Source organism: Stutzerimonas chloritidismutans AW-1 (assembly GCF_000495915.1).
Lineage (GTDB): Bacteria > Pseudomonadota > Gammaproteobacteria > Pseudomonadales > Pseudomonadaceae > Stutzerimonas > Stutzerimonas chloritidismutans.
Genome location: NZ_AOFQ01000072.1, coordinates 1 through 57,671 on the forward strand (window position 1 = coordinate 1; position 57,671 = coordinate 57,671).

43 protein-coding genes and 1 tRNA gene (1 of these 44 running past the window's edge) are annotated in these 57,671 nt (G+C 62.5%); 22 read left to right on the top strand and 22 right to left on the bottom strand.

Translation table 11 applies throughout. The annotated features are described in order from the left end of the window. Positions 1-402: 402 nt before the first annotated feature. Together istB and istA are read right to left on the bottom strand one after the other, a co-directional pair. The gene (gene istB / locus F753_RS47055; RefSeq protein WP_013983804.1) at positions 403-1,206 is read right to left on the bottom strand and encodes an IS21-like element ISPst3 family helper ATPase IstB; all 804 of its coding nucleotides are present in this window, start codon (positions 1,204-1,206) and stop codon (positions 403-405) included. Further along, positions 1,199-2,698 (bottom strand): IS21-like element ISPst3 family transposase, encoded by a 1,500-nt coding sequence (gene istA, locus F753_RS47060; RefSeq protein WP_023444720.1) that lies wholly within the window; start codon positions 2,696-2,698, stop codon positions 1,199-1,201. Before istA ends, istB begins: the two co-directional genes overlap by 8 nt. A gap of 325 nt (positions 2,699-3,023) precedes the next feature. Between istA and F753_RS47065 the strand changes: the two genes are divergently transcribed. The 3 genes from F753_RS47065 (at position 3,024) to F753_RS47070 (ending at position 5,331) form a co-directional block, all read left to right on the top strand. Further along, positions 3,024-3,785 (top strand): hypothetical protein, encoded by a 762-nt coding sequence (locus F753_RS47065; RefSeq protein ID WP_156924057.1) that lies wholly within the window; start codon positions 3,024-3,026, stop codon positions 3,783-3,785. Positions 3,786-3,870: 85 nt separating this feature from the next. Next, a complete protein-coding gene (locus F753_RS49395) occupies positions 3,871-4,338 on the top strand; it encodes a GNAT family N-acetyltransferase (protein ID WP_023447018.1) in 468 nt (155 codons plus the stop codon). A gap of 432 nt (positions 4,339-4,770) precedes the next feature. Continuing rightward, positions 4,771-5,331, top strand: a complete 561-nt coding sequence (locus tag F753_RS47070; protein ID WP_023447019.1) for a recombinase family protein — start codon at positions 4,771-4,773, stop codon at positions 5,329-5,331. A gap of 351 nt (positions 5,332-5,682) precedes the next feature. Here F753_RS47070 and F753_RS47075 read toward each other — a convergent pair whose 3' ends face one another. Next, positions 5,683-6,324: a TetR family transcriptional regulator gene (locus tag F753_RS47075; protein ID WP_023447020.1), complete on the bottom strand. Its 642-nt coding sequence runs from the start codon at positions 6,322-6,324 to the stop codon at positions 5,683-5,685. An 11-nt stretch (positions 6,325-6,335) separates the two neighbouring features. Beyond that, the gene (tbtR, locus tag F753_RS47080; protein ID WP_023447021.1) at positions 6,336-7,121 is read right to left on the bottom strand and encodes a tribuytltin resistance regulator TbtR; all 786 of its coding nucleotides are present in this window, start codon (positions 7,119-7,121) and stop codon (positions 6,336-6,338) included. Positions 7,122-7,334: 213 nt separating this feature from the next. Between tbtR and F753_RS47085 the strand changes: the two genes are divergently transcribed. From F753_RS47085 to F753_RS49650, 5 genes are all read left to right on the top strand, one after another. After that, complete coding sequence (locus F753_RS47085; RefSeq protein ID WP_023447022.1) at positions 7,335-8,483, top strand: efflux RND transporter periplasmic adaptor subunit; 1,149 nt, start codon at positions 7,335-7,337, stop codon at positions 8,481-8,483. Between the two features lie 14 nt (positions 8,484-8,497). Then, positions 8,498-11,638 (top strand): multidrug efflux RND transporter permease subunit TbtB, encoded by a 3,141-nt coding sequence (gene tbtB / locus F753_RS47090; RefSeq protein ID WP_023447023.1) that lies wholly within the window; start codon positions 8,498-8,500, stop codon positions 11,636-11,638. After that, on the top strand, positions 11,635-13,065 hold the full coding sequence (gene tbtM / locus F753_RS47095) for a multidrug efflux RND transporter outer membrane channel subunit TbtM (protein WP_023447024.1): 1,431 nt from the start codon (positions 11,635-11,637) through the stop codon (positions 13,063-13,065). The genes tbtB and tbtM overlap by 4 nt, the downstream gene beginning before the upstream one ends. 42 nt (positions 13,066-13,107) lie before the next feature. Continuing rightward, the gene (locus F753_RS47100) at positions 13,108-13,617 is read left to right on the top strand and encodes an acyloxyacyl hydrolase (protein ID WP_023447025.1); all 510 of its coding nucleotides are present in this window, start codon (positions 13,108-13,110) and stop codon (positions 13,615-13,617) included. Between the two features lie 491 nt (positions 13,618-14,108). Further along, the gene (locus tag F753_RS49650) at positions 14,109-15,659 is read left to right on the top strand and encodes a cell envelope integrity TolA family protein (RefSeq protein ID WP_023447027.1); all 1,551 of its coding nucleotides are present in this window, start codon (positions 14,109-14,111) and stop codon (positions 15,657-15,659) included. 687 nt (positions 15,660-16,346) lie between these two features. On the opposite strand, the gene F753_RS47105 is transcribed toward F753_RS49650, so the two are convergent. From F753_RS47105 to F753_RS47125, 6 genes are all read right to left on the bottom strand, one after another. Next, the gene (locus F753_RS47105) at positions 16,347-18,134 is read right to left on the bottom strand and encodes a DUF927 domain-containing protein (protein ID WP_023447028.1); all 1,788 of its coding nucleotides are present in this window, start codon (positions 18,132-18,134) and stop codon (positions 16,347-16,349) included. 123 nt (positions 18,135-18,257) lie between these two features. Then, complete coding sequence (locus F753_RS50350; protein ID WP_135265889.1) at positions 18,258-18,506, bottom strand: helix-turn-helix transcriptional regulator; 249 nt, start codon at positions 18,504-18,506, stop codon at positions 18,258-18,260. A 146-nt stretch (positions 18,507-18,652) separates the two neighbouring features. After that, a tRNA-Thr gene (locus F753_RS47110) sits at positions 18,653-18,728 on the bottom strand. 70 nt (positions 18,729-18,798) lie between these two features. After that, complete coding sequence (locus tag F753_RS47115; protein WP_023447029.1) at positions 18,799-20,031, bottom strand: methyltransferase; 1,233 nt, start codon at positions 20,029-20,031, stop codon at positions 18,799-18,801. Between the two features lie 92 nt (positions 20,032-20,123). Then, positions 20,124-21,500 (bottom strand): TRAP transporter large permease, encoded by a 1,377-nt coding sequence (locus F753_RS47120; protein ID WP_023447030.1) that lies wholly within the window; start codon positions 21,498-21,500, stop codon positions 20,124-20,126. Next, a complete protein-coding gene (locus tag F753_RS47125) occupies positions 21,493-22,044 on the bottom strand; it encodes a TRAP transporter small permease subunit (protein WP_023447031.1) in 552 nt (183 codons plus the stop codon). The genes F753_RS47120 and F753_RS47125 overlap by 8 nt, the downstream gene beginning before the upstream one ends. 294 nt (positions 22,045-22,338) lie before the next feature. On the opposite strand from F753_RS47125, the gene F753_RS47130 reads away from it, so the two are divergent. Beyond that, positions 22,339-23,445, top strand: coding sequence for a TRAP transporter substrate-binding protein (locus tag F753_RS47130; RefSeq protein ID WP_014821990.1), 1,107 nt, complete (start codon positions 22,339-22,341; stop codon positions 23,443-23,445). Between the two features lie 82 nt (positions 23,446-23,527). On the opposite strand, the gene F753_RS47135 is transcribed toward F753_RS47130, so the two are convergent. The 4 genes from F753_RS47135 to F753_RS47150 form a co-directional block, all read right to left on the bottom strand. Next, a complete protein-coding gene (locus F753_RS47135) occupies positions 23,528-23,953 on the bottom strand; it encodes an OsmC family protein (protein WP_014821989.1) in 426 nt (141 codons plus the stop codon). Between the two features lie 42 nt (positions 23,954-23,995). Then, positions 23,996-24,304 (bottom strand): DUF2388 domain-containing protein, encoded by a 309-nt coding sequence (locus F753_RS47140; protein WP_023447033.1) that lies wholly within the window; start codon positions 24,302-24,304, stop codon positions 23,996-23,998. Between the two features lie 66 nt (positions 24,305-24,370). Then, complete coding sequence (locus F753_RS47145) at positions 24,371-29,080, bottom strand: PAS domain S-box protein (RefSeq protein WP_023447034.1); 4,710 nt, start codon at positions 29,078-29,080, stop codon at positions 24,371-24,373. Positions 29,081-29,271: 191 nt separating this feature from the next. After that, on the bottom strand, positions 29,272-30,858 hold the full coding sequence (locus F753_RS47150) for a L,D-transpeptidase family protein (protein ID WP_023447035.1): 1,587 nt from the start codon (positions 30,856-30,858) through the stop codon (positions 29,272-29,274). 227 nt (positions 30,859-31,085) lie between these two features. On the opposite strand from F753_RS47150, the gene F753_RS47155 reads away from it, so the two are divergent. Further along, positions 31,086-31,799 carry a murein L,D-transpeptidase catalytic domain family protein gene (locus tag F753_RS47155; RefSeq protein WP_023447036.1) on the top strand — a complete coding sequence of 238 codons (714 nt, stop codon included), beginning with the start codon at positions 31,086-31,088 and terminating at the stop codon, positions 31,797-31,799. A gap of 169 nt (positions 31,800-31,968) precedes the next feature. Here F753_RS47155 and tfpB read toward each other — a convergent pair whose 3' ends face one another. Both tfpB and F753_RS47165 read right to left on the bottom strand, forming a co-directional pair. Beyond that, positions 31,969-33,753 carry a type IV pilus assembly ATPase TfpB gene (gene tfpB / locus F753_RS47160; RefSeq protein WP_023447037.1) on the bottom strand — a complete coding sequence of 595 codons (1,785 nt, stop codon included), beginning with the start codon at positions 33,751-33,753 and terminating at the stop codon, positions 31,969-31,971. A 106-nt stretch (positions 33,754-33,859) separates the two neighbouring features. Next, on the bottom strand, positions 33,860-35,224 hold the full coding sequence (locus tag F753_RS47165) for a CYTH domain-containing protein (protein WP_023447038.1): 1,365 nt from the start codon (positions 35,222-35,224) through the stop codon (positions 33,860-33,862). A 113-nt stretch (positions 35,225-35,337) separates the two neighbouring features. On the opposite strand from F753_RS47165, the gene F753_RS47170 reads away from it, so the two are divergent. The 4 genes from F753_RS47170 to argA all read left to right on the top strand — a co-directional run bounded on the left by F753_RS47170 (position 35,338) and on the right by argA (position 39,936). Continuing rightward, positions 35,338-36,015 (top strand): TIGR00153 family protein, encoded by a 678-nt coding sequence (locus tag F753_RS47170; RefSeq protein WP_031298440.1) that lies wholly within the window; start codon positions 35,338-35,340, stop codon positions 36,013-36,015. 39 nt (positions 36,016-36,054) lie between these two features. Continuing rightward, positions 36,055-37,320: an inorganic phosphate transporter gene (locus tag F753_RS47175; protein WP_023447040.1), complete on the top strand. Its 1,266-nt coding sequence runs from the start codon at positions 36,055-36,057 to the stop codon at positions 37,318-37,320. 116 nt (positions 37,321-37,436) lie between these two features. Then, positions 37,437-38,597 carry an acetylornithine deacetylase gene (gene argE, locus F753_RS47180; RefSeq protein ID WP_023447041.1) on the top strand — a complete coding sequence of 387 codons (1,161 nt, stop codon included), beginning with the start codon at positions 37,437-37,439 and terminating at the stop codon, positions 38,595-38,597. Between the two features lie 40 nt (positions 38,598-38,637). Then, positions 38,638-39,936, top strand: a complete 1,299-nt coding sequence (gene argA / locus F753_RS47185) for an amino-acid N-acetyltransferase (RefSeq protein ID WP_023447042.1) — start codon at positions 38,638-38,640, stop codon at positions 39,934-39,936. Positions 39,937-39,969: 33 nt separating this feature from the next. Here argA and gshA read toward each other — a convergent pair whose 3' ends face one another. The 3 genes from gshA to F753_RS47200 all read right to left on the bottom strand — a co-directional run bounded on the left by gshA (position 39,970) and on the right by F753_RS47200 (position 44,528). Then, the gene (gshA, locus tag F753_RS47190) at positions 39,970-41,547 is read right to left on the bottom strand and encodes a glutamate--cysteine ligase (RefSeq protein WP_023447043.1); all 1,578 of its coding nucleotides are present in this window, start codon (positions 41,545-41,547) and stop codon (positions 39,970-39,972) included. 270 nt (positions 41,548-41,817) lie between these two features. Next, entirely contained in the window at positions 41,818-42,207 is a 390-nt protein-coding gene (locus F753_RS47195; protein WP_013981434.1) for a PaaI family thioesterase, read from the bottom strand. 2 nt (positions 42,208-42,209) lie between these two features. After that, positions 42,210-44,528, bottom strand: a complete 2,319-nt coding sequence (locus tag F753_RS47200; RefSeq protein WP_023447044.1) for a Tex family protein — start codon at positions 44,526-44,528, stop codon at positions 42,210-42,212. Positions 44,529-44,753: 225 nt separating this feature from the next. On the opposite strand from F753_RS47200, the gene ompR reads away from it, so the two are divergent. Beyond that, on the top strand, positions 44,754-45,488 hold the full coding sequence (gene ompR, locus F753_RS47205; RefSeq protein WP_014821967.1) for an osmolarity response regulator transcription factor OmpR: 735 nt from the start codon (positions 44,754-44,756) through the stop codon (positions 45,486-45,488). Positions 45,489-45,564: 76 nt separating this feature from the next. Then, positions 45,565-46,896 carry an ATP-binding protein gene (locus F753_RS47210; protein WP_023447045.1) on the top strand — a complete coding sequence of 444 codons (1,332 nt, stop codon included), beginning with the start codon at positions 45,565-45,567 and terminating at the stop codon, positions 46,894-46,896. A 21-nt stretch (positions 46,897-46,917) separates the two neighbouring features. On the opposite strand, the gene rimK is transcribed toward F753_RS47210, so the two are convergent. Then, positions 46,918-47,823 (bottom strand): 30S ribosomal protein S6--L-glutamate ligase, encoded by a 906-nt coding sequence (gene rimK / locus F753_RS47215; RefSeq protein WP_023447046.1) that lies wholly within the window; start codon positions 47,821-47,823, stop codon positions 46,918-46,920. Next, entirely contained in the window at positions 47,820-48,287 is a 468-nt protein-coding gene (rimB, locus tag F753_RS47220) for a retropepsin-like aspartic endopeptidase RimB (RefSeq protein WP_031298444.1), read from the bottom strand. Before rimB ends, rimK begins: the two co-directional genes overlap by 4 nt. A 101-nt stretch (positions 48,288-48,388) precedes the next feature. Between rimB and F753_RS47225 the strand changes: the two genes are divergently transcribed. From F753_RS47225 to F753_RS47245, 5 genes are all read left to right on the top strand, one after another. After that, the gene (locus tag F753_RS47225; protein ID WP_014821963.1) at positions 48,389-48,787 is read left to right on the top strand and encodes an RNA-binding S4 domain-containing protein; all 399 of its coding nucleotides are present in this window, start codon (positions 48,389-48,391) and stop codon (positions 48,785-48,787) included. A gap of 117 nt (positions 48,788-48,904) precedes the next feature. Further along, complete coding sequence (gene hslO / locus F753_RS47230) at positions 48,905-49,792, top strand: Hsp33 family molecular chaperone HslO (protein WP_023447048.1); 888 nt, start codon at positions 48,905-48,907, stop codon at positions 49,790-49,792. Positions 49,793-50,011: 219 nt separating this feature from the next. Further along, positions 50,012-51,556 carry a phosphoenolpyruvate carboxykinase gene (locus F753_RS47235; RefSeq protein ID WP_023447049.1) on the top strand — a complete coding sequence of 515 codons (1,545 nt, stop codon included), beginning with the start codon at positions 50,012-50,014 and terminating at the stop codon, positions 51,554-51,556. Between the two features lie 164 nt (positions 51,557-51,720). Next, the gene (locus F753_RS47240) at positions 51,721-52,323 is read left to right on the top strand and encodes a nitroreductase family protein (RefSeq protein ID WP_023447050.1); all 603 of its coding nucleotides are present in this window, start codon (positions 51,721-51,723) and stop codon (positions 52,321-52,323) included. Between the two features lie 209 nt (positions 52,324-52,532). Continuing rightward, on the top strand, positions 52,533-54,473 hold the full coding sequence (locus F753_RS47245; RefSeq protein ID WP_023447051.1) for a RecQ family ATP-dependent DNA helicase: 1,941 nt from the start codon (positions 52,533-52,535) through the stop codon (positions 54,471-54,473). A 68-nt stretch (positions 54,474-54,541) separates the two neighbouring features. On the opposite strand, the gene F753_RS47250 is transcribed toward F753_RS47245, so the two are convergent. Then, positions 54,542-56,563 carry an FIST N-terminal domain-containing protein gene (locus F753_RS47250; protein ID WP_023447052.1) on the bottom strand — a complete coding sequence of 674 codons (2,022 nt, stop codon included), beginning with the start codon at positions 56,561-56,563 and terminating at the stop codon, positions 54,542-54,544. A 329-nt stretch (positions 56,564-56,892) separates the two neighbouring features. Between F753_RS47250 and F753_RS47255 the strand changes: the two genes are divergently transcribed. Next, positions 56,893-57,671, top strand: partial view of a methyl-accepting chemotaxis protein gene (locus F753_RS47255; RefSeq protein WP_023447053.1) — the start only. It continues 856 nt past the right edge of the window; only the first 779 of its 1,635 coding nucleotides appear in the window; the start codon lies at positions 56,893-56,895; its stop codon lies off the right edge, out of view.

The window sequence follows — 57,671 nt, forward strand, 5'->3', positions numbered from 1 at the left end:
AGCAACGACGCGGCTTACAGCGACTTTCCACTCTGACTTTCCACAGTGGAAAGCCGGACTTTCCACATTCATTGCTGAGGGTGGAAAGTGAGCGCCTGTTTCGGCGAGTGTGGAAACTGTTAAAGCCAGCTACGGCGGGGCCTCCAGCGACTTTCCACCCTCGTGAAACGTGTCATTTTCACTTTCCACCTACGATGAAAATCAGGGGTGTTGGCGCTGATGGAAAATTGACCCACCCTGCCGATTGAAATTTGACCCAGGGCGGATTGCTGATTTTGTTACCAGCAACTGTGGATAAGTCTACCAGCGCAGCTGCTTTTGAACCCACTCCCTCGCTGTCCCAGTTCAGCTGTTGAAGACCTGCCACATGCAGCCATGCAGCAGGCCGTCGTCACCATGAAATCAGAACGACTCATCGTCCTCCGGTTCCTGGCCGCCCTTACGCTTTCGCTCCCGTGATTTGATCTTGGCCTGGGCCGCCAAGCTACTGTGTTGCAGGCGATAGGACTCGTTACCGGTTTCGACGATGTGGCAGTGGTGGGTCAGCCGATCCAGCAGGGCGGTGGTCATCTTGGCGTCGCCGAACACGCTCGACCATTCGGCGAAGCTCAGGTTGGTGGTGATCACCACGCTGGTGTGTTCGTACAGCTTGGACAGCAGGTGAAACAGCAACGCACCGCCAGCCTGGCTGAACGGCAGATAACCCAGTTCGTCGAGGATGACCAGATCCATGCGCAGCAGTGCCTGGGCGATCCGCCCGGCTTTGCCGTCGTGTTTTTCGCGCTCCAGCAGATTGACCAGATCGACCGTGGAGTAGAAGCGCACGCGCTTGCCATGCCGGGTGATGCCGGACACGGCCAGCGCGGTGGCTAGGTGGGTTTTACCGGTGCCTGGCCCACCGATCAGCACCACGTTCTGCGCGGTGTCGGTAAAGGCCAGGCTGGCCAGCTCGCTGATCAGGCGTGCGTCGGCGCTAGAGGCGTTGAAATCGAAGCTGGCCAGATCGCGGTGCATCGGCAGCTTGGCCATGTTCATCTGGTGGCTCACCGAGCGCATGGCGCGATCTGTGTGCTCTTGTTCCAGCAGGTGTTCGAGCAGCCACTTGGACGAGGCTGTGTTCGACTCACCCTGTGCAGTTAACTCCGCCCAGGCCGTGGCCATGCCGTGCAGGCGCAGCTCCTTGAGTTCCGCCATCAAATCACGCATGACCGACCTCCTCGGCCTGGCCACGCAGGCGGTCGTAGCGCGCCGTGTTAGCGACGGGGGCTTCCTTGAGCGACAAGTGGGTTTCGACGCTGGGTGGTGGTTCGGTCGCGGCCAGGCGCGCCACGACATTGAGGATGTGTTCGGCGCTCAGGCTGCCGCTCTCCAGTACCAGCTCAACGGCTACCAGCACGGCATCGAGCCCGGCGACCGGTACGGCAGCCAGAACTTGCGCCATGATCCGGTCACCGCCGGCATGACGCCCCAGACCGTGCTTAAGCTGACGCAGCGGCGCCGGCAGATCAGCAAAGGGCGCGCCGTTGCGCAGCGCACCGGGCTTGCGTTCGATCAGCGGGAGGTAGTGCTGCCAGTCATAGCTGACCTGGTCGCGATCCAGCAAGCGGACATGGCTGGCGATCAGCGCGTCGTCAGCCACCACCTCGATTCGCGTCGGATACAAACGGCTGCTGACCCACTTACCCGCGTACTCACACGGCACCGAGTAGCGGTTGCGCCCGACGCTGACCAAGCAGGTGCTGGAGACCCGCGCAGGCCGCTCGACGTAACCGTCGAATGGCGCTGGCACAGGCATCAGTTCAGCGCGCTCCAACTCAAGCACTTCGGCCACACTCAGCCCGCTGTATTGAGGGTGCGTCAGCTCGTTCCAAAGCGCGCGGCAGCGCTGGCCCAGCCAGGCATTGAGTTCCTCGAAGGAGTGAAACTGACAGTCCTGGGCGTCTAGCCAGATACGCCTGCGGCTGTCTTGCACGTTCTTTTCAACGATGCCCTTTTCCCAACCAGCGGCGACGTTGCAGAAGTCCGGATCGAACAGGTAATGCGCGCACATCACCGCAAAGCGTGCATTCACCGCCCGGCCTTTGCCCTTATTGACCTTGTCGACGGCGGTCTTCATGTTGTCGTAGATGCCCCGGCGCGGCACGCCGCCCAAGGCGCCGAACGAGCGTGTATGGGCGTCAAATAACATCTCATGGCCCTGGCTCGGATACGCCACAAGCCAGAACGCACGGCTGGCACACAGCTTCAGATGTGCCACCTGCATACGCCGGTAAATGCCGCCGACCAGCAAGCCTTCCTCGCTCCAGTCAAACTGAAACGCCTCGCCAAGAGCAAAGGTCAGCGGCACAAAGGCCTGCGACGCCTTGCCCTGTCCCCCTCGCCAGGCACGGATAAACGCGGTGAGCTGGCTGTAGCCACCGTCATAACCATCGGCTTTGATTTGCGCCAACAGCGCCTTGGCACTGCGCCGCTGTTGCTTGGGGCGCAGCGAATCGGCTTTTAGCGCCTGCTCTAGCGTGACGTGAAAAGGGCTGAGTTTGTTAAAGATCGCGCGGCGTTGGTACACCGGCTGCTTGGCCTCAGGTGCTCTGACCCACTTGCGAATCGTGTTGCGCGCCAGCCCGGTGCGCTTGGCTATCTCATGCAGCGACAGCTTGTCGCGGAAATACATCCGCCGAATTTTGCCCATCATTTCCATACTGATCACCCTGTGTTCTCCTGCTCAAAAATTGAGCAGAAGCAGTTGAACACCTGGGTCAGTTTTCAGTCGGCAGAACAGCCTCTACTGGGTCAGTTTTCGGTCAGCGGCAACAGCTAGCGATCAGGATGGGGCTATTAATGTTTATTTTCCATTCAAGATAACTAAGGATAACTATCACCCGGGTCTGGGGGAGTTGGTATGCTCTAGGACTGACCTGATTCAAACGATATTCAATGCTAGGCATAAGTCAACGTGTAACAGTTCTAATGCGTCAGTTGACATCGAGTTTGAAAATAATAGGAAAGAAAAAGACATCCTCAGAGTGTTTACCCAGATATCCTGCAGTCCCGAAAATGGAGGGGTGAGGATAGTAGATACGGATGAAGGGTCCACGCTTTTGTTTCCGCTGGCACTTTTCAGAGTAACAAAGAAAACAGATTCCCCCGCTCTTGAGCAGACGAGCCACGATCAAGCGCTACCTGGTTATATTCGATTCCGAATCAAGCTGGGCGCGCAAGAGACGAAGGTGTTGTCTCAAAGTTATAAACATAGTGATAGCTTTATACTAAGTCGGTTGGAGTCAACGGAGATTGTCGACTTCAGGCTGAACGAGGTTCGAGATCTGCCTGGCATTGTGCAATCTAAAAACCTTATTGGTGCGGGAATCAAAAATATTCATTTTTTCCTGATACGTGAGGTCGATTCGGAATATAAGCAGGCCCACGCAAATTTCCATAGATGCAGGCTTTTAGAAAAAGAGCTCTGGAATGAATATTTAAGCTTGGAGCCTAAAGATAAGATGGCTCCCAAACAGATGCTTATTTATCACTGGAAAGAGCCCGGTAAGGTTGACAAGGAATCACCAGGAAAAACACAGGCTTCCATAGAGAAATTTACTGCGTTCGCCAAATTTAGCAAGATCACAGTTACCTATAAAAATCTGTGCCTCTTCTTGCTTTTTGCACTTGCAATAGGTGCGGTTTCTGGTGCTATAGGTAATGCGCTCTTTAACTTTGTTAAAAATGCTGGGGCGGCAGCAGTTGATCAGGTAATTTACTTACATGATGTACATTCCCAAAGATAATTCGCTTTTATAAAGTTCTTGCAAAAAGTAGAAGAAATGTTAAAATAATGTTTGGAAGACTATTTTTATTGTAGTGGAGAGAGAAATGATTGCAACTATGGTGAGGCCGGTCATACGCTATGATTATCTTAGCGCAATGAACGTTGACTTCATGTTCATTGCAAGCCATCTTTCAGCAGTTTCTCATCTTTACCCTGGATTTAAAGAATGGCTCTACTTCAAGTTTAAGCCGGAGTTTCTAAGTGGCTCGCGAGATATATTGGTTGCATACGACGGTAATAAAATTGCAGGACTGTCTTTACTGAAGTTTAGCAGTGTAGAGCATAAAATTTGTACTTTTTATATTATGCCGGAATATCGTGGCTTGAGCATCGGCCATGAGCTTATGGATAGGTCTCTTTCGCTTCTTTGTAGTCGAAATGTATTGATATCTGTGTCGGAAGAGCGAGAGGTTGAACTGTCTCGTGTTCTGAAAAGCTTTAAGTTCAATCTAGATCGTAAGATCGAAGGTGTATATCGTTCTGGAGTTTTCGAGAGCTTTTATTCAATTTAGATAGTCTTGAGTCTTCTCTTATAGCCCAGGGTATATACATGCTTTGGGCTTTTAATTGTTCAATCTCCTTCTAATTAATTTAAAAAGTTTCAATTCTAACCAATTGAAGCATTGTTTTTCCCTTTTTCCCTTTTTCCCTTCTTCCCTTCCGCCTCGCAAATTTTTTTGTCTGCTTCCTGCATCCACTTACCCGGATCGCTCTTGGATCGGCCGAGTACGTTTAATCATCGTGGAAAGAGGATAGATAAAATTCCTACTATAAATGCCCGCTTCTGGCCGGTGCCGTAATTCAGTGACCGCTTGACGTATACCCTAACCTGACACCCCGAAACGCAGCGAAAATCTGTCTGGATAGGGTTGGTTATCCAATAATTTGGCATCTGTCTGACTGCCTTTAGGATCTCAGCTATACACAATTTGCTGGGAGGTAGCATGCACGGACAACGCATTGGTTACATACGGGTCAGTACGCTCGATCAGAACCCGGATCGTCAACTGGAAGGCGTTCAGGTAAGCAAGGTGTTCATCGACAAAGCTTCCGGCAAAGACACCCAGCGTCCGCAGCTTGAAGCGTTGCTCAGTTACGTTCGTGAGGGCGACACTTTGGTCGTGCATAGCATGGACCGGTTAGCCCGTAACCTCGATGACTTGCGGCGCATGGTGCATCACCTCACCGGGCGGGGAGTGCGCATTGAGTTCGTGAAGGAATCGATGGCGTTTACTGGGGAAGATTCGCCAATGGCTAACCTGCTGCTATCGGTCATGGGGGCTTTCGCGGAATTCGAGCGGGCACTGATTCGTGAGCGGCAGCTAGAGGGTATTTCCCTGGCGAAACTGCGCGGCGTCTATCGAGGGAGGAAAAAAGCGCTGAGCGACAGCAGGATCCAAGAGCTGAGGCACCGCGTTGAAGCCCGTGAGCCAAAAGCTGCTCTGGCACGCGAGTTCGGCATCAGCCGAGCCACCCTCTATGAGTATCTGCGGGCTCCGGCGTAGCGAATACAACCTTATCCCTGGTAGGGAAAAGCTTCCCATCCAGGGGAAGAGCTTCAAACCCCCTCCATCTCAATGCCATTCTCGTCCAGCCAGCTCTTAAGCTGGGCGTAAATGGGTGTGGCGCGTTTTAGGTACAGGCCAACGCATAGAACCGTATAGAAACGTATAGCGGTTTAAATCAATCATTTTCCTGCAGCGTTTAGAGGCATCACCGCAGCTTGCGCTTGCGTGCGCCAGACAGTTTCGCTGCATACCATGCCCTTTCGAGATGCGCCGCCGACAGACCTCAATTACGTTGAACACTCTATCTAGTTCAAGACGTGGCTGGCGGCAGGTAAGAACTCCGCTCCCTCATGAGTTCGGGAAATTTTCTGATGCCACAGACACTTTTAACAAATGTTCAGGTGGCGACTTGATCAGACATAGCAGTGATTCGAGCACAGAACGTATTAGCGACTCTTTGTTCTCTGGCTGTTGCAGGCACTCATATAAAAGACCGCTGATAGCGCTTTGAAATAGCGCCTCGACCATTTCAAGATTTATGTCTGGAGAAATTTCTCCATTTCTAGAAGCGGACTCGAGGATGACTGCAATTTGCCGCATGAACTGCTTGCGGAGCCGTGTTAAGCCGTTCCGAATGATTCCGCATTCGCCTGTAGGTCCTTGAAGGAACATGATGCTCGAGAGCTTTCGAGCCGTGTCGTCGCCAATCGTATTCAGCAGAACGCGCGCCAGCCACGTCCATGCGTTGTCAAGGCAGGCATTGCGAGGCACCGGCTGTCGAAGCGGAATCGACAACTCGTCGAACAGCGCGTTCAAGATGGCGTGCTTGTCCTTGAAATGCCAATAGACCGCACCGCGTGTGACGCCCGCCATCTTGGCCACCGTCGCCAACGCGGCGTTATCGACCCCCTCATCCCAGAACACTTCATTGGCAGCCATGAGAATCTTGCGTCGGGTCAGCTCCGCTTCAGCGGCGGTTCGTCTGGCCATGCTTTCGCCTCTCAGGATGTATGCGTGGCGCGCCGACCGATCGCCCGCTCGACGCTCTGCTGGCAGCGACGCAGCGCCTGCTGAAATGGCTCACGTCGAGTCACTAGTCGCGCTGTCGGTCCGACGATTGCGATCGAGTACCGACCCAAATAGGTTTCCAGCGTGATCGCAAACGAGCTGAGTCCTTCAATCAGCTCGCCATGCTCTTCGGCAACGGCGCCCTCAGCGATCTGGCCGAGCTGCTCAAGCAGCGTAATCCGGTCAGGCGTGCATGGAGTTACGATCGGCAACGGGTCGGGCAGCAGCTGTTGCAGCCACTCATCGGCCAGGACCGCCAGCAGCGCCTTGCCGCTCGCAGTCGCGTAGGCCGGCGCCTTGATACCAATGGGAAACACGACACGTAGCTCACGCTCGGCCACGACGCGGTCGACCACGTAGGCTTTCGCGCCGACCAGCGTGCTGACGCAAACCGACTCGCCCAACTGCTCAGAGAGCTCAAGCATGTAGGGCTTGAGCAACGTGATGATGTCCGTCTGGGTCTGGCTGATCAACTGCCCGAGTGCCGGCCCCAGGCGGAAGCCGCCACTGGGGCCAAGGGTCTCGACCAGGTACTCGGCCTCCAGCGCGGTGATGATGCGCTGCACCGTGGAGCGGGGCAGGTCGACGATCTGCGCGATGGCGGCCAGGCTCAGTCCCTGGGGGTTGTCGCCCAGGGCCCGCATGATCGCTCCTGCGCGGGCGATTACCTGAATACCGTTGTGCCGGCCGGCTTCAGCGGCCTGGTCTGTCTGTGTCATGGCGTCCTCTTAATGTAATGCGCCCACTTGGGTTGGGGGCATTTTCCAGCAGCCTCGCAAGAGTGAACAGGCATTCTTTAACGCTGCGGACCGGAGTTGCCAGTGCTTTGTTCAGGCCTGTTACATATTCCGAACTGTCTCTACTGAATCGCATAGTGATACACTGGACTGCTATATGGTACAGACTTTGTGCATTTGAGGGAGAGGCAACAGGTGAATCACCGAAAAGCTAAATCGCGCGTATGGCATTCCATTCCGCTGGCGGCACTGCTGCTGGCCGGCTGCGTGGAGTCGGACAAGGCGCAAACCGCAGCGCCGCCGCCGGAAGTGGGGGTCTATCGGGTCGAGGCACAGGCGTTGACGCTGACCACCGATCTGCCTGGGCGCACCAGCGCCTACCGCATCGCCGAGGTCAGGCCGCAGGTAACCGGTATCCTCCAGCAGCGCCTGTTCACCGAAGGCACGGAAGTCAAGAAGGGCCAGCAGCTGTACCAAATCGATCCGCGCACCTACGAGGCGCGACTGGCGCGCGCCGAGGCCAACCTGACCACTGCCGAGAACCTAGCCCAGCGCTATGAACGGTTGCTTAAGACCAGCGCGGTTAGCCGCCAGCAATACGATGACGCCATGGCTGCGTGGAAGCAGGCTCAGGCCGAGGTGCAGGTCGCGCGCATTGACGTGCAGTACACCAAGGTGCTGGCGCCGATCTCCGGGCGCATCGGCCGTTCGGCCGTCACCGAGGGCGCGCTGGTCACCAATGGCCAGGTGCAGGAGCTGGCGACCGTTACCCAGCTCGATCCGATCTACGTCGACGTCAACCAGCCAATCACCAAGCTGCTCGGCCTGCGTCGCGCATTGGAATCAGGTCGCCTGCAAAGTTCTGGAGATAACCAGGCCGACGTCAGTCTGACGCTGGACGATGGTAGCGCCTACCGGCTGCCGGGCACCCTGAAGTTCTCCGAGGTCAGTGTCGACCCGACCACCGGCTCGGTGACCCTGCGCGCCGAGTTCCCCAACCCGGACCGCAAGTTGTTGCCGGGCATGTTCGTGCATGCGCTGCTCAAGGAAGGCACCCAGCAGGATGCGCTGCTGGTGCCGCAGCAGGCTGTGAGCCGCGATACACGCGGCGTTCCCAGCGTCTGGGTGGTCAAGCAGGACAACAGCGTCGAGAAGCGCGAAGTCGAGACCCTGCGCACCGTCGGTAATGCTTGGCTGATCGGCAAGGGCCTCGCCGACGGCGAACGTGTGATCACCGAAGGCACCCAGCACGCCCGCAGTGGCGTCACGGTAAAGCCGGTGGAGGCCAGCAACGTCCATCTGGTTTCCGAGTTTGGCGAGCCCACTGCCGCCACGGCCCACTGAGGAGCTAGACGTTCATGTCCCGTTTTTTCATCGACCGGCCGATCTTCGCCTGGGTGCTGGCCATTGTCGCCATGCTCGCCGGCGCGTTGTCGCTGGTGAAGATGCCCATCAGCCAGTATCCCAACATCGCCGCCCCGGCCGTCGCCATCGCTGTGTCCTATCCCGGCGCCTCGGCGCAGACCGTGCAGGACACCGTGGTGCAGGTGATCGAGCAGCAACTCAGCGGCCTCGACGGCTTCCGCTACATGTCCGCCGAAAGCGCCTCCGACGGCAGCATGACCATCATCGTGACCTTCGAGCAGGGCACCGACGCGGATATCGCCCAGGTCCAGGTGCAGAACAAACTGCAGCTGGCTACACCCAGGCTGCCTGAGGAAGTGCAGCGCCAAGGGCTGCGCGTGGTGAAGTACCAGAAGAACTTCTTCCTGATCATCGGGCTGGCGGACAGCACCGGCAAGATGAGCAACTTCGACCTCGGCAACGTGATCGCTTCGCAGTTGCAGGACCCGATTTCGCGCATCGACGGCGTGGGTGATTACATGCTGTTCGGCTCACCCAATGCCATGCGCATCTGGCTTGATCCGGCCAAGCTCAACAGTTACCACCTGACCCCAGGCGATGTTGCCGACGCCATCCGCGAGCAGAACGTACAGGTCTCCTCCGGCCAGCTCGGCGGTTTGCCGACCCGCACCGGTGTGCAGCTCAACGCCACGGTGCTGGGTAAGACTCGCATGACCACTCCTGCCGAATTCGAGGAGATCCTGGTCAAGGTCAAAACCGACGGCTCGCAAATCCGCGTCAAGGACGTGGCCCAGGTCGCGCTAGGTGCCGACAACTTCTCTATCTCGAGTACCCATAACGGCAAGCCTTCGGCCGGCCTGGCCTTGCGTCTGGCCTCCGGCGGCAACCTGCTCGAGACCGTAGAAGCCGTGAAGGCCGAGATGGAGAAGCAGAAAGCCTATCTGCCCGAAGGCATCGAGGTGTTCTACCCCTACGACACCACCCCCGTGGTAGAAGCCTCCATCAGCTCGGTAGTGCATACCATCGTCGAGGCGGTCGCCCTCGTCTTTCTGGTGATGTACCTATTCCTGCAGAACTTCCGCGCCACCCTGATTCCGACCCTGGCGGTGCCTGTCGTACTACTTGGCGCCTTCGCGCTGCTGCCTTATTTCGGACTCAGCATCAACGTGCTGACCATGTATGCGATGGTGCTGGCCATCGGTTTGCTGGTGGATGACGCCATCGTGGTGGTGGAAAACGTCGAGCGCCTGATGCACGAGGAAGGACTGACGCCACTGGAAGCCACGCGCAAATCCATGGGGCAGATCCAGGGTGCGCTGGTGGGCATCGGCCTGGTGCTGTCAGCGGTATTCGTGCCCATGGCCTTCTTCGGCGGTTCGGCGGGGATCATCTACAAGCAGTTCGCCGTGACCATCGTGCTCTGCATGAGCCTCTCGGTGCTGGTGGCGCTGATTTTCACCCCGGCGCTGTGCGCCACCATTCTGAAGAAGCCCAAGGGCGATGCCCACCACGAGAAAAAAGGCTTTTTCGGCTGGTTCAACCGTACCTTCGACCGCGGCACCAACCGCTTCGAGCGCGGTGTCGGCGGCATGCTAAAACATCGCGGCCGCTACCTGCTGGCCTTTATGTTGATCACCGCCGGCACTGGCTACCTGTTTACCCAGATTCCCAAGGCGTTCCTGCCCAACGAGGACCAGGGGTTGATTATGGTGGAGGTGCGGATGCCGGTGAATTCCTCCGCCGAACGCACTCAGGCAGTCCTGCAGGAAGTAAGCGATTACTTAGGTAGTGAAGAAGATCATCTGATCGACCATGTACTGAGCATCAATGGCTTCAACTTTGCCGGACGCGGCCAGAACTCGGGCCTGACGCTGCTCATGCTCAAGGACTGGAGTGTGCGCCAAGGCGACGGGGAGGATGTCTTTAGCCTGGCCGAGCGCGCCAACGCCCGCTTCGCCCAGATCAAGGACGCCACTGTAATGGCCTTTGTGCCGCCGGCAATTCTGGAAATGGGTAACGCCATGGGCTTCGACCTGTTCCTCCAGGACAACTCTGGCGTGGGCCACGCAGCGTTGATGGACGCGCGCAACCAGTTCCTGCAACTGGCAAACGGGCATCCACATCTGCGTGCGGTCCGCCCTAACGGCAAGGATGACGAGCCGCAATTTCAGGTTAACATCGACGACGAGAAGGCCCGCGCCCTGCAGGTCAGCATCGCCTCGATCAACGAGACCATGAGCGCCGCCTGGGGCTCGATGTATGTCAACGACTTCATCGACCAGGGACGCGTCAAGCGCGTGTACATCCAGGGCCAGGACGATTCGCGCATTTCGCCGGAAGACTTCGGCAAGTGGTACGTGCGCAACGCCCTGGGCGAGATGGTGCCGTTCTCGGCCTTCGCCACTGGCGAGTGGGTATTCGGCTCGCCCAAGCTGGAACGCTACGGTGGTATCTCCTCGGTGGAAATCCTCGGTGAGCCGGCGCCCGGCTATAGCACCGGCGACGCCATGGTCGCCATCGCCGAGATTATGAAGGAACTGCCCCCGGGCATTGGCCTGAGCTACACCGGCCTGTCCTACGAGGAAATCCAGACCGGTGACCAGGCGCCCATGCTTTATGCGCTGACTGTGCTAATCGTGTTCCTCTGCCTGGCTGCACTTTATGAAAGCTGGTCGGTACCGGTGTCGGTGATGATGGTGGTTCCGCTGGGCATTCTCGGCGCGGTACTTGCCACGCTGATGCGTGAACTGAACGCCGACGTCTACTTCCAGATTGGCCTGATGACCACGGTCGGCCTGTCGGCGAAGAACGCCATCCTCATCGTCGAGTTCGCCAAGGATTTGTATGAGAAGGAAGGCATGCCGCTGGTCGATGCTGCCGTTCATGCGGCCAGGCTGCGGCTGCGGCCGATCGTCATGACGTCCTTGGCATTCACCTTTGGCGTACTGCCTATGGCTCTGGCCAGTGGCGCGGGTGCCGGCAGCCAGCACTCGATCGCCACCGGTGTGGTCGGCGGGATGGTCACCGCCACCGTGCTCGCCGTGTTCTTCGTGCCGCTGTTCTACGTGGTAGTGGTCAAGTTGTTTGAAGGACGCAAGAAGGCTCAGGCCGATGGCGAAGGAGAATCCGCATGAGACTCAAGCATCTGACCGTCGCGATGACGCTGGCGCTGTCCGGCTGCAGCCTGATTCCTGACTACCAGCGCCCGGACATGCCGGTGCAGGCGCAGTGGCCGGAAGGCGCGGCCTATGAACAGGGCGCAGCGGCGAGCACCACTACCGCCGAGCTGGGCTGGAGGGAGTTCTTCGTCGATCCGACGCTTCAACGCCTGATCGGCATCTCGCTGGAGAACAACCGAGACCTGCGCCAGGCGGCACTGAACGTCGAAGCCTTCCGCGCGCAGTATCGCATCAGCCGTTCCGATCTATTCCCCAGCATCGGCATCGACGGCAGCGGTCAGCGCCAGCGTCTGCCGGCCGACCTGTCGAATACCGGCGAGGCGGATATCGCCAGCCAGTACGGTGTAACGCTTGGCGTCAGTGCCTACGAGCTGGACTTATTCGGACGCCTGCGCAGCTTGGAGGAAGGCGCGCTGGCGCGCTACCTGGCAACCGAGGAGGCGCAACGCAGCGTGCAGATCGGGTTGGTCAGCGAGGTCGCGATGGCCTACCTGACCTGGCGCACCGATCAGGGCCTGCTGGAGCTGACCCACGACACGCTCTACAGCTATGGCAAAAGCCTGAGCCTGGTGCAGGCCGCCCACGACGTTGGCACGGCATCGGCATTGGATGTGCGTCAGGCCCGCAGCCTGGTGGAGCAGGCGCGCGTGCAGTTCGCCCGCTATTCGCGCCTGGTCGCGCAGGATGCCAACCTGCTGCGTCTGTTGCTCGGCACCGAGCTGCCGGCCGATATCACGGATGAATCCGGCAGTGATCGCATGTTCGCAGAATTGCCGGTGGGCATGCCGGCCGACCTGCTGCTACGCCGCCCGGATATCATCGCAGCCGAGTTTCGCCTGCATGCGGCCAACGCCAACATTGGCGCAGCACGCGCGGCGTTCTTCCCGAGCATCCGCCTGACAGCCGCCGCCGGCACCCTGAGCGGTGAGCTAGATGGCCTGTTCGAGGGCGGTTCGGGCACCTGGAGTTTCATGCCACAGATCAACATCCCGATCTTCACCGCCGGCCGGCTCAAGGCCAACCTCGATTACGCCGAGGTGCAGAACGACATCAACATCGCCGAGTACGAACAGACCATCCAGACCGCATTCCGCGAAGTCGCCGATGGCCTGGCCGCACGCGGCACCTTCGAAGAACAGCTGCAGGCCCAGGCCGACCTGACCACTACCACCCAGGAATACCTGGAACTGGCGCAGCAGCGCTATGACGAGGGTGTCGACAACTACTTGGCCGTGCTCGATGCGCAACGCGAACTGTTCTCTGCCCAGCAACAGCTGCTCAGCGACCGACTGCTGCAGCTCAACAGCGAGGTGCAGCTGTTCCGAGCGCTCGGCGGCGGATGGACGGAGAACATCGCGCACCGCGACGAGTCCGCGCAATAAAAAGGCGGTCGGCGTTACGCCGGCCGCTATGACACCGTTTGATTGTTTTGGAAGCCAGAGGAGAAAAAGCATGAAAATCCGCTTCGCACTGCCGTTGGCAATCGCACTTCTGACCGGCACAGCCACCGCTGGCGCCGCCGAGTTTTCCGGCGCGCCGGCCTGGCGTTCGACTGGGACAAGACCTGGCTGAACAGCGGTACCGGCCAGCTAACCGGCTATTGGGACGCCGCCTATACCTACTGGGAGGGCGGTGACGACTACAGCGGTGCGCACTCGCTGTCCTTCGCCCCGGTGTTCGTCTATGAGTTCAGCGGCTTCAAATACACGCCCTTCTTCGAAGCCGGGATTGGCGTGGCATTCTTCTCCAAGACCGATGTCGGCGAGCAGCAATTGGGGTCCTCGTTCAACTTCGAAGACCGCATCGGCGCCGGCCTGAAGCTGCCGCACGAGCAAAAGGTCGGCATACGCGCCATCCATTATTCCAATGCCGGCATCAAACAGCCGAACGACGGAATCGAATCCTACTCATTGTTCTACAACAAAGCCTTCTGATATCTGGGGCTTCTGCGCCGGACGGAGTCGCAACGTGGTAATCACCTTGCCGCAATTGTCCCTTATACCTAGTACGTTGTGTCGCAGCGATTTCGTCTGCGCGCTGCCCTCTGTGTTGTTCCCCCGCAATTACTGATCATTCGTGACCTGTCGCACCGCCGCAAACTGCTGGTGAGCTCGTCTACAACTTAGAGGCGGTAACCTGATGGACTACGGAATATCGTCCAGTCGCAATTGGCAGCACATCAATGAGATCCGAACTCAGAAAAATGCCTGCCGCATGGTGCCGGCGGTGGAAGGGCGCTATCCGGCCAAGAGCGGGCGTTAAGGTTAGGAAAGTAAATCTGGCCCCTTTTGCCTTTTCCCACAGCCCCACGCTTTCTCGGATATGTAACGACAACTACTAATGCAGGCGAGCTTCCGCTGCTGGCAGAATGCTATGGTGTGTGTGCAAAGGAACCACAAACAGATGCTCTGAAAAGGAGTTCAGCATGAGTCCCAAGCTCTATCTCGTTCTGGTGCTGCTGGCGCTGGGTGCTTACCTTTTCTGGCTGACCCGTGAGCAACTGGCTGCGATGCAGACCAAGAAAAAGGCGATCGCCTACGGCAAGGCGGTGATGGCCGCCGTTGAAACGCATTACGTTGAGCTGAAAGACAAGTCGGTTTTGCTGGTCGAAGATAAGGGATATCAGGTCGTCGACGACTCGAAGTGGAAAGCTGAGCTCGACAAGTTCATCACTATGGTCGTCCGCCCGAAGGTCGAGGGTTTCATCAGAACCCGGGCCGATCAGGCTGTCTTCCACCAATTCGCCACGACCATGCTTCTCCAACTGTTGGACGGCGATGTGTTCCCCCGTCAGTTCCCAGTCGAAGAGTATGCAGCCGGCGCGATCCAGCCGGCCGGCGAGGCTGAAAAGTTGTTGATCCCGGCCCGCTGGCTTTTCTCGATAGTGTTCGTCGCCGTCGCGGTCTACACCGCCATCCACCAAGGCTGGCTGGGGGGCTTGCTGATGCTGGTTGCCGGCTTGGTGTTCAACCCGCTGACACACCAGAAAATGGTACAGAAAGCACCGTGGTACGACCGATACAATCTCGGAATTTGGGCGATTCTGGGCATCGTGTTACTGGCCAACATCTCCTACTTCCAGCATGCCCAGGCGGTCTACGACGAGAGCCAGGCCCTCCTTGCCGAACAGCAAAAGCAGCGGGCGATTGAGCAGCAGAGAGTTGCCGAGCAGCGTCGCGTGGATACCGAACAGAAAAGGCTGGCGGTAGAGGCTCAAGCCGCCAATGAGTTCGCGGCGAAGCGCTTAGAGGTCCTCGAAAACCTAAGTCGGGCTATCCAAGAAGAGCGATTTTCGGACGCGAAAGCGATCCTGGACAAGTACAGCGCGGTTTCTGATTCTGATCTGGTCGCGCTCAAGGGTGAATACGAACTGAAAAAGGAATTCTTCGAAACCAAGGAGGCCGCTGCCAAGGCCGAGCGGAAGCGCCAGGAGAACTACACCGCTCGCATCCGAGACTACGCGATCGACGAGTACACTTCGGCACAGTATCCGAAGCTCACGGCCAAATATCGAAGCCGGCTAACGGAGATTAAAAACTTCCGCCGCACAGCGGCTGAGCGCGTGATTGACAGCGGCAAATGCGACTACGTCGAGAATGTCCAGCTCAGCGACGAAAGCACGCTGCGATCACTCAAGTTCTTCATTGACTGCGCCAACGAGAACCGGATCTACCTGACCGAGGCTGACCTTAAGAGCGGTGCCGAGGTGCGTACACAGGCAGAAAACTCTTGGGACGAAGGTGAGGCCATTGTTGCGTGTAGGGACATGACGAAACGGAGCGCGACCATTCCGAGCTCGGTCAACTTCCACAGTTTCACTGGTACCAGTGCAACGACCGCCAAGACCACCGGGAACGTCCAGGTGCTTTTAAACTTTGATGCCAAGAACGTTTTTGGTACGGAGATCGGCTACACGGCGAGGTGCATCTTTGAGCCGCGTAAGCAGGGCAGCATCGAGATTTTCTTACGCGAATAACGCTGAGCGGCGAGTGTGCGGGCATTGCAAATGCATTCGGGGGTGACGACGCGCCGCCGTTATGAGCGCTGCTGCCCGGCCGCTTCTGGCCGACAATCGGCATCAGTAGGACCCCCTGTATGAGTACCTGCTGGCTTCGGCGTAGGGGGTACAGTCTGTCCCTGGTAGGGAAAAGCTTCCCAGCCAGAGGAGGAGTTCAGGTCCGGCACCGTGCCAGGGCACGCCTGGCTAGCGTAGGAAGAGTTTCCAGCTCCTGAAAGGCTGGCTGGCCAGGTCGAGGATCAATGGCTTGTTCAATTTCTACGGCGTTCATGTGGGCGGTTCCGGTCATTGCTGCCAAGGCTGCATCTGGGGCCACCATCCATGCAAAGAGGCGGCGGTGGTCGGAATCGATTGGAAGGCAGGCTCATGTGTAGACTTTAAGATGCGGCTGTCTGCAAGGAGACGGGCTTAGGTATATGTGCTTTATGAGCAGGGAGCACAGTGAGCACAGGGACAGCGCAGGAGTGGTGGGGCTTGTAGCGGTTCCCTATGCCGGCTTCCAGTAGGGAGCCGAGGGAGTAATTCCTTCTCTTATGTTCCCGGCGTTCCCTGTGCCGACCCGCTGGAGGAAGCAAGCGCAGACCCCATGAATACGGGCTGATCCCGCTGTTCCCTGCGTTCCCCCACCAAAATAGAACACTGCAACTAGCCAACATGCTCCAAGCGTGCCGGATCAATCCAATAGAGCCCTGGATTGCTGCCGTCCGGGAGCCGCTTCCTGTGCTGCAGCTTGCCTGGCTCCTTCTTGATGATCGCCCCCACAGAGTCCAGTGTGCGCAGCACACGAGTCAGCTCGAAGTCTTGGGTGGCATCCTGAAGGCCGCCGCGAGTGAATAGGTAGATGCGTCCGCTGGCGGTGCGCTCCCAATAGCCCGCGCGGTCACGAACAGCTTCTGCACCTACGGCTGTGGACTGAAAGCGGCTGCCGCCGTGGCGGTCGATGAAATCGGCGATGGCGCGCAGGATCTGCCGATCCTCGCTGGGACCTTCCCCACGCCCGGCCTGCCAGCTTTCAAAGAGCTCCACCATGCTGTTGGTCCCTTCGCCCTCGGTTAGCGGTAGCAAACCGTAGGTTGTGGCGAGCTCCAGCGCCAGAGCGAGGATCGCAAAATTCCTTGCTACGCGAGCAGCCTGGCTGGAGGTCGGGTGAAAGCGCTTCTGGATCGTATCCAGCAGGTCTGGCAGCTTTTCCGTATCGCCATGCTCGATCAGTCGCCGTACGAATGCTGGACCGGCGTGGCCATAGTGAACCCCGCTGGCCTTCTGGCGTGCATCGGACAGAGCCTGTCCACTGAGGTGATTGTGGAGGTTGTCCCAAGCACCGTAAGTTCGCCCTGCCGAAACCGTTACCAGACGAACTTCCTGACCGGCGCGGACAGGCTTTCCCGCCTCGCGCATCTTGGTTTCGAGCGTTATCTCACCACTCGACAGCAATATCGCTAGCCACCGGCGGATCTTGCGTGCAGCGCCGGTGGGCTCAGCACGCTGTTTCCCGACTCCATCCACGATGGCATATACCACCTCGCCCACGATGGCCGGATTGGCCTGTCCCAGCTCGTCGAGCGGCACAAGGCAATCGTTTCGCAGAGCAGATAGACCCTCCAAGCCGCTGCCTGAAGCAGCCCACTTCCGCATGAATTTGTTTCCGTGCCCCCAGACCGAAGCGGCACACATCACGATGGTGGTTTTTCCGTTGGAACTGTCCCAGAGCAGGTGAAAGCCGCACCCTGAGTAAACTCGTAGAGGCGCTAGCAGCGTGCCCGCAAGTGACGCGCCAATGCCCAACTGAAAAAGTGGATTGCCCGGCAGGATTGCGCTGATGGACTGCTGCCAGCCTTCTAGTGTGCCGGCTTTGCCGTACTCACCATTCGACGAGCTTTCGGACTGAAAAATCGCATCACCCGTGCCGACGCTTTCGAGCGGGGTGACGAAAAGCTTATCGCCGAGCCAACCCGTTGTTGCGGTGGAGATGACCCGGCTCTGCGGGTGCTGGCTGGCGATGTAACTCACGATTTCTCGTTGTTGAGAGTGGTCGATTTTGAGCCCCCGATTGAACAGGGTAGAAACGATCCGCTCCGGCCGGCCAGCAAGAAGCTCGGAGGGCAAGGCCCACGAAAGCTCTTTGCCATCCAAATTAGTAAAACGGAGCAACCGGCCGTAACCTTCGCTGCACGTTGAGTTGCGGGTAATCGCGTCCACATGCAACGGGCCGCACAGCCATTCGTGGCGGGCGGTTTCTTCACCCTCTTCTGTCCTGGTGCTGTAGTGCATCCAGACACCTGGATAGAACCGCTGTCCGTTATAGGTGATCTCAGTGTCGTGCACGCTGTAGCCGTTTTTTGGAATAGCGATTTTTGTAGCTGCCGGGGCCAGCGGGGTGACGTTAATAGTCGCGCAGGATCGTGTCTTGGGCTGTTTCTCTGAGGCGTTCATACCGTATTCCTCATTTTTCGGGCGCAAGGGAGCCCGCAAAGCCATAAATGACTGGCTTCGATAGAAAAAAGATTGGGACGGCCCTCTAGACCGCAGTGGCTCGATTAGAGGGCGAGGCGGGCGTCAGGCTTCGAGCGTGAGGAAGTGTTCCACGTCCCTGCGCAACCACAAAAGGCGCCGCCCAAAGTGCCGTGGTTGCGGAAAACCGGGGTTTTGTCGCATACGCCAGAGGGTCGTGCTGCTGCAGCGCAGCAGCTGACAGAGCTCGGCGCTAGTCAGGAAGATTTCGTGTGGCATGGCAGGTGCTCCTCGTGATGTGTAGAAACACTGTGCCGTTCTGTGAAAGCTTTTTGGGCTGGAATTCGACCACATTCTTGTAGGTTTAGGATTTCGCCACGATAGCTCAGGGAAGCGCCTCAATTTGTCGAACGAGGGGTACGACGGGTATGTGTTGAGCAAAGTGTTGAGCAGAAACGAAAAAGGCCCACCTTGCGGTGAGCCTAAGTCGTTGATTTCTATGGTGCCGGCACCAGGAGTCGAACCCGGGACCTACTGATTACAAGTCAGTTGCTCTACCAGCTGAGCTATACCGGCATTTGAGGGTCGACATTATATCCATTGCGCGCGACGAGTAAACCGTTTGATTACGGTGACTTGCGGTCGCTTATTCAGGCCGCGTCACATTCCGCGCGGGCGCGTCGAGTTCGGCGAGCATCAGCAGGTTGCGCGGCGTCAGTTGGCTGGGGCAGAAGGTGCCCAGCCGAACGCGGTAGCCCTGTTCTTCCAGCAGTAATGCTCGGTCGAGCAACAGCCAGAGTTCGAGCGGGCGGCGGAACAAGCCGCGCACCAGTTCCAGGTTGCGAACTTCGGCCAGGCGCTGCCAGCCTGTGCGCTCCAGTGCCGGCCAGTCCTCGCCACCGGGCGCGGGTAGTTGCTTGAGCGTGGCGAGGTCGCGGCAGTAGTCGGCGAAGTCTTTCTTCAGCCAGGCGCTGGGCAGCGACGGGGTCGGCAGGTATTCGTCCTGCTGGCGCAGGCGGCGCTGCAGGGTGTCGAAGCCCAGGCGCCAGGCCATGGACTGGTCGCGGTTGCGCCGTTCGCGTGCGCCCGCGGTGACGGTTTCGCTCAACGGCAAACCGAGGTCATCGCGCGTGAGCTGCAAGGACGAAGCCCCGGCTGCCTGTGACAGTGGGATGTACTGCTCATCGGTGATGCGGTTGTAGCAGCAGGGTGCCACCGCAAGCTGGCGGCATTGTTTGGCGACGGCCAGTTGCAGCAGGCGAACATGCAGGTCGCCGCAGGCATGCAGGGCGACTGGCGTATGCGTGGCGTGCAGCTGGTCCCCTGCATCGGAAGCCAGCACATCCTGGCAGCGGTGCGTCGCCTCGACGCCGAGTCGTTCGCTCAGCTGGTCGCCGGCGTTGACCAGCGCTTCGTCCCACTCAAGGCAGGTCAGTGCCGCGCCGTTTCTGGCCAGATGCCGGCCGAGATGACCTTTACCGGAGCACCAGTCGAGCCAGTGCCGCGGCGTTTCGCGAAAGTGCAGGCGCGCGCCGAACGCTTGGATCTGCAGCGATTTGCGTCCCGGTATGTCGAGGTTCTGGCGATGAGTCACAGCCGGCGGCTCGCTTGCGGGCAGTTCGTCGATCTGGCTCAGCTCGCAGGCGATCGCAGCCAGCTGCGGGAAAGGTGCCGGTGCGGCGAGTTCGCCTGGCTGGTTGTGCGCGGCTTCGGCGTCGGCCAGTGAGCGTGCTCGCAGCCAGGCGGCGAGCTCCGGGTAGTTGTTTTCCCACGGCAGGCTTCGGCAAACGAATGGGCGTGGGCGCCAGAGAGCCTGGTGCTCGCTCAGGAAACGGTCGAGTGCCTGGAAGCGTTCGAGCAGAGAGGGGGAGGCTGTCATCGGCGGGCAGGCGTTCGGGCGGGAGCCGATTGTAGCGGGATGCTGCGGTAGGAAGCACAACGCCCGTCGAGGGACGGGCGTTGCAGTTGCAGTTACTGGCCGTAGACCTGTTCCGGCAGCCAGGTGATCAGGCCAGGCCACATGTAGGCCACCACCAGCATGCCGATCTGGATCGCGATGAACGGCAGTACGCCCTTGTACATCACGCTGGTCGGTATGCTGCGGGGCGTGACGCCGCGCAGGTAGAACAGCGAGAAGCCGAAGGGCGGGGTGAGGAACGAGGTCTGCAGGTTGATGGCGAACATTACACCGAGCCAGACCGGGTCCAGGCCCATGGCCAGCAGGATCGGGCCGACGATGGGCACCACCACGAAGATGATCTCGATGAAGTCGAGAATGAAGCCCAGCAGGAAGATGACCAGCATCACCACCAGGAACGCGCCGAGCACACCGCCAGGCAGCGAATGCAGGGCATCTTCGATCAGCACTTCACCGCCAAAGCCGCGGAACACCAGGGAGAACAGCGACGCACCGATGAGGATGAGGAACACCATCGAGGTGATTTCGGTGGTGCCGAAGGCTACCTGCTTGAGCTGGGCGAAATTCAGCTGGCCCTTGGCGATCGACAGCAAGGTCGCGCCCAGGGCACCGATCGCAGCAGCCTCGGTCGGTGTGGCGTAACCGGCGAGAATCGAGCCGAGCACTGCGGTGATCAGCGCCAGCGGAGGCAGCAGCGCACCGATCAGCTTGCCCCATTCGATAGGCCCCAGTTCTTCCTGCGGCAAGGCGGGCAGCTTCTTCGGCTGGAAGATCGCTACCGCAATGAGGTAGAGGATGTACATGCCAACCAGCACGAGGCCCGGGATCAGCGCGCCGACGAACAGGTCGCCGACCGACACGGTCTTCGGCGAGAAGATGCCCATCTTCAGCTGTGCCTGCTGGAAGGCGCTGGACATCACATCGCCGAGCAGGACCAGGATGATCGAGGGTGGAATGATCTGACCGAGGGTGCCGGTGGCGGCGAGGGTGCCGGTAGCGATCGCCGGGTCGTAGCCGCGACGCAGCATCGTCGGCAGTGCCAGCAGGCCCATGGTGACCACGGTGGCGCCGACGATACCGGTGCTGGCCGCAAGCAGCGCGCCGACCACGCAGACCGAAATCGCCAGGCCGCCACGCATGGTGCCGAACAGCCGCGACATCGATTCCAGCAGGTCTTCGGCGACGCGCGATTTCTCCAGCATCACACCCATGAAGACGAACAGCGGTACCGCCAGCATCGTCTGGTTGTTCATGATGCCGAAGATGCGGTTCGGCAACGCGTGCAGATAACCCACGTCGAACGAGCCGGTGACCACGCCGATGCCGGCGAACAGGAGTGCCATGCCGCCAAGGGTGAAGGCGACCGGATAACCGGACATCAGGGCGAAGCAGATGCTGATGAACAGCAGGATGGCCATGATCTCACCCATGCTTCACCTCCTGCTCTGCTTCAGGCAAACGACCGGCCAGGCGGTAGCCGGCCTTGATCAGGTCGGAAAGGCCCTGCAGGGCTAGGCTGCCGACCAGCAGCAGGATGATGCTCTTCTGCAGGTAGACGAACTTCAGCCCGCCCGACTCGTTGGAGCCTTCGTGCGTCGCCCAGGAACTGGTGACGTAGTCCCAGCTGTTCCAGCCGAGGAACAGGCAGACCGGTAGCAGAAAAAGCAGATGGCCAAGACCGTCGACGACGGTCTGCCTGCGACTGCTGAACTTCTGATAGAAGATGTCGACGCGAACGTGGCCGTTGCGCTGCAGGGTCCAGGCGGCGGCGCCCATGAACACCAGCGCGTGGCCGTACATTACCGCTTCCTGCAGGGCGATGGCGCCGATGCCGAAACCGTAGCGCAGCACCACCACGACGGCGGTACCGATGACGAGAAACAGGGTGATCCAGGCACAGAGCTGGCCGAGGCGCATGTTGAACGCATCGATGAGGCCAGCCACGCGCAGCAGGGGCGGGGGGCTCTGGGACATTTGTAGTCCTTCTTAGGAGACGCAAGGTTGGCGGGAGAGGGCGATTCTTGCAGTACTGGCGCTTTGCAGCAATCGGCCTACGACTTTTAGCTTATGCGCTAGGCTTGAGGCGCCGGAGGCTCTAATGTTAGTCGAGCCCGGAGTGGCGGATGCATTTCCGGCGCAGGTTTCGCCGTACGAGCCAGCGGTCAGCCTGACTCAGGGACTCGAAACGGAACGAAAGGCGCAAGGCGGTCCGGCAAAAAGCGTAGCCTTGCCGTTGCGCAATAAGAACAAATAACAAGGAGTAACCTCATGAAACGTCGTGACATTCTCACCGCCGCTGGCGTAGGCCTGGCGGCAACCGCTCTGGCTGGCTGCAATGACAAGAGCGAGAAGCCGGCAGCGGGCGAAAGCAAGCAGGCCAGCGAACAGCAGACATTCAACTGGAAGATGGTCACCTCCTGGCCGAAGAACTTCCCTGGCGTAGGCGTCGGTGCCGAGCGCTTCGCCAATCTGGTCAACGAAATGAGCGGTGGCCGGCTGAAGGTCAAGGTCTATGCCGCCGGCGAGCTGGTCCCGGCGCTGGAAGTGTTCGACGCGGTATCGCGCGGCACCGCCGAAATGGGTCATGGCGCACCTTACTACTGGAAAGGCAAGGTCCCGGCCGCGCAGTTCTTCTGCGCCCTGCCATTCGGTCCCAACGCGCAGGAAATGAATGCCTGGCTGCATCGTGGCGGCGGCATGCAGCTGTGGGAAGAGGTCTACAAGCCCTACGGCGTGCTGCCGATGGCCTGTGGTGCCACCGGCGTACAGACCGCCGGCTGGTTCAACAAGGAAATCAACTCGGTCGACGACTTCAAGGGTCTGAAGATGCGTACCCCGGGCCTGGGCGGCGAAGTGCTGACCAAGATGGGCGGTACCGTGGTGAACATGCCGGCTGGCGAGATCTTCACCGCCCTGCAGACCGGCGCGATCGACGCCACCGAGTGGATCGGCCCGTACAACGATCTGGCCCTGGGCCTGCACAAGGCTTCCAAGTACTACTACACCCCGGGCTGGCAGGAGCCGAACGTCACCTTCGAGCTGGACGTGAATCTCAAGGCCTGGGAAACCCTGCCGGATGATTTGAAGGCCATCGTTCGTGCCGCGGCGCGTGACGTCAACGGCGACATGCTCGATGACTACAACGCCAAGAACATGGAAGCGCTGGAGCAACTGCGCGAGCAGGGCGTCGAAGTACGCCGCCTGCCGGACGAAGTGCTGTCCCGCCTGAAGGAAGTGGCGGCTGAAGTGGTCGACGCCTCCGCCAACGCCGATCCGGTGGCGGCCAAGGTGTGGGAGCAACAGAGTGCCTATCTCAAGCGGTTGTATGAATACGCCGAGCTGAACGAGAAGGACATCTACAACATCCGCGGCTGATAGCTACCCCGAATGCGAAAACGCCACACCGGCAACGGTGTGGCGTTTTTTTTGCGCCGAGCTTCGCGCGATGGAGGCCCGGTCAGCCTTCCAGCGTCGCGTTCAGGCTGATGCGAGCGTTGAGTACCTTGGACACCGGGCAGCCTTCCTTCGCCTGATTGGCGATCTGCTGGAACTGCGCGTCATCCGCACCCGGAATCCGCGCCTTGAGGGTGAGATCGATCGCCGTGATGCTGAAGCCTTCGCCATCCTTGTCGAGTGTGACCTCGGCGCGGGTGTCGATGCGTTCGGCGGTCAGCCCGGCCTGGCCCAGCATCATCGACAGGGCCATCGAGAAGCAGCCGGCATGGGCGGCGCCGATCAGCTCTTCCGGATTGGTCCCCGGCGTGTCTTCGAAGCGAGTGTTGAAGCCGTAGGGGTTGTCCTTCAGTGCACCGCTCTGAGTGCTGATGGTGCCCTTGCCGTCTTTCAGGCCGCCTTGCCAGACGGCGGAAGCGCTCTTCTTCATGAACTGACCTCGAATGAATGCGTGAATGGGTTCAGCGTGCCGCTATTGAAGCTGTTCGGCCGCGAGGATCGCGCTGGCCAGCTCCATGTCGGTGGCTTCCAGCTGCGGCTGCTCGCTGCGCAGCTGCTGCAGCATGGCCTCCAGATACGGGCCGCGGATCTCGCCGTTGCTGGCCACGAAGCTGCCTGCATCCTCGCGCGGAGGTATCACCAGCTTGTCGTCCTTGAAGGTCATGTAGGTGGATGCTGTGGTCGCACCCGAGGAGAGAATGTCGCGGACCAGGCCATCGGCCACGGCGCTGCCAACCGGCACCAACGCCAGGGTGAACGCTGCGAAAAGTGTCTTGCGCATGAGCGGAAACCTCCTTGCTATCGTTCTTCTGAGAGTGCGATGGGCGAAGGAGAGTTCCGGTTGCCGCTAGTCGCGCCCGTCGATCAGGCGCCGGATGCGAGCGGCGAGGATGTCGATGCTGAACGGTTTGGCGAGGATATCCATGCCGGGTGCGAGGAAGTCGTTACGCATCTCGTCGTCCGGTACGTAGCCGGTGATGAACAGCACCTTCAGTTCGGGGCGGTGCTGTCGCGCGCTTTCCACCAGCTGCCGTCCGTTCAGGCCGGGCAGGCCGAAATCTGTGACCAGCAGATCGAGGCGCTGATCGCCGTGCAGGTAGGGCAGCGCGCCATTCGCATCGACCGCTTCCAGCACCTGGTAGCCCAGCTCCTGCAACACCTCCACGACGAGCATGCGCACGGCGGCCTCGTCCTCCACCACCAGCACGATCTCCCCGTTCGTCGCGCTGGGCACCTCCGTCGATTGCGACGCTGCAGGCGGTAGCTCGTCCTGGGCCTCGTTGCGCGGCAGGTAGAGGATGACCTGCGTGCCTTCGCCCAGCGTGCTGTCGATGCGCACGTGACCACCGGTCTGCTTGGCGAAGCCGTAGACCATCGACAGGCCTAGGCCGGTGCCCTGGCCGATCGGTTTGGTGGTGAAGAATGGATCGAATGCCTTGGCGATGGTCTGAGCCGACATGCCGGAGCCGTTGTCGGTGACGCTCAGCACCACGTAGTCGCCCGGTTCGGGGGCGTCCGGCTGGCGCTGTTGGATCCGTACATTGCGCGTGTTCACCCCGAGGCGTCCGCCATCGGGCATGGCATCCCGGGCATTGATCACCAGGTTGAGCAGGGCGTTTTCAAGTTGGTGGCCGTCGGTGTAAGCGAGCCAGGCATCTGCCTGCAGCTCGACTTCCAGACGGATGTGCTCGCCCATGGTGCGACGCAGCATGTCCTCCATCGACACCACCAATAGGTTCACGTCGACCGGTTTGGGGTCCAGCGACTGGCGACGGGCAAAGGCCAGCAGGCGATGGGTCAGCGCCGCGGCACGGTTGGCCGAGGTGGTCGCGGCGTCGATGTAGCGGTCGAGATCGCCGGTATTGCCGCCGGCAACACGCCGCTGGATCAGGTCGAGCGCGCCGAGCACGCCGGTCAGCATGTTGTTGAAGTCGTGCGCCAGGCCGCCGGTGAGTTGCCCGATGGCTTCCATCTTCTGCGCGTGGCGCAGCGCTTCTTCGGCGCGCTCGCGCTCGGCCATCTCGATGTGCAGCCGGCTGTTGATCGCCGCCAGCTCGCGGGTACGTTCGGCAACCCGGCGCTCGAGGCTGTCGTTGAGTTCGCGCAGCGCCTCTTCGGCGGCAACCTGGGCAGTGACGTCAGTATTGGTGCCGAACCAGTGGGTAACCTGGCCGAAGTCGTCGCGAATCGGCAGCGCGCGGGAGAGGAACCAGCGGTACTTGCCGTCCTTGCCGCGCAACGGAAAGGTTTCTTCCCAGATCGAGCCGATGGCAAAGGCGCGCTTCATCGAGGCGCTGACCCGCTCATGGTGGTCCGGGTGGTTCACCGTGCGCCAGCCAAGGGCGCGCATGGCTTCGTCGGTGGTGCCGGTGTAGTCGTACCAGCGCTTGTTGTACCAGTAGATGTGGCCGCTGGGGTCGGCCATCCAGGCGAACTGGCTCATGTTGTCGGCGAGGGTGCGGAACTGCTCTTCGCTCTCCCGCAATGCGCGTTCGGCGCGCATGCGCTCATCGGCGGTCCAGGCGCGGTCGGCGACTTCGCGGATGAACGAGATGTCGTCGTCGAGCCAGCCACGCGGCTGTTCTTCGAGCAGCATCATCACGGCGGAAATGCGGCCCTGCTCGAACAGCGGGACGCAGACGATGCTGCGGATCTGGCTTTCGGCAAAGTTCTCCGCATGGCTGGCAGTGCGGGCGTCGTGCAGCACGTCTTCGATCACGACCAGTTCGTTTTCCTGCAGATCGTAGAAGAAGTCCCCGTAATCGGCGAAATGCACCACTTCGCTGCTGCTGTCCGAACTGCCGTCGCTCCAGTAGCGCTCGATGGTGGCGCTCTGGCTCGGTGCATCGACACTGGCGAACAGCACGCGGGAAACACCGATGGTGCGGCCGATCACGCTCACCGCGGCATGCGCAATGGTCTGGCTGTCGTGCTGCTCGCGCAGCAGGTCGCCCAGTTCGATCAGCGCGGTCTGACGCTGTTCGGCCTGCTGGCGATCCTTGATCTGCTCTTCGAGCATCTCGTTCATGCGCAGCATGCGTTCGGCAGCGTTGCGTTCGGCGGTGATGTTGCGCGCGGTACCGAGGATGCGCACCTTGCCGCTGGAATCGACGAGCCGGCGGCCACGATTGGCGAGCCAGACGAACTCGCCGATGCGGGTATCGAAGATGCGGTAGTCGAGCTGGAATTCGCCGTCGCCACGTCCCGCCAGGGTCTCGCCCAGCGCCTTGAGCAGCACGCTGCGGTCGTCCGGATGGATCCGCGCAAGAATCTCGTGCACACCCAGCCCCGGCTCATCCGGCGCCAGCCCGGCCATGGCCTTGAGTTGTGCGTCCCAGTGCAGCGAATGATGGCTGTCGCGGTATTCCCAGACGCCGATCGAGGCGATCTCGTTGGCGAGGCTGATGCGCTGCTCGGCTTCGCGCAGGGCCTTGCTGGCCCGCATGCGCTCGGCCGCGGCACGGATGCGCTCCAGCACCTCGCGCGCCAGGCCTATGTCATCCGGGCTCCACGGCAGCGGTTGGCTGCGGATGAACATGAGCAGCGCGGGCTGGGTGCCGGACTCGACACCTGGCAGCTCGGTGAACAGGACCGAGCGGGCGGCCAGATGTTGCAGCAGCGAGTCACTGCCTGACGTGTCTTCCTCGAGCACGACCAGGTTTTCGTCTGGCAGGCGGTCGATGAAACCGGCGGCGTCTGCTTCCAGGCCATGACGCCCTATCCGGCTCGGAGCATCCGCAGCCAGCCATTCCTGTTTCACGGCCAGCGTGCCGTCCTTCACGGTCCCCCAGGCGATGCAGTCACAGTGCGTCAGCCGGGCCAGGCGCTCGTCGAGTACGCAGCAGACATCGACCCGCTCGCTGCAAGCCTGCAGGCAATCGCTCAGTTCGAGAAGAAAGGCCTGCAAGGCCTGGTGCTGGGTGCGCTCACTGATGTCGCTAAAGGTGCAGATGGCGCCCTGCAGCTCGCCGTCGCGGTAGATCGGCGCCACCCGGTATTCCACCGGCAGGCTGCTGCCGTCGACACGGAAGAAAAGTTCGTGCTCGACGTGGCGTGGTTCGCCGGTCGTGGCGGTGTGCTGGATCGGGCAGTCCTGCACCGGGTAGGGGCTGCCGTCCGGATGGCTGTGATGGATCACATGGTGCAGCTGGCGGCCTAGCACTTCCTCGCGGCTGGCGAAGCCCAGCAGGTTGAGGAAGGCATCGTTGCACAGGGTGACCATGCCGCCGCGGTCGATGGAGTAGAAACCTTCGTTGGCCGAATCCAGCAACAGGCGGGTGAAGGCTTCGCTCTCCAGCCGCTGCATCTCCGAGCGCCGGCGGCTGTCGACGTCCTGGGCCACGCAGACCCAGTGCAGCAATTGTCCGTCGGCATCGTAGATCGGTGCAGCGCTGACCTGGAACCAGCGCGACTGGCCATCGATGTCGCGCAGGCGCAGTTCGAGCTTGAACGGTAGTTGGCGTTGCAGCGCGGCCTGCCATTGTTCGGCCGTACGCTGGCGATCGTTCGCGGAGACCGCGACAAGCCAGCCGTCGCCACGTGATTGCTGCTCGTCCAGGCCGGTGAATTCGCACCAGTAGCTGTTGCAATAGCTCAGGCTGCCATCGGCATCGCATTGCCAGACCACCTGTGGACTGAGGTCGACCAGCGTGCGGTAGCGCTCCTCCATTTCCCGGGCGAAGCTCTGCTGCAGCCGCGCTTCGGTCAAATCGCGGAGGATTTTGACGAAGCCCTGCGGCTTGCCGTCGTGCAAAAGCGGGGTAAGCACTCCACTGGCCCAGAAGCGGGAACCGTCCTTGCGCTGGTGCCAGCGTTCATCGATGGCGCTGCCTTTCTCACGTGCCGTGCGCATTTCCTGCTCAGGCGCGTGTTGTGCGCAATCCTCTTCGGTGAAGATGCGGGCGAGCGGCTGGCCAATCATCTCTTTGGCAGTCCAGCCGAGCATGCGCTGCGCACCGCTGTTCCAGCTGGTGATGCACCCGCGCGGGTCGCTGGTGAGAATGGCGTAGTCCTGGGCGCTGTCGATGATCTGGCGGCTGCGCGCGTCTTCGCCGCGCAAGCGCCGCAGTTCCAGCAGCGCCATGACCTGGCGTGCCACTGCCTGCAGTTGCGCACCCTGATGTGGCGAGAGCTCGCGTGGCTGGCGGTCGCAGACGCACAGCGTACCCAGCGGCAGGCCGTCGTCGTCGCGCAGGATCGCCGCGGCATAGAAGCGAGCGGGCTCGCCTGCGGCGAGACGTGGCATTTCCACGGGCGCGCTGAGCTCGCCGCTTTGCCTGGTGATCAGCGGCTCGGATTGCAGGATCGCGCGGGCACAGAGCGAGCGCGCGAGCGGAACGGGCTCGCGCTGGAGCGCGAAGGCGCCGTTGCAGTACTGGTATTGGTCATCGATGAAATGAATCGCCGCCGCCGGACAGGCACAGAGGTCCGCAGCCATGGCGGCAAGCTCATCCAGCTCCGCGTCGCACGAGGCGTCGAGCGCGGCATAACGAGCCAATGCGATCAGCCGTTCAGCTTCATTCCAGGTCGCTGTGAGGGCGCTGTGTTCGGCGTTCAAGGTGTCCTGCTCGGCTATCCATGGCACTGAGTAATTCAGACGGGTCTGTCAGTCGACCACCCTTCAGCGGCGGGTGTGTCGAGCGGTCAGCAAAAGACTACGCCGAGCCTGCTTGGTTCAGGCAGCAGGCGACGAAACTCCCGACGAACGGAACGCCGCGCGGGTGCCCGCACCGGGTCGTCAGCGTTGCGCTAACGCGCCGCGTCCAGCGCCCTGAGGAGCGCGGCATCGCGCTGGTAAATGTCCGGGCGATAGCGCAGCTGGCCGGTGTCGTCGACGGCCGCGGTCCAGTAGGCCATCAGGATCGGCGTGCGGCGCGCCAGGCGGTACTCGTGGGTCTTGCCGGTCTGCAGCAGTCTGGCGACAGTCTCGCGCTCGTCTTCGTCGAGTAGCAGATCGACCAGCTGCAGCGCCCCTTCGACGCGCACGCAGCCGGAGCTGAGGGCACGCTCGCTGAGATCGAACAGCGGCTTGCTCGGCGTATCGTGCAGGTACACCGAGAACGGGTTGGCGAAGCGGATCGCCACCTGTCCGAGCGGATTGGCCGGACCTGCCTCCTGGCGCAGCATGATGTTGCGCGGTGCATGCCAGTCGATGCTGGCCGGGTCCAGGTCGTTGCCCTGGGCATCGAGCACGCGCATCCCGTGACGCGCGAGGTAGCCGGCGTCCTCGCGGATCAACGGCAGCTTGTCCTGCTGCAGAATGGTCGGAGGTACGGTCCAGGTGGGGTTGAGCGTGAGTCGGGTGATCTGTGATTTCAGCGGCGGCGTCTGCCGCGCCTGGCGGCCGACCTGGGTGCGCGTCTGCCAGAACGGGCAGCTGTCGCGGTAATAGATCAGCCGTGCGCCGGCGATATCCACCAGCAGCGATTGCGGCTCAAGGTCACGGCTGATCCAGCGCAGGCGCTCCAGATTGATACGCACCTGATCGAGACGGCTGGCCGGGCTGACGTTCAATGCAGCCAGAGTGCCGGCGCCGATCACGCCGTCGGTTTCCAGACCATGTCGCGTCTGAAAGCGGCGCACCGCCTCGACCAGTTCGTCGTCGTAGCGCGGCTCCAGCGCCGCCGTACTGGCGGCGCCGGCGAGCAGCATTTCGCGCAGCAGCGGCACGCGTTCATCGCTCATGCCGGGTCGCAGCGTCGTGCCGTCCGGCAATGGCCGCCAGGCGGGCAGCGGCGCCAGGCGCAACCGCGCATAGGCGGCGCGCAAGTCGCGGTACAGCGCAAGGGCCGGGCGGGCGCGCTCGAAGGCCTGCGGCAGATCGGTAAGGCCCTGCACGGCGATCTGCAGCAATTGCTGGCTATCGTCGCGCTCCGCGGCGTCGGGGCTGCGCCAGATCGGCTCGACATCGGCCTGGCGCAGGCGACCACGGGCCAGATGGTGCAGCGCTTCCAGATAGGCGTGGCTGGTGAGGATGTCAGCGCATTCGCGATGCAGCGGCGCGGTCGACGACTGATAGAGCTGCTCGCGTATGCGCGCCGGCTGATATTGCGCCGGGTCCAGACCGTCATCGGCCAGTTGCGCGAGGTGCTGCAGCAGGCCGTCGAGCGTCGCATAGGAATTCCACACCGGCTGGTGATGCACGGCTGCATAGAATGCCGACAGGCGCTGCAGCGCCTCTGGTTCCAGCCTGTCCGGCATCGCCGTGCAGCGCTCTGGCAGGTTCGTCAGCGCGGTTTCGAGCGGCGTCGGCGTTGCGACGAGCGGCTCTGCCGAGGCCGCGAGCGGGGCGAGGCAAAGCCAGACGGCAAGACGAAATGCACATTTTTTGAACAATTTATCGCTCCAGGCCATTCCCGTGGCTGCTAGACTGCGCGCCTGTAGGGCCGCCGTTCCGGTGTCTGCCGGCATTCTTTCGGGCCCATAAAAACATATCCTGCCGGGCATTGGGCGCACGTTCGTCCCGTCCGGCTTCGTTGCGCTGCTGCTGTGTCCGGCAGCGAGTATGCGGCGCCGGCCAGACAGGAAGTCGTCAGGCCGGGCCCGACGAGGTTGCTTGCTCGATGATGTCCATGCTTCGACGTGCCTGCCTGGCGGCGGGACTTTTCGTTCTCGCTTCGCCTGTCTGGGCGGCCGGTGCAACCTATCAGCCGATGGTCGACAGCCTGGCCCGATTGGCGCCCACGCTCGATCGCGAGGTTCTAACCCACGCCGTCGCGGCCATGCAATGCGCCGTCAACAACGGTGCAAGTGCTGCCCAGCGTCTGGCGGTGATTGATTTCTCGCTGCCCTCCAGCAAGCGACGGCTGTGGATCTTCGATCTGGAAAAGGAGGAGCTGTTGCTCGAGGACCTGGTCGCCCATGGCCAGAAGTCCGGCGACAACCACGCCACGCAGTTCTCCAATACGGTTGGCAGTCACCAGTCCAGCATCGGCCTTTTCCGCACCGCCGAAAGCTACAGCGGCAAGCATGGCTACTCGCTGCGCATGGACGGGCTGGAGCCGGGAATCAATGACCGCGCCCGCGAGCGCGCCATCGTCATCCACCCGGCGGCTTACGTGAATCCTTCCTGGATCGCCACCCAGGGCCGCATCGGCCGCAGCCAGGGCTGCCCGGCGGTACGGCCTGAGGTGGCGCGGATGGTGGTCGATAGCCTCAAGGGCGGCCAGTTCATGTTCTCCTGGTACCCCGACCAGCAATGGCTGCAATCCTCGGCGTATCTCAACTGCAAGCCCAACCAGGTGTCGACCATTCTCGCTGCACGTTCGGGCGGCTGATGCAGCATTCGGATCGTCGCAAGGGTCGGCGTCATCGGCGCAAGTGCGGGCACTGACGCAGGTGCGGTCCGAGCTGGCGTAGGGTGGATCACGCTTCATCGATCCACCGGACGGAGTTGTGGTGGATGTAAAAAGCGACATCCACCCTACAAACGCCTCGCGCCTCCGGCTATTTCTGCTCGCTCTGCGGCGTCACCCGCAGCACTTCTTCCACGGTGGTCAGGCCGGCGGCGATCTTTTGGGCGCCTGAGAGGCGCAGGCTGCGCATGCCGTCCTTGAAGGCCTGGCGGCGCAGGGCGACGATGTCGGTGTCGGCGGTGATCAGCGGCTTGATCGCGTCGTTCAGCAGCATGATCTCGTAGACCCCGGCGCGACCGCGGAAACCGGTGTCGCGGCATTCCAGGCAGCCTACCGCCCGTTGCGCGGTGGTCGGCAGCGGGGCGTTCCAGGGTTTGGTCAATGCGCTCCAGTCGTCTGCATCCAGCTGCATCGGCGCCTTGCAGTGCGGGCACAGCGTGCGCACCAGACGCTGGGCCATGACGCCGAGCAGTGTGGCTTTGAGCAGGTAGTGCGGCACGCCCAGTTCCAGCAGGCGGGTGATCGCGCTGGGCGCGTCGTTGGTGTGCAGGGTGGAGAGCACCAGGTGGCCGGTCAGTGCGGCCTGGATGGCCATCTCGGCGGTTTCCAGGTCGCGGATCTCGCCGACCATGATGATGTCCGGGTCCTGACGCATCAGCGCGCGCACGCCGCTGGCGAAGGTCAGGTCGATGTTGTGCTGCACCTGCATCTGGTTGAAGGCTCCCTCGATCATCTCGATCGGGTCCTCGATGGTGCAGACGTTCACCTCGGGCGTCGCCAGCTGCTTGAGCGTGGTGTAGAGCGTGGTGGTCTTGCCCGAGCCGGTCGGCCCGGTGACGAGGATGATGCCGTTGGGCTGGCCGGTCATACTCTGCCAGCGGCGCAGGTCGTCAGCGGAAAAGCCCAGCTGGTCAAAGCCCTTGAGCAGCACTTCGGGGTCGAAGATACGCATCACCATCTTCTCGCCGAACGCAGTGGGCAGCGTCGACAGGCGCAGCTCGACTTCGCCGCCTTCCGGCGTCTTGGTCTTGACCCTGCCATCCTGCGGTTTGCGCTTCTCGGCGACGTTCATCCGGCCGAGGGACTTTAGTCGGCTGACCACCGCCATCGTCACCTGCGGTGGAAACTGGTAGACGTTGTGCAGCACGCCATCGATGCGAAAGCGCACGGTGCCCTGCTCGCGGCGAGGTTCGATGTGGATATCGCTGGCGCGTTGCTGGAAGGCGTACTGGAACAGCCAGTCGACGATGTTGACGATGTGCGAGTCGTTGGCGTCCGGTTCCTGATCGCTGGCGCCGAGGTTGAGCAGCTGCTCGAAATTGCCGACGCCGCTGATTTTCTGATCGGTGCCACTGGCGCCGCTGACCGACTTGGCCAGGCGGTAGAACTCGACGGTGAAGCGCTGAATGTCGCTCGGGTTGGCCACCACGCGCTTGATCGGGCGCTTGAGCACGTGGGTCAGGTTGGCTTCCCAGCCGTGCACGAAGGGCTGGCTGCTGGCGATGGTGACGGCGCTGCTGTCCACCGCCACTGCGAGGATGCTGTGGCGCTGGGCGAAGGCGTAGGACATCAGTGGGGTGACGGCGGCGACGTCGATCTTCAGCGGATCGATGCGCAGATACGGCTGGCCGGCGCGTTCCGCCAGCCAGACGGTCAGTGTTTCCAGATCGAGCTTCTTGCCCGGCCGCTGCAGATCATCAAGCTGCTGCGCGGCGAGAAATTCCAGCGGATGCTGCTGATTGGCCACCGCGCTGCGGCGGACCGTCAGGCATTGTTCGGCGCTGTCCTGCGCGACCCGCCCCTGGGCGACCAGCTCGCGCAACAGATCGGCGAGATCGAGAGGGCGGTCCTGGGAGGGCGAGTTCAGCACGGACATGGGATTCCTTCGACGCAGCGGCGGGAAAAGCCAAGCTTGCCGCTAAAGCCCCGGCGTTGTCTGCCGCCGGGGTTCAACTTTGAGCAGCTTGCGCCGTCTTGGGCCGCTATTTCCCCAGTTGCTTCCAGGCCTTGAGCGTCCAGACCAGGTGCGCCTGCTCGACGCGCATTTCCAGCGCTTGCTCGTCGATGGGCTGGCGAGCCAGCTCATGCAGCTTGGCCAGCTCGCCGTACAGTCGATCGACTTCGGGTAGCTCCAGCACGCTGCGGGCCAGATGCAGCCAGACCAGCAGGCGCTCCATGCGCGGGCTCTGTTCGGCGAGGTCTTCGGGTTGCTGCTGGTAGCGCGGCAGTTGCAGGGCCTTGGCTTCTTCCGCCAACAGATGCAGCAGCCACTTGCCCAACTCGGCAGCGCCCTGGCGATCGCCGCGCGCATTGCGGCCTTCTGTCCAGCTGCGCTGCAGCAGCCACAGCGAGGCTTTCAGCGACAGCAGGCCCCAGCGGGTCTGGCCCAGTTCCTCGGCGAACTGCACTGGTGCGGCCTTGCGTACGCCTTCATCGTCCTGACCAGCCTCGACACGCGGGCGCCAGTCCTGGATCAGCGCATCGAGCAGCTCGCGCAAGTCACGACTGCTGGCGCGCGGTGCGGCCTGGCCGAGGCTGCCGAGGAGGGCGCGCAGTTCGATCAGCTGCTGCAACCACTCGCCGAGCAGCTTCCAGCGACCATTGAAGCGGTACTGCTCGGCCAGGCGCTGACTGTTGCCGAGCAACTGCCAGCCGAGCGCTACCACCGCGTTATCCAGCGGCATCGTGGGGTCGAGCTCCGGCGCCGGCAGCTGCAGGTTGTAGCCATCGGCGTCATGCAGGCGATAGCCGCGCTCGGCCTTGCTGATGTCGCAGGGCATCAGCGGCAGGTTGGCGGCCAGCTCGGCCGCCAATTCCAGCAGCGCTTCCGGATCGCCCTGGCGCAGCTCGAGCTCCAGCTCGCAGATTTCCTCGGACTGTTTGCCGGCCTTGACCTGGCCCAGGTCCAGCGCGGCCTCGATGATCACCTTGGTCTTGCCACGGCCCCAGGCGATCTCGGCCTTCTCGCGAACGAAATCGGTGGTGAAGATCGGTTTCAGGGTCTTCTTGTCCAGTTCGGCGAGGCTGGCCGGCCAGCAGTCGTCGCCGAGCTTCTTGATATCGAGCTTGGCCTTGTCCAGATACCAGTCCCATTCGTTGCGCTCGGAAAGGCCTGCGACACTTTGACCGCGGCTCTTCAGGGTCTGGATGAACTGCTCGCCATCGCGACGCAAGCGCAACGCGACGCGGGCCTGGGCGAGGTCGCGCTCGGCGGTGTCGTAATACTGGTTGAACAGCTCATGGCGCGACCAGCCACTCTTGTTGCGCTTCTTCAGCAGCGGATGATCGCGCAGGGCGAGCAGGGTTTCGCGGCTGGCGCGTAGCTTGATTTCGGTTTCTTTCTGCATGGTGCCGACTGGGTGCCTATGATGTGTGGATGTTGCAGCCTGATGACGCACGGTAGCAGGCGTGATGGCCTGTCCGTATACTTGCCGCCTCTTTCAAGCCGGGGCCATACCCTATGCCAGTCAATCCTTTCGTCAGCTTGTTCGGACGTTCGCCAATCGGCCCGATGCAACAGCATATGGCCAAGTCGCACGAATGTGCAGCGAACCTGGTGCCGCTATTCCAGGCGGTCATGGCCGAAGACTGGGAGAAGGTCGAGCAGATTCAGCAGCAGATGTCGCAGCTGGAAAACGAAGCCGACAAGCTCAAGAAGAGCGTTCGCCAGCACCTGCCCAAGAGCCTGTTCCTGCCGGTGCCGCGCTCCGATCTGCTGGACCTGCTGAGTGTACAGGACAAGATCGCCAACCGCGCCAAGGACATCGCCGGCCTGATGCTGGGTCGCTGCATGACCATCCCGCAGGCACTGCAGCCGCAGATGCTCGCCTACGTGCAACGCACCGTGGATGCCAGCGCCCAGGCGCTGAAAGCGCTGAAGGAACTGGATTCGCTGCTGGAAACCGGCTTCAGCGGCCGCGAAGCCACCCTCGTCGAGAAGATGGTCGAAGAGCTCGAGGAAATCGAGCGGGAAACCGACCGCATGCAGATCACGGTTCGCCGTGCGCTGTTCCATCTGGAAAAGGATTTGCCAGCAGTCGACGTGATCTTTCTCTACAAGATCATCGAATGGATCGGTGATGTAGCCGACCGCGCAGAGCGCGTCGGCAACCGTCTGGAACAACTGCTGGCGCGCTGAGGCGCCAGCATCCTTTCTGGGTTCAACAGGTAATTCCTTATGTCTCTTATTGCGGATTACGGCTTCGTACTCCTGATCCTTGCCTGCGCATTCGGTTTCTTCATGGCCTGGGGCGTGGGCGCCAACGACGTGGCCAATGCCATGGGTACTTCGGTCGGTTCTCGGGCGCTGACCATCAAGCAGGCCATCATCGTGGCCATGATCTTCGAGTTCTGCGGTGCCTATCTGGCCGGCGGCGAAGTCACCGAGACGATCAAGAACGGCATCGTCGACGCGGAGGTGATTTCCCCTGACCTGATGGTGCTGGGGATGATGTCGGCGCTATTGGCCGCCGGCACCTGGCTGATGATCGCGACGATGAAAGGCTGGCCGGTTTCCACCACGCATTCGATTATCGGCGCGGTGATTGGCTTCGCCGCGGTGGGTGTGTCCACCGATGCGGTGCATTGGGACGCCATCGGCCCGATCGTCGCCAGCTGGGTGGTCACCCCGATGCTGTCCGGCATCGTCGCCTTCGGCCTATTCATGAGCGTGCAGAAGCTGATCATCAATACCGATCATCCGTTCGAGAACGCCAAGCGCTTCGTACCGCTGTACATGTTCCTGACCGGCTTCATGGTCGCGCTGATGACGGTCACCAAGGGCCTCAAGCATGTCGGTCTGACCCTCAGCAGCGGCCAGGGCATCCTGCTGGCCTTCGGCATCGGCCTGCTGGTGATGCTCGCTGGTATCGCGCTGCTCTCGCGGATCAAGGTCGACGTCGAAGCCGACAAGACCTTCCACTTCGCCAGCGTGGAGAAGGTGTTCGCCGTGCTGATGATCTTCACCGCCTGCTCGATGGCCTTCGCTCACGGCGCCAACGATGTCGCCAACGCGGTTGGTCCGCTGGCCGCCATCGTCGGTGTGATCGAATCCGGCGGCGCCGCCGACATCGCGGCCAAGTCCGCCGTGCCGGGCTGGGTGTTGCTGCTCGGTGCGATCGGTATCGTCATTGGTCTGGCCACCTACGGCTACAAGGTGATCGCCACCATCGGCAAGGAAATCACCGAGCTGACGCCAAGCCGCGGTTTTGCCGCCGAACTGGCGACCGCGACAACCGTGGTCGGCGCATCGGCCATCGGCCTGCCGGTCTCCACGACTCACACGCTGGTCGGAGCGGTTCTCGGGATCGGTATCGCGCGCGGTATCGGTGCGCTGAACCTGGGTGTCGTGGGCTCGATCTTCATGTCCTGGCTGATCACCCTGCCGGCCGGTGCGTTCCTGGCGATCGTCTTCTTCACCGTGCTCAAGTTCATCTTCCTCTAAGGCAGTGAACGATGTTTGCGCCCCGCCTCGGCGGGGCGTTTTCGTTTGCGGGTCCCGTCGTGACGCGTTTCATGCTTCACTGCAGGCTCGTTCCGATTGCATCACGGAGGTAGCCGGTGCCCATTCCATCATTCAAGGAGCAGTTCGCTGCGCTCCTCGCGGCACCCTCGGTCAGCTGTACGCAGCCGGGCTGGGATCAGAGCAATCGTCCCGTGATCGAGTTGCTCGCGGCCTGGCTCGGTGAGCTGGGATTCACCTGCGAAACGCCGGAAGTCGCGCCGGGGAAATTCAACCTGCTCGCCAGCTATGGCAGTGGTCCCGGCGGGCTGGTGCTGGCCGGGCACAGCGATACCGTGCCGTTCGATGCCGCGCTGTGGCAGTCCGATCCACTGAAGCTGCGCGAGGCCGATGACCGCTGGTACGGCCTCGGCAGCTGCGACATGAAAGGCTTCTTCGCGCTGATCATCGAGGCGGTTCGGCCGCTGCTGGAGCAGTCGTTCCGCCGCCCATTGCTGATTCTCGCCACCTGCGATGAAGAGAGTTCGATGTCCGGCGCCCGTGCCCTGGCCGAAGCCGGTCGCCCGCTCGGGCGTGCTGCGGTGATCGGCGAGCCCACCGGCCTGCGCCCGGTACGCCTGCACAAGGGCATCATGATGGAGCGCATCGACATCCTCGGGCAGAGCGGGCATTCGTCGAACCCGGCCTATGGTCATAGCGCCCTGGAAGCCATGCACGGCGTGATTGGCGAGATGATGACGCTGCGCCGCCAGTGGCAGGGCGAATACGACAACCCGCTGTTCGACGTGCCCAAGCCGACGCTCAACTTCGGCTGCATCCATGGCGGCGACAACCCCAACCGCATCTGCGGGCAATGTTCGCTGGAGTTCGATCTACGCCCGCTGCCGGGCATGGACCCGCAGCAGCTGCGGACGATCATCCGCCAGCGCCTGCAGCCGCTGGCCGAGCAGCACCAGGTGAAAATCGACCTGGCGCCGCTGTTCCCCGCGGTGCCAGCCTTCGAGCAGGCGGCGGAAAGCGAGCTGGTACGGCTGGCCGAGCGCCTCACTGGGCACCAGGCCGAGGCGGTGGCGTTTGCCACCGAAGCGCCTTATCTTCAGCAGCTCGGCTGCGAAACGCTGGTGCTGGGGCCCGGCGACATCGCCTGCGCGCACCAGCCCGACGAATACCTGCAGCTCGAGCGCATCGAACCGACCGTGCACCTGCTGCGTCGGATGATCGAGCACTACTGCCTGCAGCCGCAGACCGCCGCGAACTGACTCCAATACAGACGAACAGAACCGCCACGAAGGCTTTTACATGCACGACTACGTCACCTGGCTTCGCGACTCCTCGCCCTACATCAATTCGCACCGTGACCGCACCTTCGTCGTCATGCTGCCTGGCGATGGCCTGGAGCATGCCAACTTCGCCAACATCGTCCACGACCTGGTGCTGCTGCACAGCCTCGGTGTACGCCTGGTGCTGGTATTCGGCTCGCGTCCGCAGATCGAGGCGCGCCTGGCCGCGCGAGGCATCGAGCCACGCTTCCACCGCGATCTGCGCGTCACCGACGCGCCGACCATGGAGTGCGTGATCGACGCGGTTGGCCAGTTGCGCATCGCCCTCGAGGCACGGCTGTCGATGGATATGGCGGCGTCGCCGATGCAGGGCGCGCGACTGCGTGTGGCCGGTGGCAACTTCGTCACCGCGCGGCCGATCGGCGTGCTCGATGGCGTCGATCTGCATCACACCGGCGAAGTGCGCCGTATCGATCGCAAGGGCATCGGCCGGCTGCTGGACGAACGCACCATCGTGTTGCTGTCGCCGCTGGGTTATTCGCCGACTGGCGAGATCTTCAACCTGGCCTGCGAAGATGTCGCCACGCGCGCGGCCATCGATCTGCAGGCCGACAAGCTGGTGCTCTACGGCGCCGAGCCGGGCTTGCTCGACGAAAGCGGCAAGCTGGTGCGCGAGCTGCGTCCGCAGCAGATTCCGGCCTATGTCGAACGCCTCGGTAGCCAGTACCAGGCCGAGCTGCTCGACGCCGCCGCGCAGGCCTGTCGCGGCGGCGTGCGGCGCAGTCATGTGGTCAGCTACGCCGACGACGGTGCGTTGCTCAACGAGCTGTTCACCCGCGATGGCGGCGGCACGCTGGTAACCCAGGAGCAGTTCGAGCAGCTGCGCGAGGCAACCATCGAGGATGTGGGCGGGTTGATCGATCTGATCACGCCGCTGGAGGAGCAGGGCATTCTGGTGCGGCGCTCGCGCGAGGTGCTGGAGCGCGAGGTCGAGCAGTTCAGCATCGTCGAGCGTGACGGCCTGATCATCGCCTGTGCGGCGCTTTATCCGATTGCCGACTCGGATGCCGGCGAGCTTGCCTGCCTGGCGGTCAATCCGGAATACCGCCACGGCGGTCGCGGCGATGAGCTGCTCGAACGCATCGAGGAGCGTGCCCGGGCGCTGGGGCTGAAGAAGCTGATCGTGCTCACCACACGCACTGCGCACTGGTTCCAGGAGCGCGGCTTCGAGCCGATCAGCGTCGACCGTCTGCCGGCCGCGCGGGCTTCGTTGTACAACTTCCAGCGTAATTCGAAGATCTTCGAGAAACCGCTCTGAAGTGTGCCGGCGGGCGTTGCGCCCGCCGTTTGCTTAAAAACTAAGACCGCGCTGGTACTCGACGACGAAGCTGTCGAAATCCAGCTCGTCCGTCGCTTCCATCTCCGCCTGGCGCTCCAGCGACTGACGCGCGGCGGATTCGAACTGATCCAGCTCGCTTGCACTCGGTGCCTGGCTGCGGAAGTAGTCGGCGTGGGCCAGGGTCTGGCGCATGGCGAACTGGCTGAAGCTCTCACCGCTGCGGCGCAGCTCGTCAAGTACGCGGGCGGACGGCGTCAGGCTGCTGTCGGCGACCTTGGCGCGCTGCTCGGCGAGCGCCTCGGCGTGCCGGGAGTCAGCATGGCTGCGGTCGAGGAGGACGGCAACCTGGCCGATCTCGTCGAGCAACTGGTTGGCCCAGTCACTGAGCATGACGTTCTCGCCACAACGCTGCAGCTCGAGTCCCGGACGCCGGCCTTCCTTGACCACCCTGAGGAAGTTGTCGGTGGCCGCGCTGCATTCGCCGTCGGCCAGGCAGGGGCTGTCGTCCAGCGCACAGAACAGCAGGAAGGCGTCGAGGAAGCGCGCTTCGTTGAGGTCGATCCCCAGCGGCAGGAAGGGGTTGATGTCCAGGCAGCGCACTTCGATGTACTGGATGCCGCGCGCGCGCAGCGCCTGCAACGGTCGTTCGCCGGTGGCGGTGACGCGTTTCGGGCGAATGTTCGAGTAGTACTCGTTTTCGATCTGCAGCACGTTGGTGTTGAGCTGCTGCCAGTTGCCGGCGGCATCCTTGATGCCCATCGCCTCATAGGGGGCATACGGCGTGGAGACGGCGCGGAACAGGCTCTCGGTGTAGCTCGCCAGGTCGTCGTAGCAGGGCGTCAACCCGGCCTGGGCATTGTTCTGGTAGCCCAGATCGCTCATGCGCAGGCTGGTGGCGTACGGCAGGTACAGGGTGTCAGCGTCGAGCGTCTCGAGCTGATGCTGACGTCCGCGCAGGAAGCCGGCGTCCAGCGCCGGTGAGGCACCGAACAGGTACATCAGCAGCCAGCTGTAGCGACGGAAGTTGCGGATCACGCTGATATAGCGCGTCGAGCGGTAGTCCTGGGCCGAGCGGGTATCGCCATCTTCGGCCTGCAGTACCGGCCACAGCGCCTCGGGCAGCGAGAAGTTGTAGTGGATGCCGGCGATGCACTGCATGGTCTTGCCGTAGCGCAGGGCCAGGCCCTGGCGATAGACGTGCTTGAGCCGGCCGATGTTGGAGCTGCCGTATTCGGCGATCGGGATGTCCGCCTCGCTCGGTAGCGGGCAGGGCATCGACGGGCTCCAGAGGAATTCGTCGCCCAGCTTGGCATAGGTGAAGCGGTGGATCGCTTCGAGCTCGGCGAGAGTGTTCTGCGGGTCGCTGTCGGTGCCGGTGATGAACTCCAGCAGCGCCTCGGAATAATCCGTGGTGATCTGCGGGTGAGTCAACGCCGAACCCAATGCAACGGGGTGCGGGGTCATCGCCAGCTGACCGCGAGCGTCGACGCGCAGGCATTCGCGTTCGATCCCGTGCAGGCATTGACTGAGCAGCGGCAGGTGGGACGGCTCGGCCAGCAATGCCAGGCGGTGGGTGAGAAGAGCGCTCAACTTGTGGATTCCTTCACGCGACAGTCGGCCCAATATGGGGATGGAAACGCCGCTTCACAAGAGGCAGCGTTGCTTCGATCGCTGTCGACGCATGCTAACTCCGCGGACGGCTGGTGGCCTGTGCGGTGAGTTGGTTGAGACAAGTTCGGATGAACATGACTCCGAGACAAGGCGCTGCGACGAGTCATAGCGGGTTATGGCAAGGAGCAGCAACGCAGTATCGGGGCCATTGGCGCCGAAATTGACCAACCGAACTTGCTAAACAGGCCACTAGAGGCAGGCGAAGGTCGCCTGGGCCTTGGCGATCAGCTTGTCGCCCTGATGCACCTCGGCTTCCAGCACCTGGGTCCGCCGGCCGCCGTGCACCACCCAGGCGCGGCAACGCAGCTCGCCATCGGTCACCGGACGGATGTAGTTGACCTTGCACTCCAGTGTGACGCTGTTCGGCGAGCCGTCGCCCAGGCTGTGGCTGGCCTGGCCCATGGCGGTGTCGATCAGCGAGAACAGCGCGCCGCCGTGCAGCTTGCCGTGCAGGTTGCGCAGGCCGTCGTGCATGCTCAGGCCGAGCACCGCCTCGCCGTTGCCGACCTGGTGAATCTCCAGGCCGAGCAGGCGGCCGAAGGCGCTGGAGCTGCCCACCGCCTCGACTTGAATGCTCATGCCTACTTCCTCAGCTGCTTGGCGTTGGCGAACAGCGCGGCCATGGCGGCATTGGCCGGTGCCGGCTTTTCTTCCTTGGCATGGCGCTCGCTGCGCGGCGCGTTGCCGCGTGGCTTGCCGGCGCCGCCACGCGGGCCGTCGGTCTTGGCGCCGGGCGTATCGCTCATGCGCATGGACAGGCCGACGCGCTGGCGCGGGATGTCCACTTCCATGACCTTGACCTTGACGATGTCACCGGCCTTGACCACTTCGTACGGGTCCTTGACGAACTTCTCCGACAGCGCGCTGATGTGCACCAGGCCGTCCTGATGCACGCCGATGTCGACGAAGGCGCCGAAGTTGGTCACGTTGGTCACCACGCCCTCGAGCACCATGCCCGGCTCCAGGTCGCTGAGCTTCTCGACACCTTCCTGGAACTCTGCGGTCTTGAACTCCGGGCGCGGATCGCGGCCGGGCTTGTCCAGTTCGCTGAGGATGTCGGTGACAGTCGGCAAGCCAAAGGTCTCGTCGGTGAACTGCTTGGGGTCCAGGCGCTTGAGAAACGCCGAGTCGCCGATCAGCGAGCGGATGTCGCGGTTGGTATCGGCGGCGATGCGTTTGACCAGCGGATAGGTTTCCGGGTGCACGGCGGAGGCGTCCAGCGGGTTGTCGCCGTTCATCACGCGGAGGAAGCCGGCGGCCTGTTCGAAGGTCTTGTCGCCCAGGCGCGGCACCTTCTTCAGCTCGCTGCGGGACTTGAACGCACCATTGGCATCACGGAACTGCACGATGTTCTGTGCCAGCGTCGAGTTGAGGCCGGAGATGCGCGCCAGCAGGGCGGCGGAGGCGGTATTCACGTCGACGCCGACGGCGTTCACGCAGTCCTCGACCACCGCGTCCAGCGAACGCGCCAGCTTGAGCTGGGACACGTCGTGCTGGTACTGACCGACGCCGATGGACTTCGGGTCGATCTTCACCAGCTCGGCCAGCGGGTCCTGCAGGCGGCGGGCGATGGACACGGCGCCGCGCAGGGAGACGTCCAGGTCCGGGAATTCCTTGGCCGCCAGTTCCGAGGCCGAATACACCGAGGCGCCGGCTTCGCTGACCATGATCTTGGTGAGCTTGAGGCCGGGCACTTTCTTGATCAGCTCGCCGGCCAGCTTGTCCGACTCGCGGCTGGCGGTGCCGTTGCCGATGGCGATCAGGTCGACGGCGTGCTTGGCGCACAGCTTGGCGAGAATCGCCAGGGTGCCGTCCCAGTCGTTGCGCGGTGCGTGCGGGTAGACGGTGGCGGTTTCCAGCAGCTTGCCGGTGGCGTCGACCACCGCGACCTTGCAACCGGTGCGCAGGCCCGGGTCCAGCGCCAGGGTCGCACGCGGGCCAGCCGGGGCGGAGAGCAGCAGGTCGTGCAGGTTGCGCGCGAACACCGAGATGGCTTCGTCCTCGGCCTTGTCGCGCAGCTCACCGAGCAGGTCGGTTTCCAGGTGGGTGTAGAGCTTAACCTTCCAGGTCCAGCGCACCACTTCGCCGAGCCACTTGTCGGCGGCGCGGCCGCGGTTGGCGATGCCGAAGCGCTCGCCGATCATGCCTTCGCCGGGGTGCATGCTGCCCGGTGTCTCATCGCCGACCTTGAGGCTGACGCTGAGGATGCCTTCGTTGCGCCCGCGGAAGATCGCCAGCGCGCGGTGCGAAGGGGTGTTCTTCAGCACTTCGTCATGCTCGAAGTAGTCGCTGAACTTGGCGCCCTCGTTCTCCTTGCCCGGCACCACACGAGCGCTGAGGGTGGCGTTGTGCTTGAGGAAGTCGCGCAGCTTGGCCAGCAGGTCGGCATCTTCGGCGAAGCGCTCCATGAGGATGTACTTGGCGCCTTCAAGGACGGCTTTCACATCGGCGAAGCCCTTCTCGGCGTCGACGAAGCGCGCGGCTTCCTGCTCTGGCGTAAGGTCCGGGTTGCCGAACAGCGCATCGGCCAGCTCGCCAAGGCCGGCTTCGAGGGCGATCTGACCCTTGCTGCGGCGCTTCTGCTTATAGGGCAGGTAGAGGTCTTCGAGGCGGGTCTTGGTGTCGGCGAGGTCGATCTCGCGCTTGAGTTCGGGGGTCAGCTTGCCCTGTTCCTCGATGCTGGCGAGGATCGAGACGCGGCGCTCGTCCAGCTCGCGCAGGTAACGCAGGCGCTCTTCCAGGTTGCGCAGCTGGGTATCGTCGAGGCTGCCGGTGACTTCCTTGCGGTAGCGGGCGATGAAGGGAACGGTGGAGCCTTCGTCGAGCAGCGCCACGGCGGTGGCGACCTGTTGCGGGCGCACGCCCAGCTCGTTGGCGATACGGGAATTGATGCTGTCCATGAACCTACCTGGGTCAGTCAAACCATGCAGGCCGGGCCTGCGCGAAAGCCGGCGATTATAGGGGAACTGCGACGGCCGGCCTCAACCGATTGCCGGTGAGCGGTCGCCGGTCTGGGTCGAATGCCGCGGGAATCGGCCGTTCGACGAAAAATCTGCTAACAATGGCTGTCAGTAGGGCCGATCCACACTGCGCAATAATGCGCCGTCGACCATCTGGGAGTTTCCATGAGCAGCACTGCGCCAGCCAGCGAAGGCGAAAAAATCCTCATCGTCGATGACGATGCCCGTCTGCGACGTCTGCTCGAGCGTTTTCTCGACGAGCAGGGCTACCGCGTCCGTACCGTGGAAAACACCGAGCAGATGGATCGTTTGCTCAGCCGCGAGCTGTTCCAGCTGGTGGTGCTCGACCTGATGATGCCGGGAGAGGATGGTCTGTCTGCGTGCCGTCGGCTGCGCGAGGGCAACAATCAGATCCCGATCATCATGCTCACCGCCAAGGGCGACGAGGCCAGTCGCATCCAGGGCCTGGAGCAGGGTGCCGACGACTACCTGGCCAAGCCCTTCAACCCCCGTGAGCTGCTCGCGCGCATTCGTGCGGTGCTGCGTCGGCAGGCGCCGCAGGTTCCGGGCGCGCCGGCCAGCGAGGACGAGACCGTCACCTTCGGCGAGTACGAGCTGTCGCTGGCCACGCGTGAGCTGAAGAAGGGCAACGAAGTGCACATGCTCACCACCGGTGAGTTCGCCGTGCTCAAGGCGTTGGTCCAGCACGCACGCGAGCCGCTGACCCGCGACAAGCTGATGAACCTTGCCCGCGGGCGCGAGTGGGATGCACTGGAGCGCTCCATCGACGTGCAGATATCCCGCCTGCGCCGGCTGATCGAGCCGGACCCGTCCAAGCCGCGCTATATCCAGACCGTCTGGGGTGTGGGTTACGTATTCGTGCCGGACGGCAACAAGTGAGTTGGCTGCGGCCTGCTGCAGACTGCGAGCGCGTTAAGCTCGCGGCCTGCCGTCCTGGGCCTGTCGCCGGGACTTCATGAAAACTCCGCTCTGGTTCCCGCAAAGCTTCTTCGCCCGCACCCTGTGGATGGTGCTGATCGTGGTGCTGTTCTCCAAGGTCCTGACGCTGGTCTATCTGATGACCAACGAGGACGTGCTGGTTGACCGCCAGTACAGCCACGGCGCGGCACTGACGCTGCGTGCCTACTGGGCCGCCGATCTCGAAGACCGCGACCGTATCGGTCGCGCCGCCGGCCTGCAACTGGTGGCCGAGCAGAACGTGCCGCGCAGCGAATACCACTGGCCCTACACCGAGATCTTCCAGCGCCAGATGCGCGACGAGCTGGGCGACGATACCGAGGTGCGCGTGCGTATCCAGCCGTCCACGGCGATCTGGGTGCGCGCGCCTGCGTTGGGGCCGGACTGGGTGCAGGTGCCGCTGTACGCCTATCCGCTGCGTGGCCAGCGCATCTGGAGCGTGCTCGGCTGGTTCCTCGGTATCGGCCTGCTGTCTACCGGGGCGGCGTGGATCTTCGTCAGCCAGCTCAATCTGCCGCTCAAGCGGCTGGTCTTCGCCGCGCGGCAGATCGGCAAGGGCCGGCGCGTGCGTCTGCCGATCAGCGATACGCCGAGCGAGATGACCGAGGTGTATCGCGCCTTCAATCAGATGGCCGAGGACGTCGAGCAGGCTGGCCGGGAGCGCGAACTGATGCTGGCCGGGGTTTCCCACGATCTGCGCACGCCATTGACGCGCCTGCGCCTGTCGCTGGAGCTGATGAGCAGCGATGACGAGCTGACCGACGACATGATTCGTGATGTCGAGGACATGAACGCGATCCTCGATCAGTTCCTCGCCTTCGTCCGCGACGGCAGTGATGAACCGGTGGAAACCACCGATCTCGGTGAGCTGATCCGCGAAGTGGTGGCACCCTACAACCAGCAGCAGGAGATCGTGCGGCTGTGCGTCGAGCCGATGCCGCCGTTCGCCCTGCGTCGGGTATCGGTCAAGCGGCTGCTGGTCAACCTCATCGAGAACGCCTTGCGCTACGGCGGCGGCGGGGTGGAGGTGGCGGCTTATGTGTCGGGCGACCAGCACGCGCCCTACGTGGTGCTGAGCGTGCTCGACCGCGGCCCGGGGATCGATCCCGCCGAGCTGGAATGCATCTTCAATCCGTTCATCCGCGGTGATCGCGCTCGTGGCGGGCAGGGCGCCGGGCTGGGTCTGGCGATCGTCAAACGCATCGCCTCGCAGCACGGCGGCATCGTCGAGTTGCGCAACCGTGAGGGCGGTGGTTTGGAGGCGCGCGTCAGCCTGCCGCTGGGATTGCTGCTGCCGCGCGATGCGGTGCAGGGCAAACCGGCCGAGTAGCCGGTTCGCCACGAGGCGGAATCAGCCCTTGCCTTTGGTGCGGGTCAGGTGCGGCCCGCCGTTCTTCTCCAGGTACTGGATGATCAGCCCGGCGACGTCCTTGCCAGTGGTCTCTTCGATGCCGGCCAGGCCCGGCGAGGAGTTGACCTCCATCACCAGCGGGCCATGGTTTGAACGCAGGATGTCGACGCCGGCGACGTTCAGACCCATCACCTTGGCCGCACGGATGGCGGTCATGCGTTCTTCCGGGGTGATCTTGATCAGGCTGGCGGAGCCGCCACGGTGCAGGTTGGAGCGGAACTCGCCGGGCTTGGCCTGGCGCTTCATCGCCGCGATGACCTTGTCGCCGACCACGAAGCAGCGGATGTCGGCGCCGCCGGCTTCCTTGATGTACTCCTGCACCATGATGTCCTGCTTGAGCCCCATGAAGGCCTCAATCACCGATTCGGCCGCCTTCTCGGTTTCGCAGAGCACCACGCCGATGCCCTGGGTGCCTTCCAGTACCTTGATCACCAGCGGTGCGCCGTTGACCATCTGGATCAGATCGGGAATGTCGTCCGGCGAGTGGGCGAAGCCGGTCACCGGCAGCCCGACGCCGCGGCGTGACAGCAGTTGTAGCGCACGCAGCTTGTCCCGCGAGCGGGCGATGGCGACCGACTCGTTGAGTGGGAACACGCCCTGCATCTCGAACTGGCGCAGCACCGCACAGCCATAGAAGGTCACCGAGGCGCCGATGCGCGGGATCACCGCGTCGAAGCCGTCCAGCGGTTTGCCGCGGTAATGGATCTGCGGCTTGTGGCTGGCAATGTTCATGTACGCGCGTAGCGTATCGATCACCACCACCTCATGGCCCCGCTGCTGGCCGGCTTCGACCAGGCGTCGGGTGGAATACAGGCGCGGATTGCGCGACAGCACGGCGATTTTCATGGAGCACCGGAGGAAGTGAGGATCTGGGGTTTGTCTTGGATATAGGTTCGCGACGGATCGATCAGCCATTGCCCTTCGACCAGTGCCTTTGAACCGAGCAGCAGGCGATAACGCATGGTCTTGCGGCAGGTCAGGGTGAACTCCACCGGCCAGACATGACTGCCGAGTGCAAGCAATGTTCGCACCACGTAGCGCGTCTGCACCTGCCCGTTGGAACTCTTGATCAGCTTGCGCGTGACCAGCGGTGCCTCGCAGCGGTGGCGGCGCTGTACCAGCGTGCCCAGGTGGGCGGTGAATCGGACCCAGCGCTGACCGTCGCGTTCGAACTCGCTGATCTCGGTAGCATGCAGCGCCGATGTGCTGGCCCCGGTATCGACCTTCGCGCGCAGGCCCACCACGCCGAGATCCGGCAGGGCGATCCATTCACGCAGACCGATCACGGTATGGGGGTCGAGTCTCTTCAATGGGAGCGTCCGAAGAATTTGCCGGCATTCTAGTCGGGGTGCATGACAACTGCATCCGTCTGTAACACCCTAGAACGACGTGTAGAGGATAGAGCTGGACGATGGCCGAAAAAGACGACGACAAGGTGCGCCTGGACAAGTGGCTGTGGGCTGCGCGCTTCTTCAAGACCCGTGCGCTGGCCAAGGCGGCCATCGAGGGTGGCAAGGTGCACTGTCGTGGCGAGCGTTGCAAGCCGAGCAAGGAACCGAAGGTGGGCGACGAGCTGCTGATCCGCATCGGTTTCGACGAGCGCACGGTGGTCGTCCGCGCTTTGTCGGCGGTGCGCCGCGGAGCGCCCGAGGCGCAAACACTCTATGAGGAAACGCCGCAAAGCCTGGCCGCGCGCGAGGAAGCGGCGGCGCAGCGCAAGGCCGGCGCGCTGGGGCTGCAGACCGATGGGCGGCCGAGCAAGAAGCAGCGCCGGCAGATCCAGTACCTGCGCGACTACAAACCGGACTGATCTTCGCAACGCTGGCGAGCTGCATCACCCACGAGGCCGTCCGGCAGCCGCCCTTGGTCCGGGCGGGCTTTGCGCCTAAAATCGCCGGCTTCCTCCGCCGTTCCTGCGAGCCCCGGCATGTCCGATCAAACTCAGCGCTTTATCTTCGACGATTCCGACGTTCGCGGCGAAATCGCCACGCTGGACGAGAGCTTCCAGCACGTGCTGGCCAAGCACACCTACCCCGAGCCCGTCGCCCAGCTGCTTGGCGAGCTGCTCGCCGCTGCCGCGCTGCTGGTCGGCACGCTCAAGTTCGACGGGCTGCTGATTCTCCAGGCGCGTTCCAGCGGAGCCGTCCCGCTGCTGATGGTCGAGTGCTCCAGTGCCCGGGAGGTGCGCGGCATCGCGCGCTACCACGCCGAGCAGATCGAGACGGGCGCAACGCTGGCCGAGTTGATGCCCGAGGGCATGCTGGCGATCACCGTCGACCCGGCGAACGGCCAGCGCTACCAGGGCATCGTCGGCCTGGACGGGGTCAACCTGGCGGAATGCCTGACCAACTACTTCGCTGCGTCCGAGCAGCTGCCGACGCGCTTCTGGCTCAATGCCGACAGCCGCCGGGCCTGCGGCCTGCTGTTGCAGCAGCTGCCGGCCGATCGAATCAAGGATGCCGATGAGCGTGACGCCAGCTGGGAGCACCTGCGCACCCTGGCCGACACCCTGACGGCCGAGGAACTGCTCGGGCTGGATGCCGAGACGCTGTTGCACCGGCTCTACCATCAGGAGCAGCTGCGCCTGTTCGACGCGCTGCCGATCCGCTTTCGCTGCAGCTGCTCGCGGGAGCGCTCGGCCCGTGCGCTGATCAGCCTGGGCGAGGAAGACGCCCAGCAACTCGTGGTCGAGCAGGGCGGTGCGGTGAGCATCGATTGCCAGTTCTGCAACGAGAAGTACACCTATGATGCCGCGGACGTGGCCCAGCTTTTCGCCAGTGGCGGCAGCGACGCACCCTCGGGCACCCGTCATTGAGGCGCCTGGCGCTCGGCGGCCATCCGCGGAGCGTCAGTACGCTAAGGAATGAGGCAGGGATGGACCTGCAGCCAGCCAGTGAACTATTTGGCCATCACGGCCTCATACCCAGCGCGGTGCATTATCTGGCATAATCGCGCGCACTTTTTTCGATGTAGTTCGTCGCTCGGCGGACTACAACAGCATGGAGGAATCGGCCCAAGGCCGACGGGAACACTCATGACGCAAGCCACCAACGCCGTGTACACCGACATCAGCACCGCTCAACTGATTGAAGAAGCCGTCAAGCGCGGAGAGGGCGAACTGTCCGCCAATGGCTCTCTGGTGGTGAAGACCGGGCACCGCACGGGTCGTTCTCCGGCTGACCGCTTCATCGTCGAAGAGCCGAGCACCCAGCACAAGATCGCCTGGGGCCCGATCAACCGTCCGTTCCCGGCCGGCAACTTCGAAGCACTGTGGAACCGCGTCGAAGCCTACCTCGCCGAGCGCGATAGCTTCGTCTCCTACGTCCATGTCGGTGCCGATCCCGAGCACTACCTGCCGGTCAAGATGACCACCGAGACCGCCTGGCACAACCTGTTCGGCCGTTGCCTGTTCATCACCCCGGAACAGTTCAACCAGGCCAGCCTGAGCGAGTGGCGCATCCTCAACGCACCGTTCTTCCAGTGCGTACCCGAGCGTGACGGCACCAATTCCGATGGCTGCGTGATCATCAACTTCGCCGAGAAGAAGGTGCTGATCGCCGGCATGCAGTACGCCGGTGAAATGAAGAAAGCCATGTTCTCCGTGCAGAACTTCCTGCTGCCGGACGTCGACGTGCTGCCGATGCACTGTGCCGCCAACATCGGCGAAGACGGCGACACCACCCTGTTCTTCGGTTTGTCCGGCACCGGCAAGACCACCCTGTCGGCCGACGAGAGCCGCTACCTGATCGGCGATGACGAGCACGGCTGGGGCGTTGGCCGCGTGTTCAACATCGAGGGTGGCTGCTACGCCAAGTGCATCGACCTGTCCGAGAAGAACGAGCCGGTGATCTGGAAGGCTATCAAGTTCGGCGCCGTGCTGGAGAACGTGGTGCTCGACGAGCGCACCCGTCTGCCCGACTACGCCGACGCCAGCCTTACCCAGAACAGCCGCGCCGCGTACCCGCTGCAGCATGTCGAGAAGCGCTCCGAGAAGAACCTCGGCGGTGAGCCGAACGCGGTGATCTTTCTGACCTGCGACCTGACCGGCGTACTGCCGCCCGTGTCGATCTTGAACAACGAGCAGGCTGCCTACCACTTCCTGTCCGGCTACACGGCGCTGGTCGGTTCCACCGAAATGGGTTCGGGCAGCGGCATCAAGTCGACCTTCTCCACCTGCTTCGGCGCGCCGTTCTTCCCGCGTCCGGCTGGCGAGTACGCCGAGTTGCTGATCAAGCGTATCAACGGCTTTGGCTCCAAGGTCTACCTGGTCAACACCGGCTGGACCGGTGGTGGCTACGGCGTCGGCAAGCGCTTCAACATCCCGACCACCCGTGCGGTGATCGCGGCGATTCAGAGCGGCGCGCTGATCGGTGCCGAGACCGAGCACCTGCCGATCATCAATCTGGACGTGCCGAAGGCCGTCGCCGGCGTCGATACCCAGCTGCTGAACCCGCGCAACACCTGGGCCGACAAGAGCGCCTACGACCAGGCCGCAAAGGAACTGGCAGCCAAGTTCGTCGAGAACTTCAAGAAGTTCGATGTCTCCGACGCCATCCGCAACGCCGGCCCGCAGCTCTAAGCTGCCTGCTGCGTGATTCGAAAAGCCGCCTTCGGGCGGCTTTTTCGTTTGTGCCGGGTGGTGATTCGGATCAAAGGCGTCGATGATTCTTATCGGTCAAGGCGCATGGATTCGATTGGTCGGTGCCCTTAGCATGGCGCCACTGTTGATCACGAGGAAGCGTCATGAATACCGTAGAAGCCATCCGCACCCGTCGCGCCGTCAAAGTCTACGACCCGAGCTTCCAGCTCAGCCGGGAGGAGAAGGACGAGCTGCTGCAACTGGCACTGCTGGCACCCTCTGCCTTCAACCTGCAGCACGTGCGCTTCGTCGAGGTGAGCGACCCTGAACTGCGGGCGCAGATCCGTGAGGTGGGCTGGAACCAGGCGCAGATGACCGATGCCTCGATGCTGGTGGTGATCTGCGCGCAGGTCGACAGCTGGGAAAAGAATGTCCGCCGGGTCTGGGATGGTGCGCCAGGCGAGGTGCAGAACTTTATGGCCGGCGCCATCGATGCCTACTACCGCGACAAGCCGCAGGTCCAGCGTGACGAAGCCATGCGCAGTTGCGGCCTGATGGCGCAGACGCTGATGCTCGCGGCACGGGCCAAGGGCCTGGATTCCTGCCCGATGGATGGCTTCGATTTCGAAGCGGTCGGCAAGCTGATCAACCTGCCGGACAACCATGTCATCGCGCTGATGGTCGCGGTGGGCAAGCGCGCTGCTGAGCCGAAGCCGCGGATCGGCAAGTTGCCGTTCGATGAGGTGGTGATTCGCGACCGCTTTTGAGTTTTCTGGCGAAGGGCGCGCAATGCGTCCTTCCACCTGGGCCCGCTGGCCGCCAACTTTGCCCACCTCAAAGTCCCATCCGGCCCGCCCAGGGCCAGCGCTGGGCTGATGGCCACGCTCCGACGACCGGCCGCACATGTCAGCCGCTTTGCAGTACCGTCTCCCTCCTTTTGCTACCCTCCGGCCTCCAGTCAAAGGAGTGACTCAGCATGATCGAACAGACCCTCAGGCAGACTTTCGGCTACGACGGTTTTCGTCCCGGCCAGGATCAGGCCATTCGCGCTGTGGTGGCCGGGCGCTCGGCGGCCGCTATCTTTCCCACCGGGTCGGGCAAGTCCTTGTGTTATCAGCTGCCGGCGCTGCTATTGCCGCATCTCACCTTGATCGTCTCGCCGCTGTTGGCGCTGATGCAGGACCAGCTGGCTTTCCTGCACCGGCACGGCATTGCCGCGGCCAGCATCGATTCGGCACAGAGCCGCGAGCAGGCGAGCGAAACCATGGCCCGCGCCAAGTCCGGTGAACTGAAGATCCTGATGATTTCGGTGGAGCGGCTGAAGAACGAACGCTTCCGTAACTTCATCAGCCAAGTGCCGATCTCGTTGCTGGTCGTCGATGAGGCGCATTGCATTTCCGAGTGGGGGCACAACTTCCGCCCGGATTACCTCAAGCTTCCCGACTACCAGCGCCAATTCAATATCCCGCAGGTGCTGCTGCTCACCGCCACGGCGACACCGCCGGTGATTGCCGATATGCAGGCCAAATTCTCGATTGCGCCGGACGACGTCGTGACTACCGGCTTCTACCGGCCCAATCTCAATCTGCTGGTGGAACCGGTCAGCGGCTTTAACAAGCAGCGCCGGCTTGTGGAATGGCTGGCCGACAAGAGTGGTCAGCCGACCATCGTCTACGTCACCCAGCAGAAGACGGCCGAGCAGGTTGCCGAGCATCTGGCGCAGCGCGGCTTCCCGGCCAGCGCCTACCACGCCGGCATGGCCCATGAGTTGCGTGAGTCGATCCAGCGCCGCTTCATGGCCGGCGAGCTGAACTGCATCGTCGCCACCATCGCCTTCGGCATGGGCATCGACAAGGCGGACATCCGCAACGTGGTGCACTACGACCTGCCCAAGTCGGTGGAAAATTACAGTCAGGAAATCGGTCGGGCAGGGCGCGATGGCAAGCCATCGGACTGCCTGGTGCTGGCCAACCGGGACAGCCTCAGCGTGCTGCAGAATTTCGTCTATGGCGACACACCGGAGCGCGAGGGCATCCGCTGCGTGCTCGACGAGCTGCTGCAGGCGGCTGCTCCTGATCAAAAGGGCAGCGGACAGTGGGAGCTGATGCTCAACCAGCTATCGGACCAGAGCAACATCCGCCAGCTGCCGCTGAAAACCCTGCTGGTGCAGCTGGAGCTGCGCGGCATCATCGCGCCACGCTTCGCCTATTTCGCCGAATACCGCTTCAAGTACCTGCTCGAACCCGAGGTGCTGGTGGCGAAATTCGAAGGTGAGCGGCGGCAGTTCGTCGAGGCCATCGTGCACAGCTCGGCGCGGGCAAGGACCTGGTGCACGCTGGATTTCGATGCACTCTACCAGCAGCACGGTGCGGACCGTGGGCGGGTGGTAAAGGCCCTGGAGTACTTCCAGGAAAAAGGCTGGATCGAGCTGGAGAGCAAGCAGATGACCGACGTCTACGCGCTGCTCGATCCAGACTTCGACGCAGAGGGCTTGAGCATCGAACTGCATGAATACTTCAAGCAGCACGAAGCAAGCGAGATCACCCGCATCGACAACATGCTGGCGCTGTTCGAGTCCAGCGAATGCCTGAGCCAGCGGTTGGCGGCCTATTTCGGGGACCAGCAGACGCCGCAAAGGTGTGGCCATTGCTCGGTCTGTCGCGGGCAGGTTGCGAAACTGCCGGAACCGCCGGCAATGGCGCCGCTGGAACAGATTGACCTGGCCGCCCGCTGCGCCGAATTCAGTCAGCGTTATACGCAGCTGAAGGGCGGTGCGCCCAGCGCCGAGTGCCTGACGCGCTTTCTCTGCGGCATCAGCGTACCGGTGTTCACCAAGCTCAAGGCGCGCCAGATCCCCGGTTTCGCCTCGCTGGAGGCTTATCCCTACGCCGAGGTTCGCGCGCGCCTGACGCGTTAGGGTCTGTTGACGTTTCGTTCGCGGCTCGCGACAAAACGTCAACAGACCCTGGCCATCGGCGCACAGCCTCAGCGCGCGGTCAGGCCGATCAGCCGGTCGGCGACGCCCTTGGTCTGGCGCGAGGTGCCAGCGGTGAGGTTGCTCGAGTTCTCCAGTGCATCGAGCAGCCCGGTCAGCGAGCCGACACCGGCCGATTGCGTCTCGATGTGTTGCGCCACCGCGCGAATCTCGCTGGCCAGGCGGTCGATGTCGGTGCCGATTTCCTCGGCGTTCTTGCCGGTGATCTCGGCCAGCTTGCGCACCTCGTCCGCCACCACCGCAAAGCCGCGGCCCATGTCGCCGGCGCGCGCCGCCTCGATCGCCGCATTGAGCGCCAGCAGGTTGGTCTGCCCGGCGATCTGCTGGATGGTCTGCACCACCGACTGGATGCGCTGACTGGACTGCGCCAGGTCGCGGGCGCTGCTGACCACCTCGTCGGCCTGGTGGACCATCTGCTTGACCGAGCTGCCGGCCTGTTCGATGACGGTGCCCTGTTGGTTGATGTTCAGCGTCAGGTCGTCCATCGAGCCGTGCAGCTCGTTGGCGCACTGGCTCAGCTGTTCGGACATGGACTGCCGCTCATGGTCGGCCTGAGACAGGACCTGGCCAAGGTCGGCCAGGCCGCGGAACACCGGGCGGATGTGTTCGTCGAGGCCATTGATGTCCACCGCGCTGCTGTAGTCCTGGCGCTTGAACTGCTCGATCTGCTTGACCACCACCTGGCTCAGGCCGGTCAGCTTCTTGATCTGCCGGCGCAGGAAGAATGCCTTGAACTCGCCGTGGTAGGCGATGAAGTTGTCGGTGTACTCGTCGTGGAACTCTTCCTTGCCGTTGGTGCGGAAGAAGAACACCGCCGTCAGGGTCTGGTTGAGGTTGAGGCCGAGGATCTCGCCGAAGGTCGAGTAACCGGCCACCGGCACGTCATCGAACACTGGGTCCATGCCGCCCAGTGCCTGCTCGTTGTTCAGTCGGCGCAGGATGCAGTCGTTGAGGATGCCCACCAGCGGCTTGCCGGGCTTGTTGCGCATGAACTGTTGATAGTCGCGGCGGGTGGTCTCGGCCAGCGGGGTGCGCTTGACCATGATCAGCTCTTCGCCGGGGGCGACGTCGCAGAACAGGTGCACGCGCTCGTTGGCGAAGTCGATCTGCGAGATCGAGCGGACGAACACTTCCTCGCCGACGCGAATGGCGAAGGAGTAGTCCGAGAGCCGCTGCTCCAGCTCCTGCGGCGCGCATTTGAGCGCCTCGCACAGCGCCTGGACCATCGTGCGGATGTTGCCGCGTGAGTCGACCACCTGGCTGATGTAACGGTCCTCCAGGGAGGCGCTGAGTACGTTCAGGCTGAGTGGCGTCGGCTCGAAGTTCTGGCTCTTGAACACGCCGAAGCGTACGTCCCGCGCGCACTTGAGGAAGACGATCAGCGCGTGGTTCTGGTAGCTGCGTTTGCCGTCATGCAGCTGGGTCTTCTGAAAATCCAGCTTGCCACCGGCCGAGCCGCCGACGAACAGGCAGGGGAAACGACCGGACTCGTACAGGGCCTCCATGAAGAAGGATTCCGAAGCGGAGAGGCCGTCGAAGAAGATGTTCGCCAGCGTGTCGCGGTAATCGATCTTCATCGACACCTGCACCCGCTTGATCGACGCCGTGAGGCGCGCGATGCGCTCGCCCATCGACAGCCGCTGACCCCCGCCGCGGATGTCCTCGCACTCCAGCGGCACACGGACGATCTCGGCGGCGGCGATGACGCTGGCGTCGAACAGCTGCAACACCACCCGATCCCACTGCGCGCCGGTGGCACAGTAAAGCCGCTGGCCCTCGCTGGACAGCTCGCCCGCGGTGGTACACAGGCTGATCGTCGCCTGCGGAAAGCGCTGCGCTATCTGCCTGGCGACCTCATCCAGATCCACGTGCGGCGAAACGAAGCCGGCAATGTAGGTCGGGTTGAAGCGCAGGGTGGCGAGCTGCTGGGCAAGCTGGTGAGCCGAGCAGAGCAGGCTCGCCGTGCCGCTGGATTGCGTGTGGCCTGGCTTGAATCGGGAGAGCGAAATCATGGGCGTTACTCGCTTGAGGAAGGGAAGCGGGAAACTCGGCCGCTCCCGCACTGATCAGCCGTCGATCAGAGGCTACATTTTTTGTTATCGGCACCCCGGCCGCGAGCTGCATGCCCGTTCGGCGCCGTCACCGTCAGCCACGTTATCGGCCGCCGGATCGAAGATCGCCATGCAACCATGGTCTTCATCCGGAAGTACTGGGTGAGGCGGCGATTCCTCTTGATGTGGCGCAACGGAAGTCGCGCGCGGCTGTGCAATTGTCGACCGGTGACCTGTTGCCGCAGTTGTTGTAGCCGATAGCCAAGGAAAGCCTCTCGAGGAGCGACGCCATGCCCCGTCTGTTCACCGATCTCGGATTCCGCTGGAAGATCACCTTGCCCATTGCGGCGCTGGCCCTATTGCTGGTGCTGATGGGCGTTTTCGGGATGCGCGGCATCGAGCGCGTCACCGATTCCAGCGAGGTCTTGGCCACGCGCCATCTGCCGGCCATCGGTCTGCTGCTCAATGCCGATCGCGACCTGTATCAGGCCTTCGTCGCCGAGCGCAGCCTGCTCGACAGCGATGCTGGCGAGCATGTGCAGGCACTCAAGGCCAGCCATGCGGAAAACCTCAAGCAGGCCTACGACCGTGTGCAGAAGTACGCAGCCATGCAACCGGGCGCCGAGGCACTGGCGCTGGTCGAGCAGTTCAATGGCGGCTTTCAGCAATGGGCCGCGGTATCGCAGCGGGTCATCGAGCAGGTCGATCTCGATCCTCAGGCCGCCAGCGCGCTGAGCTTCGGTGACAGCGAGGTGCGCTTCGATGCCATGCGCGATGCCATCGACAAACTCGGCGAACTCGAAGGCGCAGCCGCCGAGGCCGAGGGCGCGGCGGCGATCGCCGAGGGCGCGGCGACATCGAGCCAGCAAGCTGCGGTACTGGTTATCGGTCTGCTCGGTTGTGCACTGCTCATCCTCGGCCTGCCGCTGGTGGTGCTGCGCCCGATGCGCCGTTTGCTTGATCGGCTGAAGCAGATCGCCGATGGCGATGGCGACCTGCGCGCCCGCCTGGAGGTGCATTCGGCTGACGAGCTGGGCCAGCTCGGCAATGCCTTCAACCGCTTTCTCGA

Coding starts and splice junctions, on each gene's coding strand:
- F753_RS47135 (WP_014821989.1), bottom strand. CDS start 23,953: ATGAAGAAGAGCGCTTCCGCCGTCTGGCAAGGCGGCCTGAAAGACGGC.
- tbtM (WP_023447024.1), top strand. CDS start 11,635: ATGAGACTCAAGCATCTGACCGTCGCGATGACGCTGGCGCTGTCCGGC.
- argA (WP_023447042.1), top strand. CDS start 38,638: ATGCACGACTACGTCACCTGGCTTCGCGACTCCTCGCCCTACATCAAT.
- F753_RS47130 (WP_014821990.1), top strand. CDS start 22,339: ATGAAACGTCGTGACATTCTCACCGCCGCTGGCGTAGGCCTGGCGGCA.
- F753_RS49395 (WP_023447018.1), top strand. CDS start 3,871: ATGATTGCAACTATGGTGAGGCCGGTCATACGCTATGATTATCTTAGC.
- F753_RS47105 (WP_023447028.1), bottom strand. CDS start 18,134: ATGAACGCCTCAGAGAAACAGCCCAAGACACGATCCTGCGCGACTATT.
- F753_RS47165 (WP_023447038.1), bottom strand. CDS start 35,224: ATGCAGAAAGAAACCGAAATCAAGCTACGCGCCAGCCGCGAAACCCTG.
- tfpB (WP_023447037.1), bottom strand. CDS start 33,753: ATGTCCGTGCTGAACTCGCCCTCCCAGGACCGCCCTCTCGATCTCGCC.
- ompR (WP_014821967.1), top strand. CDS start 44,754: ATGAGCAGCACTGCGCCAGCCAGCGAAGGCGAAAAAATCCTCATCGTC.
- F753_RS47120 (WP_023447030.1), bottom strand. CDS start 21,500: ATGGGTGAGATCATGGCCATCCTGCTGTTCATCAGCATCTGCTTCGCC.
- tbtB (WP_023447023.1), top strand. CDS start 8,498: ATGTCCCGTTTTTTCATCGACCGGCCGATCTTCGCCTGGGTGCTGGCC.
- istA (WP_023444720.1), bottom strand. CDS start 2,698: ATGGAAATGATGGGCAAAATTCGGCGGATGTATTTCCGCGACAAGCTG.
- F753_RS50350 (WP_135265889.1), bottom strand. CDS start 18,506: ATGTGGTCGAATTCCAGCCCAAAAAGCTTTCACAGAACGGCACAGTGT.
- F753_RS47155 (WP_023447036.1), top strand. CDS start 31,086: ATGATGTCCATGCTTCGACGTGCCTGCCTGGCGGCGGGACTTTTCGTT.
- F753_RS47245 (WP_023447051.1), top strand. CDS start 52,533: ATGATCGAACAGACCCTCAGGCAGACTTTCGGCTACGACGGTTTTCGT.
- hslO (WP_023447048.1), top strand. CDS start 48,905: ATGTCCGATCAAACTCAGCGCTTTATCTTCGACGATTCCGACGTTCGC.
- F753_RS47140 (WP_023447033.1), bottom strand. CDS start 24,304: ATGCGCAAGACACTTTTCGCAGCGTTCACCCTGGCGTTGGTGCCGGTT.
- F753_RS47195 (WP_013981434.1), bottom strand. CDS start 42,207: ATGAGCATTCAAGTCGAGGCGGTGGGCAGCTCCAGCGCCTTCGGCCGC.
- rimK (WP_023447046.1), bottom strand. CDS start 47,823: ATGAAAATCGCCGTGCTGTCGCGCAATCCGCGCCTGTATTCCACCCGA.
- tbtR (WP_023447021.1), bottom strand. CDS start 7,121: ATGACACAGACAGACCAGGCCGCTGAAGCCGGCCGGCACAACGGTATT.
- F753_RS47175 (WP_023447040.1), top strand. CDS start 36,055: ATGTCTCTTATTGCGGATTACGGCTTCGTACTCCTGATCCTTGCCTGC.
- F753_RS47075 (WP_023447020.1), bottom strand. CDS start 6,324: ATGGCCAGACGAACCGCCGCTGAAGCGGAGCTGACCCGACGCAAGATT.
- F753_RS47235 (WP_023447049.1), top strand. CDS start 50,012: ATGACGCAAGCCACCAACGCCGTGTACACCGACATCAGCACCGCTCAA.
- F753_RS47125 (WP_023447031.1), bottom strand. CDS start 22,044: ATGTCCCAGAGCCCCCCGCCCCTGCTGCGCGTGGCTGGCCTCATCGAT.
- F753_RS47225 (WP_014821963.1), top strand. CDS start 48,389: ATGGCCGAAAAAGACGACGACAAGGTGCGCCTGGACAAGTGGCTGTGG.
- F753_RS47115 (WP_023447029.1), bottom strand. CDS start 20,031: ATGACAGCCTCCCCCTCTCTGCTCGAACGCTTCCAGGCACTCGACCGT.
- istB (WP_013983804.1), bottom strand. CDS start 1,206: ATGCGTGATTTGATGGCGGAACTCAAGGAGCTGCGCCTGCACGGCATG.
- F753_RS47210 (WP_023447045.1), top strand. CDS start 45,565: ATGAAAACTCCGCTCTGGTTCCCGCAAAGCTTCTTCGCCCGCACCCTG.
- F753_RS47070 (WP_023447019.1), top strand. CDS start 4,771: ATGCACGGACAACGCATTGGTTACATACGGGTCAGTACGCTCGATCAG.
- F753_RS47250 (WP_023447052.1), bottom strand. CDS start 56,563: ATGATTTCGCTCTCCCGATTCAAGCCAGGCCACACGCAATCCAGCGGC.
- F753_RS47200 (WP_023447044.1), bottom strand. CDS start 44,528: ATGGACAGCATCAATTCCCGTATCGCCAACGAGCTGGGCGTGCGCCCG.
- F753_RS47240 (WP_023447050.1), top strand. CDS start 51,721: ATGAATACCGTAGAAGCCATCCGCACCCGTCGCGCCGTCAAAGTCTAC.
- F753_RS47170 (WP_031298440.1), top strand. CDS start 35,338: ATGCCAGTCAATCCTTTCGTCAGCTTGTTCGGACGTTCGCCAATCGGC.
- F753_RS49650 (WP_023447027.1), top strand. CDS start 14,109: ATGAGTCCCAAGCTCTATCTCGTTCTGGTGCTGCTGGCGCTGGGTGCT.